General features: G+C 38.5%; 54 protein-coding genes and 4 tRNA genes (1 of these 58 running past the window's edge). 42 read left to right on the forward strand and 16 right to left on the reverse strand.

Features of this window, described 5'->3' with window-relative positions:
* Nucleotides 1-285: 285 nt before the first annotated feature.
* From JN080_RS13275 to dnaA, 8 genes are all read right to left on the reverse strand, one after another.
* Nucleotides 286-1,392: an HD-GYP domain-containing protein gene (locus JN080_RS13275; RefSeq protein WP_256236500.1), complete on the reverse strand. Its 1,107-nt coding sequence runs from the start codon at nucleotides 1,390-1,392 to the stop codon at nucleotides 286-288.
* Nucleotides 1,393-1,485: 93 nt separating this feature from the next.
* Nucleotides 1,486-4,056, reverse strand: coding sequence for a DNA gyrase subunit A (gene gyrA / locus JN080_RS13280; RefSeq protein WP_256236501.1), 2,571 nt, complete (start codon nucleotides 4,054-4,056; stop codon nucleotides 1,486-1,488).
* A 282-nt stretch (nucleotides 4,057-4,338) separates the two neighbouring features.
* On the reverse strand, nucleotides 4,339-6,261 hold the full coding sequence (gene gyrB / locus JN080_RS13285; RefSeq protein WP_256236619.1) for a DNA topoisomerase (ATP-hydrolyzing) subunit B: 1,923 nt from the start codon (nucleotides 6,259-6,261) through the stop codon (nucleotides 4,339-4,341).
* A 52-nt stretch (nucleotides 6,262-6,313) separates the two neighbouring features.
* On the reverse strand, nucleotides 6,314-6,562 hold the full coding sequence (remB, locus tag JN080_RS13290) for an extracellular matrix regulator RemB (RefSeq protein WP_256236502.1): 249 nt from the start codon (nucleotides 6,560-6,562) through the stop codon (nucleotides 6,314-6,316).
* Between the two features lie 9 nt (nucleotides 6,563-6,571).
* Nucleotides 6,572-7,690 (reverse strand): DNA replication/repair protein RecF, encoded by a 1,119-nt coding sequence (gene recF / locus JN080_RS13295; protein ID WP_256236503.1) that lies wholly within the window; start codon nucleotides 7,688-7,690, stop codon nucleotides 6,572-6,574.
* A gap of 107 nt (nucleotides 7,691-7,797) precedes the next feature.
* Nucleotides 7,798-8,010, reverse strand: coding sequence for a S4 domain-containing protein YaaA (yaaA, locus tag JN080_RS13300; protein WP_256236504.1), 213 nt, complete (start codon nucleotides 8,008-8,010; stop codon nucleotides 7,798-7,800).
* 211 nt (nucleotides 8,011-8,221) lie between these two features.
* Nucleotides 8,222-9,358 carry a DNA polymerase III subunit beta gene (gene dnaN, locus JN080_RS13305; protein ID WP_256236505.1) on the reverse strand — a complete coding sequence of 379 codons (1,137 nt, stop codon included), beginning with the start codon at nucleotides 9,356-9,358 and terminating at the stop codon, nucleotides 8,222-8,224.
* A gap of 260 nt (nucleotides 9,359-9,618) precedes the next feature.
* Nucleotides 9,619-10,965, reverse strand: coding sequence for a chromosomal replication initiator protein DnaA (gene dnaA / locus JN080_RS13310; RefSeq protein ID WP_256236506.1), 1,347 nt, complete (start codon nucleotides 10,963-10,965; stop codon nucleotides 9,619-9,621).
* Nucleotides 10,966-11,765: 800 nt separating this feature from the next.
* Here dnaA and rpmH point away from each other — a divergent pair.
* From rpmH to JN080_RS13365, 11 genes are all read left to right on the forward strand, one after another.
* Nucleotides 11,766-11,900: a 50S ribosomal protein L34 gene (gene rpmH, locus JN080_RS13315; RefSeq protein ID WP_066059809.1), complete on the forward strand. Its 135-nt coding sequence runs from the start codon at nucleotides 11,766-11,768 to the stop codon at nucleotides 11,898-11,900.
* A gap of 206 nt (nucleotides 11,901-12,106) precedes the next feature.
* Nucleotides 12,107-12,475 (forward strand): ribonuclease P protein component, encoded by a 369-nt coding sequence (rnpA, locus tag JN080_RS13320; protein WP_256236507.1) that lies wholly within the window; start codon nucleotides 12,107-12,109, stop codon nucleotides 12,473-12,475.
* A 135-nt stretch (nucleotides 12,476-12,610) separates the two neighbouring features.
* Nucleotides 12,611-13,387 carry a YidC family membrane integrase SpoIIIJ gene (gene spoIIIJ / locus JN080_RS13325; RefSeq protein WP_256236508.1) on the forward strand — a complete coding sequence of 259 codons (777 nt, stop codon included), beginning with the start codon at nucleotides 12,611-12,613 and terminating at the stop codon, nucleotides 13,385-13,387.
* Complete coding sequence (jag, locus tag JN080_RS13330; RefSeq protein ID WP_256236509.1) at nucleotides 13,384-14,040, forward strand: RNA-binding cell elongation regulator Jag/EloR; 657 nt, start codon at nucleotides 13,384-13,386, stop codon at nucleotides 14,038-14,040. The genes spoIIIJ and jag overlap by 4 nt, the downstream gene beginning before the upstream one ends.
* A gap of 305 nt (nucleotides 14,041-14,345) precedes the next feature.
* Nucleotides 14,346-15,731, forward strand: a complete 1,386-nt coding sequence (gene mnmE / locus JN080_RS13335; protein WP_256236510.1) for a tRNA uridine-5-carboxymethylaminomethyl(34) synthesis GTPase MnmE — start codon at nucleotides 14,346-14,348, stop codon at nucleotides 15,729-15,731.
* 193 nt (nucleotides 15,732-15,924) lie between these two features.
* A complete protein-coding gene (gene mnmG, locus JN080_RS13340) occupies nucleotides 15,925-17,811 on the forward strand; it encodes a tRNA uridine-5-carboxymethylaminomethyl(34) synthesis enzyme MnmG (RefSeq protein ID WP_256236511.1) in 1,887 nt (628 codons plus the stop codon).
* A 28-nt stretch (nucleotides 17,812-17,839) separates the two neighbouring features.
* The gene (gene rsmG, locus JN080_RS13345; protein WP_256236512.1) at nucleotides 17,840-18,556 is read left to right on the forward strand and encodes a 16S rRNA (guanine(527)-N(7))-methyltransferase RsmG; all 717 of its coding nucleotides are present in this window, start codon (nucleotides 17,840-17,842) and stop codon (nucleotides 18,554-18,556) included.
* Nucleotides 18,557-18,654: 98 nt separating this feature from the next.
* Nucleotides 18,655-19,542 carry a nucleoid occlusion protein gene (noc, locus tag JN080_RS13350; protein ID WP_256236513.1) on the forward strand — a complete coding sequence of 296 codons (888 nt, stop codon included), beginning with the start codon at nucleotides 18,655-18,657 and terminating at the stop codon, nucleotides 19,540-19,542.
* Nucleotides 19,543-19,739: 197 nt separating this feature from the next.
* The gene (locus tag JN080_RS13355; RefSeq protein WP_256236514.1) at nucleotides 19,740-20,501 is read left to right on the forward strand and encodes a ParA family protein; all 762 of its coding nucleotides are present in this window, start codon (nucleotides 19,740-19,742) and stop codon (nucleotides 20,499-20,501) included.
* On the forward strand, nucleotides 20,494-21,348 hold the full coding sequence (locus JN080_RS13360; protein ID WP_256236515.1) for a ParB/RepB/Spo0J family partition protein: 855 nt from the start codon (nucleotides 20,494-20,496) through the stop codon (nucleotides 21,346-21,348). Before JN080_RS13355 ends, JN080_RS13360 begins: the two co-directional genes overlap by 8 nt.
* A gap of 145 nt (nucleotides 21,349-21,493) precedes the next feature.
* A complete protein-coding gene (locus tag JN080_RS13365; protein WP_256236516.1) occupies nucleotides 21,494-22,207 on the forward strand; it encodes a DUF554 domain-containing protein in 714 nt (237 codons plus the stop codon).
* Between the two features lie 176 nt (nucleotides 22,208-22,383).
* Here JN080_RS13365 and yyaC read toward each other — a convergent pair whose 3' ends face one another.
* Entirely contained in the window at nucleotides 22,384-23,001 is a 618-nt protein-coding gene (gene yyaC, locus JN080_RS13370; RefSeq protein WP_256236517.1) for a spore protease YyaC, read from the reverse strand.
* Nucleotides 23,002-23,140: 139 nt separating this feature from the next.
* Between yyaC and JN080_RS13375 the strand changes: the two genes are divergently transcribed.
* From JN080_RS13375 to JN080_RS13525, 31 genes are all read left to right on the forward strand, one after another.
* Nucleotides 23,141-24,028 carry a mechanosensitive ion channel family protein gene (locus JN080_RS13375; protein WP_256236518.1) on the forward strand — a complete coding sequence of 296 codons (888 nt, stop codon included), beginning with the start codon at nucleotides 23,141-23,143 and terminating at the stop codon, nucleotides 24,026-24,028.
* Nucleotides 24,029-24,042: 14 nt separating this feature from the next.
* Nucleotides 24,043-24,240 carry a DUF951 domain-containing protein gene (locus JN080_RS13380; RefSeq protein WP_256236519.1) on the forward strand — a complete coding sequence of 66 codons (198 nt, stop codon included), beginning with the start codon at nucleotides 24,043-24,045 and terminating at the stop codon, nucleotides 24,238-24,240.
* 248 nt (nucleotides 24,241-24,488) lie between these two features.
* Nucleotides 24,489-26,498, forward strand: a complete 2,010-nt coding sequence (locus tag JN080_RS13385; protein ID WP_256236520.1) for a molybdopterin-dependent oxidoreductase — start codon at nucleotides 24,489-24,491, stop codon at nucleotides 26,496-26,498.
* Between the two features lie 138 nt (nucleotides 26,499-26,636).
* Nucleotides 26,637-27,737 carry a redox-regulated ATPase YchF gene (gene ychF / locus JN080_RS13390; protein WP_256236521.1) on the forward strand — a complete coding sequence of 367 codons (1,101 nt, stop codon included), beginning with the start codon at nucleotides 26,637-26,639 and terminating at the stop codon, nucleotides 27,735-27,737.
* A 222-nt stretch (nucleotides 27,738-27,959) separates the two neighbouring features.
* Complete coding sequence (rpsF, locus tag JN080_RS13395) at nucleotides 27,960-28,247, forward strand: 30S ribosomal protein S6 (RefSeq protein WP_256236522.1); 288 nt, start codon at nucleotides 27,960-27,962, stop codon at nucleotides 28,245-28,247.
* A gap of 74 nt (nucleotides 28,248-28,321) precedes the next feature.
* A complete protein-coding gene (gene ssb, locus JN080_RS13400) occupies nucleotides 28,322-28,834 on the forward strand; it encodes a single-stranded DNA-binding protein (protein WP_256236523.1) in 513 nt (170 codons plus the stop codon).
* 42 nt (nucleotides 28,835-28,876) lie between these two features.
* Nucleotides 28,877-29,113 (forward strand): 30S ribosomal protein S18, encoded by a 237-nt coding sequence (rpsR, locus tag JN080_RS13405; RefSeq protein WP_256236620.1) that lies wholly within the window; start codon nucleotides 28,877-28,879, stop codon nucleotides 29,111-29,113.
* A 128-nt stretch (nucleotides 29,114-29,241) separates the two neighbouring features.
* Entirely contained in the window at nucleotides 29,242-30,186 is a 945-nt protein-coding gene (locus tag JN080_RS13410) for a YybS family protein (protein ID WP_256236524.1), read from the forward strand.
* Nucleotides 30,187-30,210: 24 nt separating this feature from the next.
* Complete coding sequence (locus JN080_RS13415; protein WP_256236525.1) at nucleotides 30,211-32,184, forward strand: DHH family phosphoesterase; 1,974 nt, start codon at nucleotides 30,211-30,213, stop codon at nucleotides 32,182-32,184.
* Complete coding sequence (rplI, locus tag JN080_RS13420; protein WP_256236526.1) at nucleotides 32,181-32,630, forward strand: 50S ribosomal protein L9; 450 nt, start codon at nucleotides 32,181-32,183, stop codon at nucleotides 32,628-32,630. The genes JN080_RS13415 and rplI overlap by 4 nt, the downstream gene beginning before the upstream one ends.
* A 245-nt stretch (nucleotides 32,631-32,875) precedes the next feature.
* Entirely contained in the window at nucleotides 32,876-34,243 is a 1,368-nt protein-coding gene (gene dnaB / locus JN080_RS13425) for a replicative DNA helicase (RefSeq protein ID WP_256236527.1), read from the forward strand.
* Between the two features lie 294 nt (nucleotides 34,244-34,537).
* On the forward strand, nucleotides 34,538-35,827 hold the full coding sequence (locus tag JN080_RS13430; protein WP_256236528.1) for an adenylosuccinate synthase: 1,290 nt from the start codon (nucleotides 34,538-34,540) through the stop codon (nucleotides 35,825-35,827).
* A gap of 531 nt (nucleotides 35,828-36,358) precedes the next feature.
* Nucleotides 36,359-36,431 (forward strand) — tRNA-Lys (locus tag JN080_RS13435).
* A gap of 21 nt (nucleotides 36,432-36,452) precedes the next feature.
* Nucleotides 36,453-36,524: transfer RNA gene (locus JN080_RS13440), tRNA-Glu, on the forward strand.
* A gap of 78 nt (nucleotides 36,525-36,602) precedes the next feature.
* A tRNA-Asp gene (locus JN080_RS13445) sits at nucleotides 36,603-36,679 on the forward strand.
* Between the two features lie 150 nt (nucleotides 36,680-36,829).
* Nucleotides 36,830-36,902, forward strand: a tRNA-Phe gene (locus JN080_RS13450).
* Between the two features lie 378 nt (nucleotides 36,903-37,280).
* On the forward strand, nucleotides 37,281-38,750 hold the full coding sequence (locus JN080_RS13455) for a peptidoglycan DD-metalloendopeptidase family protein (RefSeq protein ID WP_256236529.1): 1,470 nt from the start codon (nucleotides 37,281-37,283) through the stop codon (nucleotides 38,748-38,750).
* Nucleotides 38,751-39,084: 334 nt separating this feature from the next.
* Complete coding sequence (gene yycF, locus JN080_RS13460; RefSeq protein ID WP_256236530.1) at nucleotides 39,085-39,795, forward strand: response regulator YycF; 711 nt, start codon at nucleotides 39,085-39,087, stop codon at nucleotides 39,793-39,795.
* 6 nt (nucleotides 39,796-39,801) lie between these two features.
* On the forward strand, nucleotides 39,802-41,625 hold the full coding sequence (gene walK / locus JN080_RS13465) for a cell wall metabolism sensor histidine kinase WalK (protein ID WP_256236531.1): 1,824 nt from the start codon (nucleotides 39,802-39,804) through the stop codon (nucleotides 41,623-41,625).
* Nucleotides 41,622-42,941 (forward strand): YycH family regulatory protein, encoded by a 1,320-nt coding sequence (locus JN080_RS13470; RefSeq protein ID WP_256236532.1) that lies wholly within the window; start codon nucleotides 41,622-41,624, stop codon nucleotides 42,939-42,941. The genes walK and JN080_RS13470 overlap by 4 nt, the downstream gene beginning before the upstream one ends.
* Entirely contained in the window at nucleotides 42,928-43,722 is a 795-nt protein-coding gene (locus tag JN080_RS13475; RefSeq protein WP_256236533.1) for a two-component system regulatory protein YycI, read from the forward strand. Before JN080_RS13470 ends, JN080_RS13475 begins: the two co-directional genes overlap by 14 nt.
* Before the next feature lie 5 nt (nucleotides 43,723-43,727).
* A complete protein-coding gene (locus tag JN080_RS13480; RefSeq protein ID WP_256236534.1) occupies nucleotides 43,728-44,522 on the forward strand; it encodes an MBL fold metallo-hydrolase in 795 nt (264 codons plus the stop codon).
* A 202-nt stretch (nucleotides 44,523-44,724) separates the two neighbouring features.
* Nucleotides 44,725-45,129 carry a sugar-binding domain-containing protein gene (locus JN080_RS13485; protein ID WP_256236535.1) on the forward strand — a complete coding sequence of 135 codons (405 nt, stop codon included), beginning with the start codon at nucleotides 44,725-44,727 and terminating at the stop codon, nucleotides 45,127-45,129.
* Nucleotides 45,110-45,268 carry a hypothetical protein gene (locus JN080_RS13490; RefSeq protein ID WP_256236536.1) on the forward strand — a complete coding sequence of 53 codons (159 nt, stop codon included), beginning with the start codon at nucleotides 45,110-45,112 and terminating at the stop codon, nucleotides 45,266-45,268. Before JN080_RS13485 ends, JN080_RS13490 begins: the two co-directional genes overlap by 20 nt.
* A gap of 142 nt (nucleotides 45,269-45,410) precedes the next feature.
* Complete coding sequence (locus JN080_RS13495) at nucleotides 45,411-46,664, forward strand: S1C family serine protease (protein ID WP_256236537.1); 1,254 nt, start codon at nucleotides 45,411-45,413, stop codon at nucleotides 46,662-46,664.
* A gap of 91 nt (nucleotides 46,665-46,755) precedes the next feature.
* Nucleotides 46,756-46,917 carry a CxxH/CxxC protein gene (locus JN080_RS13500; protein ID WP_256236538.1) on the forward strand — a complete coding sequence of 54 codons (162 nt, stop codon included), beginning with the start codon at nucleotides 46,756-46,758 and terminating at the stop codon, nucleotides 46,915-46,917.
* 101 nt (nucleotides 46,918-47,018) lie between these two features.
* Entirely contained in the window at nucleotides 47,019-47,498 is a 480-nt protein-coding gene (gene rlmH, locus JN080_RS13505; protein WP_256236539.1) for a 23S rRNA (pseudouridine(1915)-N(3))-methyltransferase RlmH, read from the forward strand.
* 190 nt (nucleotides 47,499-47,688) lie between these two features.
* Nucleotides 47,689-48,816 (forward strand): acyl-CoA dehydrogenase family protein, encoded by a 1,128-nt coding sequence (locus JN080_RS13510; RefSeq protein ID WP_256236540.1) that lies wholly within the window; start codon nucleotides 47,689-47,691, stop codon nucleotides 48,814-48,816.
* Nucleotides 48,817-48,839: 23 nt separating this feature from the next.
* Nucleotides 48,840-49,655: a phosphate/phosphite/phosphonate ABC transporter substrate-binding protein gene (locus tag JN080_RS13515; protein ID WP_256236541.1), complete on the forward strand. Its 816-nt coding sequence runs from the start codon at nucleotides 48,840-48,842 to the stop codon at nucleotides 49,653-49,655.
* A 122-nt stretch (nucleotides 49,656-49,777) separates the two neighbouring features.
* The gene (locus JN080_RS13520; protein ID WP_256236542.1) at nucleotides 49,778-50,959 is read left to right on the forward strand and encodes a cobalamin-independent methionine synthase II family protein; all 1,182 of its coding nucleotides are present in this window, start codon (nucleotides 49,778-49,780) and stop codon (nucleotides 50,957-50,959) included.
* Nucleotides 50,952-51,443: an OsmC family protein gene (locus tag JN080_RS13525; RefSeq protein ID WP_256236543.1), complete on the forward strand. Its 492-nt coding sequence runs from the start codon at nucleotides 50,952-50,954 to the stop codon at nucleotides 51,441-51,443. Before JN080_RS13520 ends, JN080_RS13525 begins: the two co-directional genes overlap by 8 nt.
* A 414-nt stretch (nucleotides 51,444-51,857) precedes the next feature.
* Here the strand turns inward: JN080_RS13525 and JN080_RS13530 are convergent, their stop codons facing one another.
* From JN080_RS13530 to JN080_RS13560, 7 genes are all read right to left on the reverse strand, one after another.
* Nucleotides 51,858-52,100, reverse strand: coding sequence for a helix-turn-helix domain-containing protein (locus JN080_RS13530; RefSeq protein WP_256236544.1), 243 nt, complete (start codon nucleotides 52,098-52,100; stop codon nucleotides 51,858-51,860).
* A 128-nt stretch (nucleotides 52,101-52,228) separates the two neighbouring features.
* Nucleotides 52,229-52,402: a hypothetical protein gene (locus tag JN080_RS13535; RefSeq protein WP_256236545.1), complete on the reverse strand. Its 174-nt coding sequence runs from the start codon at nucleotides 52,400-52,402 to the stop codon at nucleotides 52,229-52,231.
* Entirely contained in the window at nucleotides 52,403-52,564 is a 162-nt protein-coding gene (locus tag JN080_RS13540; RefSeq protein ID WP_256236546.1) for a hypothetical protein, read from the reverse strand. It abuts the gene before it with no gap.
* A gap of 353 nt (nucleotides 52,565-52,917) precedes the next feature.
* Nucleotides 52,918-54,102, reverse strand: coding sequence for a M20 family metallopeptidase (locus tag JN080_RS13545; protein WP_256236547.1), 1,185 nt, complete (start codon nucleotides 54,100-54,102; stop codon nucleotides 52,918-52,920).
* Between the two features lie 40 nt (nucleotides 54,103-54,142).
* Nucleotides 54,143-55,402 (reverse strand): MFS transporter, encoded by a 1,260-nt coding sequence (locus JN080_RS13550; RefSeq protein ID WP_256236548.1) that lies wholly within the window; start codon nucleotides 55,400-55,402, stop codon nucleotides 54,143-54,145.
* 266 nt (nucleotides 55,403-55,668) lie between these two features.
* Nucleotides 55,669-57,294, reverse strand: coding sequence for a PucR family transcriptional regulator (locus JN080_RS13555; protein ID WP_256236549.1), 1,626 nt, complete (start codon nucleotides 57,292-57,294; stop codon nucleotides 55,669-55,671).
* Nucleotides 57,295-57,560: 266 nt separating this feature from the next.
* Nucleotides 57,561-57,671 carry the end of a TetR/AcrR family transcriptional regulator gene (locus JN080_RS13560; RefSeq protein ID WP_256236550.1) on the reverse strand. 144 nt of this gene lie beyond the right edge of the window, so 111 of the gene's 255 nt are visible here — the last part of the coding sequence; the start codon falls outside the window, past its right edge; its stop codon occupies nucleotides 57,561-57,563.

Raw genomic sequence — 57,671 nt, forward strand, 5'->3', positions numbered from 1 at the left:
GATCAAACTCTCCAATAAAGAGTATGAGTTAGCTCATAAATTTTACGTTGGCTAGTGAAGACTCGCTTCACTATATTGTTTATTGTTGACGTTTTTGCTTGTTTAGTTTTCAAAGATCAATATCGCCGTCACTCTCAAGCGACTTTATTATTATATTACTTAAGATCTAAGATGTCAACATTTTTTTATTTATCAACTTAAAAATAATAAATACCGTTTGTCGACTTAATGAGTATATCAGTGCTTTGACACAATTTCAACATTTTTTTACAAAAACCTCACAATTTAATTCTTACCTTCTTTAGATATGACAGTTTCTATATATACTTGTCGGTTCTTAGTTAGCTGGATGATCTCCTCGGTATCAGTTAATTTAATGAGCGGACGCGTTGGTGACTTTTCATCTACAAACAGCACCTCTGCAACTCTTCCATTAGAAAGTCTTAGCTTGTCACCAATTGAAAAATCAATAATGGCTGAGGTTAGGGTTTTTAAGATTCTAATATCAAACTTTCCAAAGCCGTCTTCTAGAATCATTTCTAACACTCTATAGGGGGACTGCTTGCTCCGATACAGCCTTTCAGATGTCATCGCATGAAAGATATCAGCAATTCCAACTATTTTTGCATACTGTGGAATTCTTTTTCCACTTTCTCCAAATGGATATCCACTCCCATCTAGCCTTTCATGATGTTCAAGAATAGCAAGCTTAACCGCCCTTCTTAACACTGGTATATTCCTGACCATTTTGTAGCTGTAGGCCGGGTGTTTTTTTACTTCCAAGTATTCCTCTAGAGTTAATGGTGCCTTTTTATAAAGAATGGTTGGATTAATTTTTGCCATCCCGCAGTCTGCCAAACAACCAGCAAAGGCAGCCTGTAACCAATCTCCTTTTTCCAAATGCATTTTCATGGCAATGAAACCGCTTATTAAGGCAACTGCAATTGGATGCTGATAGATATAGGTATCTTTAGTCGAGTAGCGGTGCAAATTAAACACCTCATGTGGGTAACTCTCCATTTTTTCTAGAAGAGGCATGATCAAATCTCTAATATTTGCAATATCAATTGGAAGACCAGATTGCCACGAATGAAATTCCTTTTTATATCTAGTGACAGATTTTAAAAATAGTCCAATAAACCCTAATTTGTTAAGGATTATATTTGTATCCAACTCCTCTGGTTGCAACTCATTTGGGTAAAGCGGGACTCCATTTACGAGTACTTTTTCAACTTCAATTTCCTTCACATTAAATGCAGTTAAAACATTAATATGTAAATTTGTAACTACAGTTTTTTTGGGGACGATTGGTTGATTCGTTCTACTAAAAACATCCGCCGCTAGAATACAGCCTTCTTGAATTTCACCGAGCTTTATACGCAAATAATGCACACCCCAATCTTTTATTAGATTTGCTTTTCTATAGGTCTATTTTACCAAAAAAAAAAGGGAACACAGCTGTGTTCCCTAAAAAAAGTTTTCGCTTTATTCTTCTTTATCGTCTATACTATTTGGATTTTCATTTACTTCAGTAGTCTCTTCTTTACTTTGGCCTTCGCTTACTTCCGTAGTCTCTTCGTTACTACCTTCTTCATTTTCCGAAGACTCATCTTCATCTTCATCTTCCTCTTTTTCTACCTTTGCAACGGTAGCAACAAACTCATCATTTTCTTTGATAGTGATCAATTTAACGCCAATTGTATTTCTGCCCATCGAAGAAATCCCATCAACCGCGATTCGGATCAGTACACCGCCAGTTGTAATGAGCATTAAATCCTCTTCGCCCGTAACAGCTTTCATAGCAACTAAATCGCCGTTTTTATCAGTAATATGACAGGTTTTAATTCCTTTTCCGCCTCTGCCTTGAATTCGGTATTCAGAAGCCGGCGTACGCTTGCCATAACCGTTTCTCGTTACAATCAGGATATCGGTATGATCTTCAAGCACTTCCATGCCGACTACTTCATCCGTATTGTCTAAGGTTATCCCTTTAACACCGGTGGCCGTTCTTCCCATTGACCGTACATCAGTTTCCGGGAAGCGGATCAACATTCCATTTTTCGTTCCAATAATAATTTCTTTACTGCCATCCGTTAACCTAACAGAAATAAGCTCGTCATCTTCCCTTAGGTTCAAAGCAATAAGTCCATTATTCCGGATATGGGCAAACGATGATAGCGGTGAGCGCTTTGAAACTCCATGCTTTGTTGTAAAGAACAGGAACCAATCGTCAACAAATTCCTCCACAGGGATAATGGCATTTACCCATTCACCTTTGTCAACCTCGAGTAGGTTAATAATCGGAAGACCTTTAGCTGTCCGGCCATATTCCGGTATTTCATACCCCTTCGAACGATATACCTTTCCTTTATTGGTAAAGAATAGAATGGTGTCATGAGTGGAGGTGGTAATTAAATGTTCGACAAAGTCATCTTCATTAGTTCCCATTCCTTGTATCCCACGGCCACCTCGTCGTTGCGAACGGTAGGTTGAGACCGGAAGTCGTTTTATGTAACCGTTGTGTGTTAAGGTAATAACGATATTTTCACGCGGGATCAAATCTTCATCTTCAATATTTTCAATTCCGCCGGTAACTATTTCTGTCCGGCGCTTATCGTTAAAACGCTCTTTAATTTCAAGTAATTCTTCCCGGATAATTTCGAGAATCTTTTCATCATCAGCTAAGATAGCCTTTAATTCGCTGATTAGCTTGACTAAGCTTTGATATTCATCTTCAATTTTTTCTCTTTCTAAACCTGTTAACCGCTGCAAACGCATGTCGAGAATCGCTTGGGCTTGCTTTTCACTAAGGTTAAATGTTGTCATTAAGCCTTCTCGTGCAATGTCAGCTGTCTGCGAATTTCGGATTAAATTAATCACTTCATCAAGGTGGTCAAGAGCAATTCGTAAGCCCTCTAAAATATGTGCACGTGCTTCGGCTTTACGCAGTTCAAACTCTGTTCTCCTGCGAATAATCACCCTTTGATGATCTAAGTAATAAACTAAGCATTGCTTTAGATTTAAAACTCTTGGGTGCCCATCAACGAGGGCTAATGTATTAATTCCAAAGCTTGTTTGAAGCGCTGTTTGTTTATAGAGGTTATTTAACAGGACACTTGAATTTGCATCCTTGCGTACCTCAATAACAATTCGCATCCCTCTGCGGTCTGATTCATCTCGAAGGTCGGTTATGCCCTCAATTTTTTTATCGCGGGCTAATTCTGCAATTTTTTCAATTAACTTTGCTTTATTTACTTGGTATGGAATTTCATTGACAATAATAACTTCTTTCCCATTTGCTTTTTGTTCAATTTCTACCTTGGCTCGAATTGTTATTGATCCTCTGCCTGTTTCATATGCTTTGCGAATCCCGCTCCTGCCAATAATTATCCCGCCAGTTGGAAAATCTGGTCCAGGAATAATATCCATTAACTCTTGAATCGTAATGTCCGGATCATGGCTGACAGCCAGCACTCCATCAATAACCTCACCAAGCTGATGCGGAGGAATATTTGTTGCCATTCCGACAGCAATTCCTGTTGTTCCATTAACTAACAGGTTGGGGAATCTCGCTGGCAAAACAACCGGTTCTCTTTCTTCGCCATCATAGTTATCTTGATAATCGATCGTATCTTTATTGATGTCCCGCAGCATTTCCATGGAGATTTTGGACATCCTCGATTCTGTGTACCGCATGGCAGCGGCGGAATCACCATCCACGGACCCAAAGTTTCCATGGCCGTCGACGAGCATATAGCGGTAATTGAAATTCTGTGCCATCCGAACCATAGTTTCATATACCGCTGAGTCACCGTGCGGGTGATATTTCCCAATTACATCACCAACGATACGAGCAGATTTTTTATATGGTTTGTCCGCATGAATTCCAAGATCATGCATAGCATAAAGAATACGACGGTGAACTGGTTTCAACCCATCCCGTACATCTGGCAGGGCACGGGAAACAATAACGCTCATCGCATAGTCAAGAAAAGAAGATTTCATTTCCTGACTAATGTTTATCTCTTTAACATGAGACTCTGGTGTTTCAGCCATATTTGTTACCTCCTATAGGGTTTAGCTAAGCCTTGATTAATCACCGTAAAGGCTTGAATAAAAGAAAAAGGAGGATAGCGGTCAACCCTCTACCCTTTTTTATCCACCCTTAATTAGGGCGTCTCCGCTTTTCTATTTGTCTAGCTCCGGCTCCCAGCGACTAGTGTACTTCGCCCACTTCCCTGCGATAAGTCAACATCGAATCGACTTGAGCTCCGTGTTTCCTTTATCTCAGTCAGTGCTCTCCAGTCCATACGTCGCTTAACTGGCGCCTCCGCTTTTCTAGATATCCAAGTTTTTAACGTATTTTGCATTTTCTTCAATAAAGTTTCGACGCGGTTCTACCTTATCACCCATTAACATTTCAAAGGTCTCATCCGCTTCGATAGCATCCTCAAGGTTAACCTGAAGCATGGTCCTACTCGAAGGATCCATGGTAGTTTCCCATAATTGTTCAGGATTCATTTCACCTAAACCTTTATAGCGTTGAATATTAGGCTTTGGACTGTTTGGCAGCTCTTGAAAAATCCGGTCAAGCTCCTTGTCATTGTATGCATACTCAATACGTTTACCCTGTTGAACCTTATAGAGTGGTGGTTGAGCTATATAGACATAACCAGCCTCTAAAATTTTCCTCATGTAGCGATAGAAAAATGTTAATAGGAGGGTTCGAATATGTGCACCATCAACATCGGCATCTGTCATAATAACTACTTTATGATAGCGTGCTTTAGCAATATCAAACTCTTCCCCAATTCCTGTTCCAATTGCAGTAATCATTGCCCTGACTTCGTTGTTGGAGAGAATTCTATCTAAGCGTGCTTTTTCAACGTTCAGGATTTTTCCTCTTAATGGTAAAATAGCCTGGAAATGACGGTCACGTCCTTGCTTTGCTGACCCACCCGCTGAGTCACCCTCAACAATATATATTTCACTTTCAGAAGGGTCCTTTGATGAACAGTCTGCCAATTTTCCAGGTAAACTGGATACCTCTAGGGCACTTTTTCTTCTTGTTAATTCCCGCGCTTTTTTCGCTGCGAGCCTTGCCCGCGCTGCCATTAATCCTTTTTCAACAATTTTTTTAGCAACCATAGGGTTTTCTAATAAAAATTTATCTAAATGACTTGAGAAAACAGCATCTGTTATTGTTCGAACCTCTGAGTTTCCGAGCTTTGTCTTTGTTTGTCCTTCAAACTGCGGGTCAGGGTGCTTAATAGAAATAATTGCTGTCAGTCCTTCACGGACATCTTCACCTGAAAGATTAGTATCATTCTCTTTTATAAGCCCATTTTTTCTTGCGTAATCGTTGATGACTCTTGTTAAAGCTGTTTTAAATCCAGATTCATGTGTACCGCCTTCGTACGTATGAATATTATTAGCAAATGAATAGATACTCTCGGTATATCCTTCGTTATACTGAAGGGCAACTTCAATGGAAATTCCATCCCGTTCTCCCTCTAAGTAAATTGGTTCTTCATGAATAACCTCTTTTGTGCGGTTTAAATGCTCAACATACGATTTAATCCCGCCTTCGTAGTGGTATTCATGTTGTTTATTTTCAACGCGCTTATCTTCAATCGAAATATTAACGCCGCGGTTTAAAAAGGCAAGCTCCCGTATCCGAGTAGCAAGAGTATCATATTCGAATTCTAAAGTTTCTGTAAAAATCTCACTGTCTGGAACAAAATGAACCGTCGTACCAGTATAGTCCGTCGTACCAATTTTTTTTACATCCTCGACAGGGACACCACGCTCATATTTTTGGAAATAAATATTCCCGTCACGGTGAACATAAACCTCAAGTTCGCTTGACAAAGCATTAACGACCGAGGCTCCAACGCCGTGCAGACCGCCTGAAACCTTATATCCCCCGCCGCCAAACTTACCACCAGCATGGAGAACCGTCATGATAACTTCTACTGCCGGTCTGCCCATTTTTTCCTGGATATCAACAGGAATGCCGCGCCCGTTATCTTTAACCGTTATACTATTATCTTTTTCAATGGTAATACTTATTTTATCGCAATAGCCCGCTAACGCTTCATCAATACTGTTATCAACGATTTCCCATACTAAATGATGAAGACCCCTTCCACTGGTTGATCCAATGTACATACCCGGGCGTTTTCTAACAGCCTCAAGTCCTTCAAGAACCTGTATTTGATTGGCATCATATGCTTGTTCTTGGGCTTCTTTCTGTTCCATTGTCAATTACGTTCACCTGCACTCTCTTTACTGAAATAGTCTATTTATCATGTTATAGGTCTTGTGTATTCATAAAATCTGAGCGCTTTTTCAAAGTACTGGATGCAAAGGGGGATAAATAAACGTGCTTATTTGTAATAACTATCGATTTAAATGATTTCTTTGCTAAGTTAATTAGGTTCCCTTCATGCTTCTTTAGAAATTCTTTTACTAGTAAGGATGAGTCGCCACTCTGTTTATCGACAATAGCGATGATATCCTTTGACCTAACATTAAAATCCTCTCCAATATGGATATACATGAAGTCACCTCAATGGACTTGTTTAATCTTTCCAGCATCCACTTTAAAAGTTGATGCTTCTTTTAGTGTCTGATGATCAATCCCGTCAACGCTGGTTGTGGTTACAAACGTTTGAACCTTACCTTGTATCGTATTGAGCAAATGGGACTGGCGGTAGTCATCTAATTCAGATAAAACATCATCAAGCAGTAAAATGGGGTATTCTTTCATTTCGGAATGAATTAATTCTATTTCAGCAAGTTTGACGGACAAGGCAGTGGTCCGCTGTTGACCCTGCGACCCATATGTTTGAACATCGTGCTCATTAACAAAAAATTGTAAATCGTCACGATGTGGCCCAAACATTGTCGTACCGCGCTCAATTTCCCTTATTTTAACTTTGTTAAATTTTTCCTCAAAGGACATTACCATTTTCGACACATCTTGTGTTTCTAATACATCCACGGATGGTTTATATTCAATTTTTAATGTTTCCAATCCTCTTGAAATGCCGGAATGAATTGGTTGCGCCCAGTTTTCAAGCATGCGGAGAAATTCAAATCGTTTGATTACAATTTTAGCAGCAACTTGAATAAATTGTTCTGTTAAAATTTCTAGAACCGTATGGTCAGTTTGCTTTTTTGTTTGCAGCATTTTTAGGTAATGATTCCGTTGTTGAAGTATTTTTTGATATTGACTCATATCATGCAAATAAACAGGGGACACTTGACCAATTTCCATATCAATAAACCTGCGTCTCACTTGAGGGCTGCCTTTAACCAAATAAAGGTCTTCCGGTGCAAACATAACCACATTGAAATTTCCAATATACCTGCTCAGTCTTTGCTGTTCAATATGATTGCATTTTGCTTTTTTTCCTTTTTTTGAAATAATCAGCTCCATTGGCAAAGAACCGTATTGTTTCTGAATTCTACCTTCTATTTTAGCATAATCTTCATCCCAGCGAATAAGTTCTTTATCGCTCGATGTGCGGTGGGACTTAGCCATTGCTAAAACATAAATTGATTCCATAACATTTGTTTTTCCTTGCGCATTCTCACCTAAAATAACATTCACTTTATTTTCAAAAGAAACACTTAGTTCTTGATAATTTCGATAATTCCTTAATGATAACTGCTCTATATACATAGTAGGTTTCCTCACTAAAAAAAGGGGAAGTGCCTTTTTCAAGGGCTTAAAGCCTAAGCTTTGAGCTTTTTTTCACAATACATGGATTGGTTTCAATGAAGATCCGCTTACACGATCAGAAATTCCCCAAAGCCAGGAACTTGAACCTTGTCACCATGGTAAAGCTTCCTTCCTCTTCTTTGATCTTGTTCACCGTTGATAAAGATCTTATTTTCACTTAAAAACCATTTGGCCATTCCACCAGATTGGATGATTTCAGCCAATTTAAGAAATTGTCCTAGTGCAATATAATCAGTCTCGACCTTTATTTCCTTCGGCATTACATTCACTCTTTTCTGAAATGGTCTCTAAAGTTCTATTTTACTAAAAAATCGTTTAGGTTACAAATAAACTTAGAAAAGTGGAAACGCCCGTTAAGCGACGTACACTAGTCGCTGGACAATAAAAAAGTGGAAGCATTCTAGTCAAAAGAAACCCAAAAGCACACTTGAAGTGAAACAAGCCGCCATCCATTGGCAGCTTGAAGCCCGATTAGTATGTTCTAACAGGCAAGATTAATTGTAGAATGGTTTGATCATGAAGCGGTCGGATGACAAATGGGCGCATAGCTCCGGTAAAGCTTATTTTAATATCGGTTCCATCTATTGCCTTAAGGGCATCCATCATAAATTTTGCACTAAAAGAAATTTTAAGGTCTTCTCCCTCAATTGCATCACTTTGAACTTCTTCAATAACCTTCCCAATTTCCGGGGTATTTGAGGAAATTTCAATTAGGTTATTCTCGATTGTCGAAAATTTAACGACGTTATTTCTTCCTTCTCGAGCAAGTAATGAAGCACGATCAATAGCTTGAAGAAATTCCTTAGTATTTACAGTCACGTCAGTTTTGCTTTCATTGGGAATCAGTCTTGACGTGTCAGGGTAATTGCCTTCTAACAATCTCGAGAAGAATAGTACATGCTTTGTTTTAAATAAAATTTGATTTTCAGTAATAACAATATCAATTAACTCATTGGAATCGTCAATAATTTTATTTAATTCATTTAAACTTTTTCCTGGAATAACAACATTATAGTTCCCAGGATTTTCTGTTTCGATTTTTGCCACTCGTAGTGCAAGTCGATGACTATCTGTTGCAATACAGTTTAATTCGTCATTTTCAACTTTCCAGTTGACACCTGTCAACACCGGCCGTGTTTCTGAGGTGGACACTGCGAAAACAGTTTGGCGGATCATTGCTTTCAGCAAGTCTGCAGCAATATGAAACGTATTGTTTTCCTCAATCTGTGGAAGGTGTGGATACTCTTCTGCATCAAGGCCGTTTAAACTAAACTCCGATTTTCCTGAACGGATCACAGTTTGCAAGTGACCCAAAACCTCAATTTCAACAGTATCCGTAGGCAGTTTTTTTACAATCTCACTAAAAAATCTTGCATTTAGTACGATTGCGCCGCTTTCTTTTATCTCGACAATTTCATTTCCATCTTCTTCTCTTGGAATGAATGTTTGAATTGAAATATCAGAATCACTGCCAGTTAAAGTAACTCCTTCATTGGAGGCAACTATTTTTATTCCTGTCAAAATGGGGATGGTTGTTCTTGATGTTACAGCCTTCATGACATCTTGGACGCTTTGGACCAAATGATCTCGTTGGATTAAAAATTTCATTTTATAAATCCTCCATTTAGCATATTTTTTGTATTGCATACATATATTAATAAGATTTAAAAAAGTAGTAGAAGTACTAGTAGGGCCTGTGGATTTGTGGATAACTAGCTTTATTTAACGGAAATACAGTCTATCCACATGTGGATAGACTGTGTATAAACTAGTCAAACTTATCAACAGTTTTTTATATTATAAACAGGTATAAATTTTGACCGGAGACCACTGTCTAGATCGTACTTCGCTAATCTGGCGTTTCCAGCTTATATTTTCAACAGTTCATTTAATTCTTTAACTTGCTTTTGCAACTGTGAATCAGATTGTAAAAGCTTTGCGATTTTTTCATGGGCATGAATGACAGTAGTATGGTCCCTGCCGCCAAACTCTTCTCCAATTTTCGGTAATGAATAATCTGTTAACTCACGTGATAAATACATTGCGACCTGTCTTGGAAACGCAATTGACTTTGTCCGTTTTTTTGCTTTAAAATCTTCAAGCTTAATATTGAATTGTTCGCCCACGGCTCTTTGAATATCATGAATCGTTATCATTTTAGGCTTCGAGCTTGGAATAATGTCCTTCAATGCTTCAGCAGCAAGGTCAGCATTAATATCTTTATTAATCAATGATGAATAGGCGACTACGCGAATTAATGCCCCCTCAAGCTCACGAATGTTTGAATCAATTTGATTTGCAATATAGAGCATGACCTCATTAGGAATATCTAAACCATCGGCCTTTGCCTTTTTTCGAAGAATCGCGATTCTAGTCTCTAAGTCGGGAGGAGTTATATCCGTGATTAATCCCCATTCAAACCTGGATCTGAGACGATCCTCAAGGGTTGGTATTTCTCGTGGTGTTCGGTCACTCGAAATGATAATTTGTTTATTATCCTCATGAAGAGTATTAAAAGTATGGAAAAATTCCTCTTGTGTTGATTCTTTTCCGGCTAAAAATTGAATATCATCAATTAGCAGAACATCTACACTTCGATATTTGTTGCGAAAATTCTCCGCTTTATTATCACGAATCGAGTTAATAAATTCATTTGTAAATTTTTCAGATGATAAATAAACTACCTTCGCAGATGGGTTATGTTCTAAGACATAATGACCAATCGCATGCATTAAATGCGTTTTTCCCAATCCCACTCCGCCGTATATAAATAATGGATTATAGGCTTTTGCTGGTGCTTCCGCAACGGCAAGCGATGCTGCATGGGCAAAGCGGTTGCCTGAACCGATGACGAATGTATCAAATGTATATTTAGGAATTAACATACTTTGCGGTAAATCAGTATGTTCATCATCCTTTTTCGTTTTCTTTGGAGGTGCATGCATATCAATTTGGTCTGCATCTTTGTTTTGCGGAATGATAAATTTAACAGCTAATTCTTCACCCGTTATTTCATATAGGATGCCGGCAACCAATTGAGAATAGCGTTCTTCCAACCAGTCACGGGCAAATTCATTTGGAGCTGTTATGACAAGCAGGTCCCCCTTTAGGGAATGGGCCTTTGTCGATTTTAACCAGGTATCAAAACTTGGTTTGCTTATCTTTTTCTCTATGTTGCTTAAAGCAGCGCTCCAAAGATCCGCAATATTTTCCAATTAGTATCCCTCCTTTTCATGTTCTTTATTAAGATCACATGTATTTTTAAATATCTTTTTTCATTTCGTAATTGTATATAGTTTTGTTGCCAAAATGTATGTTTATACAAAGGATAAAAGCTAGAAATCTATAAATATACGAAAAGGTGTTTGTGGATAAAATATATAATAAGGTAAATAAGTGGGTTTTCGACAATATCCACTTATTGTGGATAAGTTTATTTTTACATCATGAATAACTGTCCACATGTTATCCACAGTTTGTGGATAACTTTATTTTGGAATTCGGTTATCAAGAGTGAAAACACAAATATAATACCAAATTTAATGAAGTGGTGCAATGGTTTTTAGAACTTTATCCACAAGTGTAACAATCTGTGCATAATAATTGTCCACAATATATGGGTTTGTGAAAAACCTGTCGATAAAGCTTGTGGATAGAAAAAAATTGTCGATAAAGTTATCCACAAACCCAAAAGTGGAGGTATTCGGTTACCGGCGTGCGGAATGGACTACACCGACTGAGGTAGAGGAAATGTAGATTCAATGTTGACTTATCGTAAGGGGGTTGGCGAGGTATACTAGTCGCTGGACGCTGGTTTTACAAAAGGTGCCGCCGGCCTGGCAGCAACATCGATGAAAAGCGGAAGCGTCCATGCTTAATTTTTGCAAGCGGAAGAACGATGAATTAAACTTTAAAGTAGGAGATAATATTTTTGAGACAGTTGACAATTTCCACTAGTGGTCTTTATAATATATAAGACTGTCTTTAACAGCTATTCCTCAGGGAGGTGTCATATATGAAAAGAACTTACCAACCAAATAAAAGAAAACATAGTAAAGTTCATGGTTTCCGCAGCCGCATGAGCAGTGCAAATGGTCGTAAAGTATTAGCTCGTCGTCGTCGCAAAGGAAGAAAAGTATTATCAGCATAGACCACTGAAATTCCTCAGTGGTCTTTTTTTACAAAAAGGCGATCAAATTTCACTAAAAGTATTATTTACTATGACTTCAACGACCTCGCATGTCGCTAAAGTCATAGTAAAAGAAAAATGCCATTCTCTAAATTTAAATTTTTACATATAAAGATTTTGGAATGGGGAAAAATATTCGTCATTAAAAAATTGAAGGTGTTTTTTCCATGAAAAAAGAACTAAGAATAAAAAGGAATAAAGATTTTCAGGAAGCATTTAAAAAGGGACGTTCATTTGCAAATAGACAATTTGTAGTCTATGCCTTGCAAAAAGAGGGACAAGATCCCTTCAGGATCGGTCTTTCCGTTAGCAAAAAGCTAGGGAATGCTGTAACAAGAAACCATATAAAAAGATATATTCGTCAAGCCGTTTTTGAATTAAAAGATTCCATGGAAACAGGGATGGATTATGTAATTATTGCTCGAAAGCCATTAGTAGAAATGGATTTTTTTGAAGTGAAAAAAAGTTTGACACATGTTCTTAAAGTTGGAAAGGTTTTAAAGAAAGAGAATTCCAGCAAACAGAAAAGAATGTAAGTACTAAGGCTCATAATTGTAATCCTCCCTCCATTTCCCACAAAAAAGTGATAAAATATGTTTTAAAAAATCTACATAAAATTTGCCAAAAAAATTTAATAATTTTTATATAATCAAGTAAGGGGGAATATTCGGTTGAAGAAAAGAATTACTGTTTTGATTGGCATACTCTCCTTGTTTTTGCTCTTAGCAGGGTGTAATCAGCTTAAACAGCCTATTACACCAGAGAGTACGGGAATCTGGAACCAATACATTGTCTACCCATTATCCTGGGTGCTAAAAGAAGTGGCACACATGCTTGGTGGAAGTTATGGGTGGTCGCTGATTGTTGTGACAATTTTAATTCGTTTAGTCATCCTGCCGCTTATGGTCAAACAAACGCGAAACGCCAAAGCTATGCAGGTATTGCAGCCCGAAATAAAAAAGCTGAAAGAGAAATACAGCTCAAAGGATCAAAAAACGCAACAGAAATTGCAGCAGGAAACAATGGCCCTTTTTCAAAAACATGGTGTTAACCCAATGGCAGGCTGTTTTCCATTACTGATTCAAATGCCAATTTTAATTGGCTTCTACCATGCGATTTCAAGGACGAGTGAAATTGCACAAGATAATTTTCTCTGGTTTGACTTAGGTGTAAAAGACCCATATTATATCCTGCCAATTGTTGCAGGAATTACAACATTTATTCAGCAAAAAATGACAATGGCTGGAACCGAACAAAATCCGCAAATGGCTATGATGACTTGGATGATGCCGATTATGATTGTGGTTTTTGCTTTCAATTTCCCGGCAGCTTTATCTTTGTATTGGGTAGTCGGAAATATTTTTATGATTGTTCAAACCTATTTTATTAAAGGACCGGATCTGAAGAAGGAAACAGTGGCCGGTAAAGCGGGAGGAGCAAAAAAGTGAAACAAATAACTGCTACAGGACATACTGTCGAAGAAGCAGTAGCACAAGCTTTAGCTCAATTAAAGACATCAATGGACCGCACAGATGTTTCTATTATTGATAAAGGAAAAAAAGGAATTTTTGGCATCTTTGGCTCGCGTCCAGCAATCGTTAAGGTAACCGTAAAAGCAGAAGATCCGCTTGAAGAAGCGAAAAGCTTTCTTTACCAGGTTAGTGAGAAAATGGGAGCATCAATTGAAATTGAAGTGAAAAAGGATGGCAAGCAGTTGTATTTTCTCTTAAAGGGTGAAAAAATTGCCCTTTTAATCGGGAAAAGAGGCCAGACGTTAAATTCACTTCAGTATTTAACTCAATTAGTTGTCAATCGGCACTCTGAACAGTACCTGACGGTTATTTTAGATGCTGAGGATTACCGAAATAGACGAAATGAAACGCTGATTCATCTTGCCCATCGACTTGCGCAAAAGGCGCTTAAAACTGGAAAAGATGTTTCACTAGAGCCAATGCCTTCGTATGAGCGAAAAGTTATCCATACTGCTTTAGCCGATAATAAACGCGTAAAAACATATTCTGATGGTTCTGAACCACATCGGCATATAGTTATTTCACCAAATAATATAGATAGAAATGCAAAAAGACATTCAGCTGGATAAGCTGGATGTTTTTTTTATTGTTCTTGAATTTTTATAACTGCCTAGTTTCGATGCATAGGACGTGGGGGTTTTTGTCGACGGTCCTATGCATCGGGTGCCTCCGCTTTTTTTGTTTGTGGATAACGTTCGATACTTGTTTTATTGTTATTCACATGTGGATAAGTTAAAATAATATGAGGTATCATTATTCATTGTGGATAAATGGATAGGGTGGGCTGTACACGTTAATAAAATATGGTATTCTAATAATTTGGGACAAAAATTTGCGAATTTATATAGATATTTGTGTTGAGTGAGGTGAAATCATGGAATTTGATACAATTGCAGCGATATCGACACCATCGGGTGAAGGGGCTATTGCCATTGTTCGTCTGAGCGGAGAGAATGCAATTAAAATTGCGGATAAAGTATTTAAAAGCGTAAAAGGAAAAAGATTACATGAGGCTATGACACATACAATCCATTACGGTCATTTAGTTGATCCAGTTAGTGGACAAGTGGTAGAAGAAGTAATGGTTTCTATCATGAAAGGCCCTAAGACCTTTACAAAAGAGGATGTAATTGAAATCAATTGCCATGGTGGGATCGTTTCGGTCAATCGTGTTTTGCAGTTAGTTTTAAAAAATGGGGCTAGATTAGCAGAACCTGGTGAGTTTACAAAGCGGGCCTTCCTAAACGGACGGATCGATTTGTCACAAGCTGAGGCAGTCATGGATTTGATAAGAGCTAAAACCGACCGGGCAATGAATGTAGCCTTGGGCCAAATGGAAGGGCGATTATCAAATTTGATTCGTAAACTGCGTCAGGAAATTTTAGAAACACTGGCACAGGTTGAGGTAAATATTGACTATCCTGAATACGATGATGTTGAAGAAATGACCCATAAAATGTTAATGGAAAAGGCCAAACTTGTGCGGGAAGAGTTGAAAAAACTGTTACAAACATCAGAACAAGGAAAAATTCTGCGTGAAGGCCTTTCAACTGTTATCATCGGCCGGCCGAACGTCGGCAAATCCTCGTTACTAAACAGCCTTGTACACGAAAATAAGGCGATTGTTACGGATATTCCAGGTACAACACGTGATGTAATTGAAGAATACGTGAACGTAAGAGGTGTCCCGTTGAGACTCTCGGACACAGCTGGAATCCGGGAAACAGAGGATATTGTCGAACGCATAGGTGTAGAACGTTCAAGAAAAGTGTTAAAAGAAGCAGATTTACTTTTGCTGGTCTTAAATGCTGCTGATCCACTAACAGAAGAAGATGAAAATCTTTTTAAAGCAGTTGAAGGTATGAATGTGATTGTCATTGTTAATAAAACAGACCTGCCGCAGCAAATTAATATGGACAGGGTAATCAAGCTTTCGGCCAATCATAAGCTTGTCGCAACTTCACTGCTTGAGGACCGTGGTGTTGACGAGCTTGAAGAGGCGATAGCATCTTTATTTTTTGCGGGCTCGATTGAAGCCGGTGATTTAACATATGTTTCAAATAACCGGCATATTGCTCTTTTAAATCAGGCACTTCAAGCAATTGAAGAGGTGATAGAAGGAGTAAATTTGGGGACTCCGATTGATATTGTTCAAATTGATTTGACTCGAACATGGGAATTCCTTGGTGAAATAGTCGGTGATAGCGTGCATGAAAGCTTAATTGACCAGCTATTTTCACAGTTTTGTTTAGGCAAGTAACATCAACTTGGTAGCCAAAAGAGCTCATTAGTGACTAAAAAAGGATAAAAAGATTAAATTGCGGAAATGAATAGAGCTAATTAGTGCACGAAAAGGAATAAAAAGTTCAACCAGGGTTACGAATAGAATCCATTGAGAATTAAACTGAGGTTTAGTTTTTTAAAGACTTTTTAGGCTCAAAAGGAGGGGCAAAATGGAATACGAAGCAGGAAAGTTTGACGTTATTGTCATTGGTGCCGGTCATGCCGGCTGCGAAGCAGGACTTGCTGCGGCGAGGCTTGGCGCCAAAACACTGATCATAACGATAAATCTTGATATGGTGGCATTTATGCCATGTAATCCTTCTGTCGGGGGTCCGGCAAAAGGGATTGTTGTAAGGGAAATTGATGCACTTGGTGGAGAAATGGGTCGAAATATTGATAAAACCTATATTCAAATGCGGATGCTCAATACTGGTAAAGGACCAGCTGTTCGGGCATTAAGGGCCCAGGCTGATAAATTTGCTTACCAGCATGAAATGAAGAAAACAATTGAAAATGAACCGAATGCGACGTTACTTCAAGGTATGGTGGAGCGCTTGATCATCGAGGATGGATTGTGCCAAGGAGTCATTACGAAAACAGGCGCAATTTACCGTTCAAAAACAGTAGTTATTACTACAGGTACTTATCTTCGCGGTGAAATTATCATTGGCGAATTAAAATATTCCAGTGGTCCAAACAATCAGCAGCCTTCTATCAAGCTGTCTGAGCACCTGAAAGAGCTCGGGTTTGAATTAGTCCGCTTTAAAACGGGAACACCACCACGGGTAAATAGCAAAACCATTGATTATAGCAAAACAGAAATCCAGCCAGGTGACGAAGTTCCTAGAGCCTTTTCTTATGAAACAACACAATATATCACCGATCAGCTGCCATGCTGGCTAACGTATACAAATGAGCGGACACATAAGTTGATTGATGACAATCTTTATCGCTCACCGATGTATTCCGGAATGATTAAAGGAACAGGTCCGCGTTACTGTCCTTCTATTGAAGACAAGGTTGTTCGGTTTAACGATAAACCTCGCCACCAACTTTTCTTGGAGCCTGAAGGCAGAAATACTCAGGAGGTTTATGTACAAGGACTATCAACGAGCTTACCAGAAGATGTTCAAAAGAAAATACTTGAAACAATTCCAGGACTTGAAAAAGCACAAATGATGAGAGCAGGCTATGCGATTGAGTATGATGCTATTGCGCCTACGCAGCTTTGGCCAACACTTGAAACAAAATTGATTAAAAATCTTTATACAGCAGGTCAAATTAATGGGACCTCTGGATATGAAGAAGCTGCCGGGCAAGGGATCATGGCAGGAATCAATGCAGGTCTTAATGCATTGGGAAAAGAGCAGCTTGTTCTTAGCCGTTCGGATGCTTATATTGGTGTGTTAATTGATGATTTGGTTACAAAGGGAACAAATGAGCCATATAGATTGTTGACATCAAGAGCAGAATACCGCTTGCTTTTGCGTCATGATAATGCTGATTTAAGACTGACTGAATATGGTCATAACATTGGACTCATTTCAGATGAACGTTTTGAAAAATTTGTCGCGAAAAAAGAAGCAATTGAGGCGGAAAAAAAACGTTTAATGTCAACATTTATAAAGCCATCTAAACAAGTTCAGGAACTGATCAGCAGTCTTGGAGGAAGCGAGTTAAAAGATGGAATTCGGGCGGCTGATCTTTTAAAAAGACCTGAAATGACTTATGATCATATTGAAGAATTATTACCAAGTGAGGTTTCATTAGATAGTGAAGTCAAAGAACAGGTAGAAGTTCAAGTCAAATATGAGGGCTATATTGAAAAGTCGTTGCAGCAAGTGGAGCATCTTAAAAAAATGGAGAATAAAAAAATTCCCGAAAACATTGATTATGATGCAATCACAGGAATTGCCACAGAAGCACGACAAAAATTAAAGAAAATCAAACCATTATCGATTGCCCAAGCATCAAGGATATCTGGTGTAAATCCTGCAGATATTTCCATCCTTTTAATTTATTTGGAGCAAGGTAAAATTGCTCGGATTGCCAATTAGAAAGCAAATCGTGTAGAGGAAGATGCGGATGAAGAATGAACAATTTGCAGCAATGCTAGCAGAAAAAGGAATCAGCCTTTCCCCAATGCAAGTAGAGCAGTTCGAAGTGTATTATCAAACCTTGGTTGAATGGAACCAAAAAATGAACTTAACCGCGATAACGGAAAAAGACGAGGTGTATCTGAAGCATTTTTATGATTCAATCTCAGCTGCTTTCTATTTTGACTTTTCTAAACCCATTCAATTATGTGATGTTGGTGCAGGGGCGGGATTTCCCAGTATTCCTCTAAAAATCGTTTTTCCGTCAATTGAAGTAACGATCGTTGATTCGTTAAACAAGCGGATCACGTTTTTAAATCACCTTGCTGATACATTAAAGCTTGACCATGTACATTTTATTCATGATCGCGCTGAAACCTTTGGAGTAAATCCAAATCATCGGGAAGCTTACGATGTGGTAACAGCAAGAGCAGTTGCAAGGATGTCTGTGTTAAGTGAATTGTGTCTCCCACTCGTCAAACCAGGAGGATTCTTTATTGCCATGAAGGCATCCCATGCCAGTGAAGAATTGGATACGGGTAAAAAGGCTATCGCTCTTTTGGGAGGAATAGTTGAAAAGACTTATACATTTACATTGCCGATTGAAGAAAGCGAACGAAATTTAGTTGTTATAAAAAAAATAAAACAAACACCGAAAAAGTACCCTCGTAAACCGGGGACACCAAATAAAATGCCTATTGAATAGTGACAGCAATTTTTGGTTTTTATTGTTCTTTAATGGCAGGAACTTGTCATTTATACAGAGAATTAGTAATAGGGAGTTTCGTAAAGGTGGTGTTGGGGATGAAGCATACAATTACACGCTTTTTTGGCCTCGGCGAAAAGGAACAACAGGTTGAGCTAGATACTATCGAGACTGAGGTTGAACTTGATAATATTGAAATGATAGACGAGCGGAACGAGATAAAAAAGATCCCTATAGACAGTATTGTTCCAAACCGCTTTCAGCCTCGGACTGTTTTTGATGAAGCAAAAATTGAGGAATTATCACGAACCATTCATATTCACGGAATTATTCAACCAATCGTTGTACGAGAGTTTGAAGCCGGAAAGTACGAAATTATTGCTGGTGAGCGGCGCTGGAGAGCAATGAAAAAACTAAGCTGGGATCTGGTTCCAGCTATAATTAAAAATCTGTCGGATACAGAGACAGCCTCCGTTGCATTAATTGAAAATCTACAGCGTGAAGAGCTTTCTCCAATTGAGGAAGCAATTGCCTATGGAAAATTACTGGAGCTCCACAATTTAACTCAGGAGGCGCTTGCCCAACGTTTAGGGAAAGGACAATCCACTGTTGCGAACAAGCTGCGGCTCCTAAAATTACCAGAAGAAGTGCAAAATGCCTTATTGAATAAACATATTACTGAGCGTCATGCTCGGTCCCTTATCCCACTAAAGGATTCAGAAAAGCAAATCAAGCTTTTAGAGGAGATAGTCGAAAAAAATCTTAATGTGAAGCAAACTGAAGAACGTGTTGTTCGCTTGTTAGAACAAAAAAACGGAAAGCCAAAGCCGAAACGAAAGGCTTTTAGCAAGGATATGAGAATTGCAGTAAACACAATTCGCCAGTCATTGTCAATGGTGTCAAATAGTGGAATTAATTTAGCCTCTGAAGAAGAGGAATTTGAGGATTTTTACCAATTTACGATTCGAATTCCAAAGAAAAAGTAAATTGATAGTTAAATATAGGAAACCTAAGGAACCTGCTACAGTCATGTCAGGTTCCTTTTATTTGTGACAAAATGCCCTGTAAATTTTTCTCGAAAAAAAACTCCATCGATTCAGTTTCATGATAAAATAAATAACATGGCTGTTTCTTTCCTAGTTTGTTAAGATACTAGTCTAGTAAAGTAAGGGTAGGTGACACCGTGAGCAAGGTTATTGCAATTGCGAATCAAAAAGGTGGTGTCGGCAAAACGACAACCGCTGTTAACCTAGGCGCCTGCTTAGCATACATAGGAAAACGGGTTTTACTAGTTGACATTGACCCTCAGGGAAATGCAACAAGCGGGATTGGAATTGAAAAGGCAGAAGTCAATCAATGTATATATGATGTTTTAGTAGATGATGTCGAAGCAAAGGAAGTCATTAAATCATCATCAATTGAAAATTTATATGCTATACCGGCAACCATTCAATTAGCAGGTGCAGAAATTGAGCTTGTACCGACGATCTCGAGGGAAGTTCGTTTAAAAAGGGCGCTTGAAGAAGTAAAAAACAGCTTTGACTATGTTGTTATTGATTGTCCGCCATCATTAGGATTATTAACAATTAACGCTTTAACAGCATCTGATTCGGTACTCATCCCAGTCCAATGTGAATATTATGCTTTGGAGGGGTTAAGCCAGCTGTTAAATACTGTTCGTCTTGTTCAAAAGCATTTAAATCATGACTTGAAAATTGAAGGTGTTTTGTTAACAATGTTGGATGCACGAACAAATTTAGGCCTTCAAGTAATTGAAGAAGTAAAAAAATATTTCCAAGATAAAGTTTACAAAACAATAATTCCTCGAAATGTCAGGCTAAGTGAAGCTCCTAGTCATGGTGAACCAATTATTACCTACGATCCTAAGTCACGTGGTGCAGAAGTATATGTAGAATTGGCGAAGGAAGTGGTTTCAAATGGCTAAAGGCTTAGGAAAAGGGCTGGATGCTTTTTTTTCTAATATTGATGCTAATAAAGAAGAGCTTATTCAGGAAATTAACCTTAAGGATTTGCGGCCTAATCCTTATCAGCCGCGAAAAATCTTTGATCAGGAGGCCATTGCCGAATTAGCAGTATCAATCGTTGAGCATGGAATTCTTCAGCCTTTAGTTGTTCGCAAAAGTATCAAAGGCTATGAAATTGTCGTTGGCGAAAGACGCTTTAGGGCAGCGAAGGAAGCAAAGTTGGAAAAAGTTCCAGCTATTGTCCGCGAGCTTTCCGAACAGCAAATGATGGAGTTAGCTGTATTGGAAAATCTTCAAAGGGAAGATTTAAACCCAATTGAAGAAGCGATGGCTTATCAAACACTGATTGAAAAATTAAATTTAACACAGGAAGAAGTGGCAAAACGTCTGGGAAAAAGCCGTCCCCATATTGCCAATCATATTCGTCTTCTCTCACTTCCTCCAAAAATTCAAGAGCTAATTTCATCAGGGAAAATTTCAATGGGCCATGGACGTGCTCTTCTTGGACTGCGCCAAAAAAATAAACTACCTGCTATCGTTGAAAAAATAATCAAAGAAAATCTAAATGTTCGTCAACTTGAAAAATTAGTCCAGCTGTTAAATGAAAATGTTTCACGTGAAACAAAAAAAACTGAGCAGAAAGCAGATGTTTTTTTGAAGGAGCGGGAAAGTTCTTTAAGGGAAAGATTTGGAACAACAGTAAATATTAAACAATCAAAAAACAAAGGTAAAATTGAAATTGAATTTTTTTCCAAAGAAGACTTGGAGAGAATTTTAGAACTTCTCGATGAGGATCCATCCTTCTAAACCATCAAAGATGGTTTATTTTTTTGACTTATTTGCTGTTCCTTAATGCAGACACCACGTTTTGATAGTGACTTGCGCTTTTAAATTATACATGATAGTTTAGGTCTATTGAATAATTTGACAATTGAAAAATAGGTGAAAGTAAATGTTTTTATTAGGAACACTTGTAAATGGCGGGTTAATTATCATCGGTTCGTTGCTAGGAAAGCTGCTTAATCGGATTCCTGAAGGAATGAAAGTTACAGTAATGTATGCCATTAGTCTTACTGTAATGGCCTTAGGATTACAAATGGGCTTGAAAAGTGACAACTTTCTTATTGTTATTTTAAGTATGGTGATTGGTACGGTCATTGGTGAACTTATGCAGCTGGAGGAAAAGTTGAACGACCTCGGAGGCTGGTTGGAAAAGAAACTTGGATCCCCTGGAAAAGGGAGTATTTCTGAGGGATTTGTAACGGCAACGTTAATTTTTGTGATTGGGGCAATGGCAATTATTGGGGCGTTAGATAGCGGAATTCGCGGTGATCACGCTGTATTATACACGAAAGGGATTATTGATGGATTTACTGCCCTTATTTTAACAACAACCCTTGGAATTGGTGTTATCTTTTCTGCTGTTCCTGTTCTGTTATATGAAGGAATCATTGCAGCATTTGCCACGCAGATTAATCTGTTTGTTCCCCACGCATTAATGAATCAATTTATTACGGAAATGACATCCGTTGGTGGAATTATGATTTTTGCAATCGGTTTAAACTTAACCGGGAAAATCAAAATTAAAGTAGCCAATTTTTTACCTGGTATTTTGGTCACAGCGGTGATTGTTACTGCTATGTATTATTATCATCAATTTTTTTAACAAAAAAAGATATAGGCAAGAACCTTTTATAGAAAATTAATGTAAATATCTATAAAGGGTGCTCGCCTATTTTTGTTATAATTTATCATTTAAATCTTTGAATTTTGATAACCTTCTAGCTGCAGCACCCAGCGACTAGTGACTTCACCTATACGTGCGCTTTCGCTTTTCCTAATTCATACTTCTTTTGCAGAAGATGCTTCTTTAAAATCAAGCCAATTCATTTTCTGCGGGTAACGAAGGTGTGCCTTTTCAATCCCATTTGCAATTGTTTTAGCCATTCTTAGGACAAGATTTAATCGTGTATTTTGGAGGACAAAGAACTCCATAAAACCACTCACATTTACAATTCCGGTGATATGGATTTGACCAACGGCAGGTAATTCTTTATTTACTCCTGCACCTGGTTTAACAGGCCCATTACCTATTTCGATAAAGCCGACACTTTTAAATCTACCTAAACAGGCATCGATGCCAATGATAAAAGGATGAAAATGCTTTTCGTTAATTTCCTTGAGCTTTTCTTCGAGATTAACGGCATGAATGGGATCATCAAGTGTTCCATAATAGTAAAAGGATTGGAGCTTTTTTTCCTCTAGTAATGTACCAACAAGTGGTCCTAATGAATCACCAGTAGATCGATCAGTTCCAATGCAGACAAAAACAATTGGGCGGCTTGTCATTACTGGAAAAAAGGAAAGCAATTCTTCAGCTAGATTGTCTGCGGCCTGCTCTTCACTGTGGAATACTCTGGTACTAGCCCTCCTGTCAAAAAAACCAGATTTTAGATTCATTTAGTCCACTCCCTAATATTAGTATTAACAGTATACGAACATTTTAAATAATCTATACATTTCTTTAAAAACTTCTATCTATGAAAAAAAATTGTTAAAATAGATTTTGAAATAGATGGTTTCAGGGGGAGAATAAACTATGGATGTTTCAAAAATGGGTATTTCGCAAAGTGTCGTCAATGAATTTTTAAATGAAAAATCTTGGCTGGCTATTGGTACAGGAATCATCAAGATTGTTATCATATTAACTGTTGCGAATATCGTTATCCGGATCGGGAAAGTGACGATACACAATATTTTCAAAATTAGAGACCGTTCCCCATTCCGAACTTCTGAACGCCGTGAAGAGACTCTTGCAAAGCTGCTTGATAATGTCCTTTCATATGTGATTTATTTTATTGTCTTTATGATGATTCTTTCCGTGATGAATATTGATGTGAAAGCATTGCTTGCCGGGGCGGGAATTGTTGGTTTGGCGATTGGTTTTGGTGCCCAAAGCTTGGTTAAAGATATTCTGTCAGGATTTTTTATCATTTTTGAAGACCAGTTTTCTGTTGGTGACCATATCCGTGTCGGGGAATATGAAGGCGATGTAGAAGCCATTGGCCTGCGAACAACGAAAATCAAGAACTGGACAGGCGAGCTTCACATTTTGCCTAATGGAACGATCAATCAAGTAACCAATTTTTCTTTAAACAACAGTGTTGCAGTCGTTGATGTTGGAATCGCATATGAAGAGGATATTGAAAAGGCAGAGGGTGTCATTCAGGAGCTCCTTAATAAACTTCCTGGGCAATATGAGGATTTAGTTAACGTACCCGAACTCTTAGGAGTTCAAAACTTAGGTCCTTCTGAAATTGTTTTAAGAATCGTAGCAGAAACCCTGCCGATGAAGCATTTTTATATTGCAAGAATGATTCGCAAAGAGGTTAAAATGAGACTTGACGAAAATGGAATTGAAATTCCTTTTCCTCGCCTTGTCATGTACTCGAGAAATGCTGTAGAGAAGAAGGAACCGAGTGTTTAAAGGAGAGTGTGCATATGGAAGAAAAAGAGTTTGCACTCAATGATATTGTGGAAATGAAAAAAGCACATCCGTGTGGAACGAATCGTTGGAAAGTTATTCGGATGGGAATGGATGTTAGAATCAAATGTGAGGGCTGTTCCCATAGCGTCTTAATTCCAAGAAAAGAATTTTCCCGGAAAATGAAAAAAGTTTTAGTAAAGCATGAAGACTGAAAAAGGGTTAGTCTCATGCTTCTTTTTTAATAGAAAAGCGGAAGCGCCCGTTTAGCGACGTATGGACTGGAGCACACCGACTGAGATAAAGGAAACACGAAGAGCGATAGCGATTCGATGTTGACTTATCGTAGGGAGATGGGCGAAGTACACTAGTCGCTGGGCGCTGCAGCTAGACAATAGAAAAGCGGAAGCGCCCGTTTAACTTTATACTGATCTTTAAATAAAAATTTTTGGGGGTGGAGAATTTGGCTGAAACTCATCAATCAGCATGCCCATTAAACTGCTGGGATAGCTGCGGTTTTCAAGTAACCATTGAAAATGGGAAAGTTACAAAGGTGGATGGTGACCCCTTCCACCCCATCACCAAAGGAAAAATTTGCGGCCGCGGCCGCATGCTTGAAACGAGGGCCAATTCCTCCAAGCGGTTACTGCAGCCATTAAAAAAAGTAAATGGTGAATTTAAACCAATCTCTTGGGACCGGGCAATTGATGAAATCGCGGCTAAATTAATGGAAATTAAGAATAAATTCGGTTCAACAGCTGTACTTCATAGCCATGACTATGCCAATAATGGAATACTGAAGAATGTGGATCAACGTTTTTTTAATTGCTATGGAGGTGTCACGGAATTAACAGGTTCGCTCTGCTGGGGTTCTGGCATTGAGGCCCAGCACTGGGATTTTGGCAATGCCCATGCACATGCCCCCGAAGATCTCGTAAATAGTAAAAATATTATCATTTGGGGAAGAAATGTTGCCCGCACAAATATGCACTTTTATGAAAATCTTCTTGAAGCAAAGCAACGCGGTGCTAGAATTTTTGTGATTGATCCACTTTTTAATGGTACTGCAAAAATAGCTGATCAGTTTATTTCGATAAAACCAGGCATGGATGGACTGCTAGCTGCGGGAATTATCAAGGAAATCCTGCGACTGGGGTTAGAGGATCACAGTTTTATAGATCACTATACTTATGGATTTACTGATTTACTAGAATTACTGCATGAAGTTTCTTTGGAGGAAATTAGTCGAATGACAGAAGTTCCTATCGAGATAATGACCTCTTTAGCTAAAGTCTATGCTGATAAGCCGACATCAACCTATATGGGCCTCGGCATGCAGCGTTACAGTAATGGCGGCAACACGATTAGGTTCATTGATGCAGTTGCCGCGGTAAGCGGAAACATCGGCATTCCCGGCGGCGGGGCCAATTACGCGAACCTTCAAGTCGGTCAGAGCTTTGTTTTTGAAGCACTAACACTTCCCGGACGTAAGCTAAAAAGTAGACAGTTTTCGATTATGAAGCAGGCAGAGGATATAATAGCTGCAAAGGATCCAAAGATAGAAATGATTATTGTTACCTGCGGCAATCCGCTTACCCAAGTTCCGGACTCGTCAGTTGTTAAAAAAGCCTTTTCCTCTGTCCCTACGCTTGTTGTGATTGAACAATTTATGACCGATACGGCGCAAATCGCCGATTATGTATTGCCAACGACAATGGCTTTCGAAGAAGAAGATTTATATTACTCATCGATGTATCACCATTACGTTAATTATGGCCCAAAGCTTATTGAGGCACCTGGGGAAGTAAGGTCAGACTTATGGATCTGGACGGAGCTTGCGGGCCGGCTTGGGTTTGGAAAGAATTTTGCTTTTTCCAGAGAAGAATGGCTGCAAATGTGTCTGGAGCAGCTGGCTGAAAAAAGGATCAGTCTTGAAAGGCTGAAAGAACTGCACACACTTGAATTACCGGTTAAAAAAGTGCCTTGGGCTGACCATCATTTTGATACTCCAAGTGGAAAATATGAATTCACTTCATGTTTAGGTCAAACTAAGAGCGGAAATGGGTTACTGCAGCTATCCCTCCCTCTTGAATCAAAATGGAGTAGTATAGAATTGGCTAAAAAATATCCTTACAGTCTGCTGACCATTCATCCTTTACGGTCTAATCATTCGCAAAATTATCATCTATGGAAAAATGAGCCGGTTGTAAAAGTAGAGGTTGCGAAAAATATTGCTGAATCTCTCGACTTGCACAATGGTGACCATGTCAGAGTATGGAATGACCGCGGCGAAATAAAGGGCGTGGTTTGGATTGGAATCAAAATTCATCATGATACGATCAATATTGATGAAGGAATCTGGAGCAAATTTGGCGGGCCTGTCAATATCCTCACATCAAGCCGTCCATCAGATAACGGTCTTGGAAGTACACTGTATGATTGTCTTGTTACTATTGAAAAAATTGAAGCATAAGCAGCTGTCAATACAGCTGCTTTCTTTATGACAGCTTGTCTTTTTCCCTTTAAATGCCTATAATTGTGTGAGGCTTTTTATTATTTTTAACATAATGAAAACTTATGATAGATAACTTTTAAGAGGAGTGACATAGGAATGGCTTTAACAGCTGGTATTGTTGGTTTACCGAATGTTGGTAAGTCTACATTATTCAATGCAATTACCCAGGCAGGAGCAGAGGCTGCCAACTATCCGTTCTGTACGATTGACCCAAATGTAGGAATCGTTGAGGTTCCAGATGAGCGCTTAAACAAGCTGACAGAGCTTGTACACCCGAAAAAAACAGTTCCTACCACCTTTGAATTTACGGATATTGCGGGAATCGTGAAGGGTGCAAGCAAAGGTGAGGGATTAGGAAATAAATTTCTTTCTCATATTCGCCAAGTAGATGCCATCTGTGAAGTTGTTCGTTGCTTTGAGGATGAGAACGTCACCCATGTAGCCGGAAAGGTAGATCCCATCTCTGATATCGAAACAATTAACTTAGAATTAATTTTGGCAGATATGGAAACAGTGGAAAAACGAATTTCCCGTGTTGAAAAGTTGGCTAAACAAAAAGATAAAGAATCAGTGGCTGAATTTGAAGTTCTTTCGATGCTTCGTGACGGATTTGAGGCTGAAAAACCCGCACGTGCAGTGGAATTTACTGAAGAGCAATTGAAGATTGCAAAAGGACTAAATCTATTAACGATCAAACCTGTTTTATATGTTGCAAATGTCAGTGAAGATGATGTAGCCGATCCTTCAGCAAATGAATACGTTCAAAAGGTACGTGACTTTGCCACAGCTGACCAAGCAGAGGTCATTGTTGTTTGTGCAAAAATTGAAGAGGAAATTGCCGAGCTTGAAGGTGAAGAAAAAGCAATGTTTTTACAGGAGCTGGGAATTAAGGAGTCAGGTCTTGACCAATTAATCCGGGCTGCCTACAGTTTGCTTGGACTAGCTACCTACTTCACTGCAGGTGTTCAGGAGGTACGGGCATGGACATTCCGGAAAGGAATGAAAGCCCCACAATGTGCCGCTATTATTCACACTGATTTTGAACGCGGGTTTATTCGTGCTGAAACAGTTTCCTATGAGGACTTACTGGCTGGTGGAAGTATGGTTGCTGCCAGAGAAGCAGGTAAAGTAAGACTGGAAGGTAAAGATTATGTAGTAAAAGATGGAGATGTCATGCACTTCCGTTTCAATGTATAAGAAGAAAAGCGGAAGAGCCCATTTAGCGGCCTGTATCAAAGGTGGAAAAATTATAGCTCCGCAGATTGTACTGCGGAGCATACTTCATTTACCGGGAAATACTTTTAAAACCTAATAAGTATTGCTTTTAAGGAAAAGCTATGCTATACTTTTAACTTGTGAGTAATGAACAATTGCTCCTTGCCCATTTAGGGCCGTTTAGACCAAAAGGAGGTGACAGTGATGAGAAAGTACGAAATTATGTACATCATCCGCCCGAATATTGAAGATGAAGCGAAAAAAACTCTTGTTGAGCGTTTTAACACAATTCTTAAAGATAACGGTGCGGAGTCTGTAGAAGCTAAAGACTGGGGTAAACGCCGTCTTGCATATGAAATCAATGATTTCCGTGATGGTTACTACCAGATCGCAAATGTAACAGCTACTTCTGCTGCGGTTGAGGAATTCACCCGTTTAGCAAAGATCAGCGAAGATATCATTCGCTACATCGTAATTAAAGATGAAAAATAAGATTTGATATAAATTTTTCCGGAAAGTAAATGTTTCACATGGAACATTTACTTGAAGAAAAGGAGTTGATTCTGATGATGAATCGCGTCGTACTTGTTGGCAGGTTGACCAAAGACCCTGACTTGCGTTATACGCCAAATGGTGTTCCGGTTGCGACCTTTACTTTAGCTGTGAATCGTACCTTTACGAATCAGCAGGGTGAACGGGAAACAGATTTTATTAACTGTGTTGTTTGGCGACGTCCAGCTGAAAACGTAGCTAACTTTTTGAAAAAGGGAAGTTTAGCAGGTGTTGATGGCCGAATCCAAACCCGCAACTACGAAGGACAAGACGGAAAGCGCGTTTATGTGACAGAAGTTTTGGCTGAAAGTGTTCAGTTTTTAGAACCTAAAAATGCTGCCGGTGCCGGTAGAGGCGACAATGATCATTTTAATGCACCAAGGGAACAAAATGCTCCTTATGGAGGCAATAATAATAATCAGAATCAACGGCAAAACAATAATAATCAAGGTTTTACTCGAATGGATGATGACCCGTTTGCAGGAAGCGGTCAAATTGATATTTCTGATGATGATCTTCCATTCTAATAAAACCTTTATCCAATAATGAAGGAGGGAATACCAATGGCTATGGGAGGACGTAAAGGCGGACGTGCAAAACGCCGCAAAGTGTGCTATTTCACAGCAAACGGAATCACACACATCGACTATAAAGATGTTGATTTACTAAAAAAATTCATTTCTGAACGTGGAAAAATTTTACCTCGTCGTGTAACGGGTACAAACGCAAAGTACCAACGCAAATTAACAGTTGCGATTAAACGTGCACGTCAGATGGCATTATTACCATTCGTTGCAGGTGAATAAGTAATATTTTTTAAAAAACAAAAGGCAGTTAGGGAGATTCCCTGCTGCCTTTTTCTTTTTTAGTTGAATCAAAGAGACTAACTAGCTACAATATAGGGATAAGGGTTTAATGATATAGGGGTGAAAAATTGAATAACGTACGTAAGTTAACTGAGGGAGCTATCCTTTTAGCTGCTTTTACTGTTTTATTATTAATTACGATCTATGCTCCAGTAATCGGTGTGATTGTAAACTTTGTATTGCCTCTGCCGTTTATCTTATTCGCTGCAAAAAATGATTTGAAAAGTATCCTTGTTTTTACGATCGCTTCCCTATTGATTTCGTTTATTGCCGGTACAATCATCGCTTTACCACTTACACTTACATATGGACTCACCGGGGTAATAATGGGATACTTAATCCAAAAAAACAGAAGCAGAACGGCTATTTTAATTGCTGGTTCCATTATCTTCCTATTGAGCCTTGTAATCCAATATGTCGTTAGTGCAGCTTTATTCCATTTTAATTTTATAGATGAACTGATTAAAACTATGCGTGACTCCCTATCCATGTCATCGGACATTCTAAAGGGATTTGGCCAGCAGAAGGAAAGCCAGAAGGCTCTAAAACAATTTGAACAAGCTTTAGATTTAATTAAGACTCTAGTTCCGAGTTTGTTTGTCATGTGGTCATTTGTCTCTGTTTTCATCATTCAGTTACTTTCCGTCCCTATTTTAAAAAGGTTCGGTATCCAGATTGGAAACTGGAAGCCGTTTAGAGAGATCAGTCTGCCAAGAAGCCTTTTATGGTACTATCTGGCTGCAATGATCTTAGGGATGCTAATTCATCCGCAAGCAGGTACCTATTGGAATGCAGCGTTAACCAATCTTAATTATATTCTGCAAATGTTTATGTTGTTTCAAGGTTTAACCTTCGTCTTTTATTACTTTCATCAAAGAGGGGCAGCCAAGTCCCTGCCGATTATCATTACAGTTATGGCGTTTATCATGCCAATTCTTCTTTATATTATAGGGATATTAGGTATAATTGATTTAGGCTTTGGATTACGAAGACGTGGTGAAAAAAAACAGTAACAACAATTTTTAGGAGCTGAAACAATGCCTACATTTATAGAAAAGCGGTCAATTCGGTATCCCTTTTACGGGTTAACAGGCATTACAGTAGTGCTTCTTATTGTCTTGTTTTTGTATAATTGGATATTAAGTTTAGCCGGGCTGGTTGCAATCATTTTGCCGATCTACTATATGTTTTTAATTGATAAACGGCAGAGAAAGGAATTAGAAGATTACATTGCTACCCTGTCATACCGAATTAAACGAGTTGGTGAAGAAGCCCTGCTTGAGATGCCCATTGGGATCATGCTTATAAATAATGAGTATGTAATCGAATGGACCAATCCTTTTCTAGCATCGTGTTTTGATGAGGATACACTTGGTGGCAGGTCTCTCTACGATGTGGCAGAATCACTTATCCCTTTAATTAAACAGGAAGTTGAAACAGAGATTATTAAGCTCCACGATCGAAAATTCCGTGTCATTTTAAAACGGGATGAGCGGCTTCTCTACTTTTTTGATATAACGGAGCAGGCCGAAATAGAAAAAATGTACCTGAATGAACGAACAACCATTGCAGTCATCTTTTTAGACAACTATGATGAACTAACACAAGGCATGGATGATCAAATGCGCAGCAATCTGAATAGTCTTGTGATTTCCATTTTAAATAAATGGGCACAAGAAAATGGTATATTTTTTAAAAGGGTATCGTCCGAACGTTTTATTGCTGTTTTTAATGAGGGAATCCTGCAGGCTCTTGAAAAGAGTAAGTTCTCCATTCTTGACGATGTCAGGGAAATGACATCCAAACAAAATGTTTCTTTTACGTTAAGTATTGGTGTTGGGACTGGCGTCTCCTCTTTGCCTGAATTAGGAACACTTGCCCAATCAAGTCTTGATTTAGCATTGGGCCGGGGCGGTGACCAGGTTGTCATTAAGCAGGCGGATGGCAAGGTGAAGTTTTATGGAGGTAAGACCAACCCGATTGAGAAACGAACGAGAGTAAGGGCAAGGGTCATCTCTCATGCTTTAAAGGAATTAATTAATGAGAGTGATAAAGTCATTATAATGGGGCATAAAAATCCTGATATGGATGCGATTGGGGCTTCAATTGGAATCTACAAGGTGGCCCAGATGAATCAAAAGGATGCCTATATTGTTGTAAACTTTCAAGAAATTGATAAAGGTGTACAACGGCTTGTAAGGGAAATTCGCCAAAATGAACAGTTACTTTCGTACTTTATTGGACCTGAGGAAGCATTAGAAATTGCTACCGATAAAACTTTACTTGTGGTTGTTGATACGCATATATCAGGTCTAGTTATTGAAGAACGACTCTTAAATAGCATCGACAAGGTTGTGGTAATTGACCATCACCGCCGCGGCGAGGATTTTATCAAAAACCCTCTATTGGTTTATATGGAGCCATATGCTTCATCTACTTCAGAGCTTGTTACAGAGTTGTTGGAATACCAACCAAAACGTGGAAAAATCGATATGCTTGAAGCTACTGCTCTATTAGCGGGTATCATTGTTGATACAAAGAGCTTTACGTTACGGACAGGCTCACGGACCTTTGACGCGGCGTCATACTTAAGAGCTCAAGGTGCTGATACTGTTCTCGTTCAAAAGTTCCTGCGTGAAGACATAGAGTCGTATCTGAAAAGGTCCAAGTTAATTGAGACCGTAGAATTTTATAAAGAGGGAATTGCCATTGCTCATGGTAATGATCAACAGTTTCATGATCAGGTTTTAATTGCCCAAGCTGCAGATACATTGCTGACTTTAGATGGTGTCATTGCTTCTTTCGTCATCTCCAAGCGAAGCGAGGACCAGATTGGAATTAGTGCAAGATCACTTGGGGATGTAAATGTCCAGGTCATTATGGAACACCTTAAGGGTGGAGGCCATCTTACGAATGCGGCAACCCAGCTTTCCGGTGTAACTATTGAAGAGGCCGAAGCACAGCTGAAGCAGTCAATTGACGAATACATTGAAGGAGGAAAAAAAGAATGAAAGTAATTTTTTTAAAGGATGTTAAAGGTAAAGGCAAAAAAGGTGAAGTTAAAAATGTTGCTGATGGCTATGCTCATAACTTTTTAATTAAGCAAGGTTTGGCAGTTGAGGCAAATCAATCAAGTATAAGTGTCCTCTCCGCCCAGCAGAAAAAAGAAGAAAAAGCAGCAGCTGAAGAGTTGGCTGAAGCAAAAAGATTAAAAGAAGCATTGGAAAAGGTAACTGTGGAGTTGACGGCAAAAGCCGGTGAGGGCGGACGCTTATTTGGATCGATTACTACGAAGCAAATATCAGAGGAACTTCAGAAAAAACATGGGATTAAAGTTGATAAACGAAAAATGGACTTGGAGGATGCAATTCGCACTCTTGGCCATACAAAAGTACCTGTTAAGCTTTACCATGAAGTTACAGCCGTTTTGGATGTTCATGTCAAAGAAGGAAACTAATTTTTGTCGTTCACTTTAACAATAAACGTGATAGAATAGAAAAGGTAAAATGTGATCGGTACTAACTGGTCACTTTTTCTCTTTTCCAAGGAAAAGTGGCGGAGCGCGCACTAGGTATACAGCTGATCGTAGAGTACAGTGTATAAAAGCTTTGTTCAAACCACTTGTTTGGATTAGCTTCGCTCACACCGCCTTTATTTATTTGATTATAAATGATTCCTCTTAGAATAGGAGGTTACTACTATATGAGTGATTTATTTGCAGATCGGATTCCCCCACAAAATATTGAAGCAGAACAGGCCGTTTTAGGTGCCATCTTTCTTGAACCATCTTCCTTGACATTGGCTTCCGAAATTTTAATTCCCGAAGACTTTTACCGTGCTGCCCATCAAAAAATATTTAATGTCATGCTAAAATTAAACGATGAGGGCAAAGCCGTTGACTTAATTACTGTTACCGAAGAGCTGGCAGCTACCAAGCTGCTGGAGGATACTGGCGGTGTCAGTTATTTAAGTGAGCTTGCTGCCTCTGTTCCTACAGCTGCAAATATTGAATATTATGCTAGAATCGTAGAAGAAAAATCATTACTGCGCCGTTTAATTCGAACGGCAACGAGCATAGCCCAAGATGGCTATACCCGTGAGGATGAAGTAGAAACATTGTTAAGCGAAGCAGAGAAAAACATTATGGAAGTAGCATCGCGAAAAAATGCGGGTGCCTTCCATAATATTAAAGATGTACTTGTCCGGACTTATGACAATATTGAATTAATGCATACCCGTGTCGGTGATATTACCGGGATTGCGACTGGATTTACCGAGCTCGATAAAATCACAGCAGGATTCCAGCGCAATGATTTAATTATTGTTGGTGCCCGTCCTTCTGTTGGTAAAACAGCCTTTGCGTTGAATATTTCCCAAAATGTTGCGACAAAGACAGGTGAAAATGTCGCGATTTTCAGTCTTGAAATGGGTGCGGAACAATTAGTGATGCGGATGCTGTGTGCGGAAGGAAACATCGATGCCCAAAGACTCCGGACGGGCTCGCTGACAGATGAAGATTGGGGCAAGCTGACAATGGCCATGGGAAGTCTTTCAAATGCGGGGATTTTTATTGACGATACTCCTGGAATCAGGGTAAGTGAAATCCGTGCCAAAAGCCGGCGTTTAAAGCAAGAGCAAGGCGGGTTAGGAATGATCTTAATTGATTATTTGCAGCTGGTCCAAGGCAGTGGCCGGTCCGGTGAGAACCGTCAGCAGGAGGTTTCAGAAATTTCCCGTTCATTAAAAGCCTTAGCTCGTGAATTGGAAGTGCCTGTTATTGCCCTTTCCCAGCTTTCCCGTGGTGTCGAGCAGCGGCAGGATAAGCGGCCAATGATGTCCGATATTCGTGAATCAGGTAGTATTGAGCAGGATGCCGATATTGTTGCCTTCCTCTATCGGGATGATTACTATGATAAAGAATCAGAAAACAAAAATATCATCGAAATAATTATCGCCAAACAGCGTAATGGTCCGACTGGAACGGTCTCGCTTGCTTTTATAAAGGAATATAATAAATTTGTAAACCTAGAAAGACGTTTTGATGACTCAGCTATGCCTCCAGGCGCATAGAAAAGCGGAAGCGAATCGATGTTGACTTATCGTAGGGAAGTGGGCGAAGTACACTAGTCGCTTGGCGATGGAGCTAGACAGTTATCTAAGTTCAAAGTTATTAATTAGAGGGTTAGCCAGATAGATGGTTAATCCTTTTTGCTATATTACTATATTCTATTTTACGAACATAATTTAATAGCTTAATATAAATTGTTCGTGTTTTATTGACTTTACTACAGTAAAATTGGTAAACTGATTCTGGGTTAAAAATTGATATTGAGATGTGTTTTAATAAATTCGGAGGTGCTCTAAATGTCATCTGTAGTAGTTGTTGGTACACAATGGGGAGATGAAGGAAAAGGAAAAATTACCGACTTTCTTTCGGAAAATGCAGAAGTTGTTGCCCGCTATCAAGGTGGAGACAATGCAGGTCATACAATAGTTTTTAATGGTGAAACGTATAAATTGCATTTGATCCCATCTGGGATTTTTAATAAAGAAAAGATTTGTGTCATTGGCAATGGAATGGTTGTTAACCCTAAGTCACTTGTTGAGGAATTAGCAGGTCTCCATAAAAGAGGAGTATCAACAGAAAATCTTCGCATCAGCAATCGTGCACACGTTATCCTGCCTTATCATATAAAGTTAGACGAGGTCGAAGAAGCTAATAAAGGTGCCAATAAAATTGGTACAACCAAAAAAGGAATTGGTCCTGCTTATATGGATAAAGCAGCCCGCATGGGGATCCGGATTGCCGACTTACTTGACCGTGAAATTTTTGAGGAAAAGCTTGACCAAAACATAAAAGAAAAGAACCGCTTGTTTGAAAGGATTTATGAAACAACCGGCTTTACAAAGGAAGAAATTTTAGACGAATATTATGAATATGGGCAGCAGGTTAAGCAATATGTTTGCGATACTTCTGTTGTGCTCAACAACGCATTGGATGAAGGCCGCCGTGTTCTTTTTGAAGGTGCACAAGGTGTTATGCTTGATATTGACCAAGGTACATATCCATTTGTCACCTCTTCTAACCCTGTTGCTGGCGGGGTAACAATTGGTTCAGGCGTTGGACCATCTAAAATAAATCATGTTGTTGGTGTTTGTAAGGCGTATACATCACGTGTGGGTGACGGACCATTCCCAACGGAATTATTAAATGAAATTGGAGATCAGATCCGTGAAGTTGGCCATGAGTATGGTACCACAACAGGCCGTCCTCGCCGGATAGGCTGGTATGACAGTGTGGTTGTCCGCCATGCCCGCCGTGTTAGTGGAATTACTGATCTATCTCTCAACTCAATTGACGTTCTAACTGGGTTGGAAACAGTGAAAATTTGTACAGCTTATCGCTATAATGGGGATTTAATTGATGAATACCCTGCGAATTTGAATATTCTAAAACAATGTGAACCTGTTTACGAGGAACTTCCAGGCTGGACGGAGGACATCACTGGCTGCAAGTCATTAGATGAGCTACCTGAAAATGCCCGCCATTATGTTGAACGTGTCTCCCAACTAACTGGGATCCCATTGTCAACCTTCTCTGTCGGACCTGCTCGCGAACAAACCAATATTGTAAGCAACCCTTGGAGACTCTAAGGATTTCGGAAAACCAATGCCCTCCTTTTTGGAGGGCACTGAAAAAGTCTTCTTAAATGTAAGGGTTCTTTTAACCTTGTCTGTTGATTTGCGCTCCAGGCGCTTCGCTTTCCGCGGGCGGTCCGGGGAGCCTCCTCGGCGCTATCGCGCCTGTGGGGTCTCCCCTGCCCCGTATTCCCGCAGGACATTGGATTACATCCTTGAATCCGCCCACGCACGAAGGAAATGCGTTAGCATTTCCGAGGAGTCTTCGCGCCTTCCGCTCCAATCAACAGGGTGGTAAAATCATTAATTGGAGCTTTAACATAGTTCATGAAAAAAAGGTATAATACCCTATTATTGAGGGAATTATACCTTTTTTTCTGTATAATTAGAGTATCAATTACAAACGGTGAGTTAATTAATTTTATAATTTTATAAAAAGTTTTAAAAAAGGTATTGCACACTATTAGATACTTATGGTAATATTAAAAACGTCGTCAAGGACAAGACGAAATTGGTACAAGAACCAATCTGTTCCACTTATATTATGTGCCATTAGCTCAGTCGGTAGAGCATCTGACTTTTAATCAGAGGGTCGAAGGTTCAAGTCCTTCATGGCACATCACCATTTACTTTTTTAAATGGCCCCTTGGTCAAGCGGTTAAGACACCTCCCTTTCACGGAGGTAACACGAGTTCGAATCTCGTAGGGGTCATCGGCATTAGGTTGGTCGGTAAGTGACTGGCAAGGACGGTTATCTTGCTGACTACCTTATTATAAAAATAAATTTATTGGTCCGGTAGTTCAGCTGGTTAGAATGCCTGCCTGTCACGCAGGAGGTCGCGGGTTCGAGTCCCGTCCGGACCGCCACTTTCATTTTAATATGGCTCGGTAGCTCAGTCGGTAGAGCATGTTGCTCACTCCATCGATTAGACTTCTGCAGCAACATGCGAGAAAGATCGCGAGATCTATTGAGCAAAGGACACACGAAATAAAAGATTAGTGAATCATTTTAATTATGGCTCGGTAGCTCAGTCGGTAGAGCAAAGGACTGAAAATCCTTGTGTCGGCGGTTCGATTCCGTCCCGCGCCATCTAAAAAGAGAACTTGCATTTGCAGGTTCTCTTTCTTTTTGAGCAAGCGTAATAAAAATGTAATAGTACGCCCTTTATTTAACAAGTGAATGCAACAATTGTCATTTTTTGTAGAACTAAATCTATTATCCTTAAAAACTGATATATATGGGTTTGACAACACAAAATCACCCAAATGAAAAAATCCTCCCTAAAATAATACCCAGAAAATATACAATAAATGTAGTAAAATGTCAGTTTTTATACATTTATATTACATTATCTAAACATTGACTAATTCTATATCAAAATATGGTAAAGTAAAAAAGCCAAATAAAACGCTTTATAAAGAATACTATTTTTTGAGATTTGTTTCCGTAATATAGGGAGGATACGTAATGAAGTTTTTGAAACAAAGATTGTCCCATCTTGCGGACAAAGGAAAAAAATTAATGAATTCCCCAATAAAAAAATCTGTTATTACAACCGTAGTTATTGCAGCGTTTGCTTTCCATACTAATCCAATTGCCTTCGCAGATAATTCAAATCTTTCAACTGTGTACCATGTTTATTTAAATAATACATATCTAGGCACAGTCTCCAAAAAAAGCACTGTTGAAAAGGCAGTTGCAAAAAAAATTGAAACAATGGGTCAATCCTATAAAGATATCAATCTCCAACTTGGTTCAAATATTATATACATACCTGAACAAGTATTTCATCCAACAGCTGAAAATGAAAAAACGATTAATTATCTTGAAAACGCTATTGAGGTTAAAGCGGAAGCAGCCGCTATTATGATTGATGGAAAGCCTGTTGTTTATTTAGGAAATAAAAGCACCGCACAAGATGTAATCAAAAAACTCAAACTTCAGTATGTTAATGAAGATCAGTTAAATGAATATGAAGCTAGAAGTACAACAACTGCTTTGCCTCCGCTAGGAGAAAATGAAACACGCATCCTTGATATCAATTTATCAACTAATGCTACAATTGAAGAAGCAAAAGCTGCTCCAGATCAAATCTTGCCGCTTGATCAGGCTGTGAGTTTTTTACAAAGAGGAACATTGGAAGAAACAAAATACGTGGTTAAGGCTGGCGATGTGCTTGGCTCAATAGCCAGCGAACATCAGTTGAAAATAGCTGATTTACTCACTTTAAACTCTGGATTAACAGAGAACTCTGTCTTAAAACCTGGTCAAGAGTTAAATATAACCGTTCCAAAGCCATTTGTTAAAGTTGTCATTAAAAAGGAAGTCAGTCAGCATGAGGTAATACCATACCAAACAGAAGAAACAACAGATTCAACAATGGCAAATGGGGAATCAAAGGTTAGTCAAGAGGGTAAGGATGGTCTTCAAAATACCACCTTGAATGTTACTGAGGAAAACGGGATTACCATTAATAAAGAAGTTACAAAACAAGATATTATCAGCCAGCCAATTAACCAAATTGTCGTCAAAGGAACGAAAGTCATTCCATCCCGTGGTGAAGGCAGTTTTGCCTGGCCTGCTGTGGGCGGTTATGTTTCGAGTAAAATGGGGTACCGCTGGGGTAAGATGCATAAGGGAATCGATATCGCAAGGCCAAGCAATTCAACTATTAAGGCCGCTGACAATGGTGTTATCGTATCTGCAGGCTGGGATAACGGCGGTTATGGGAATAAAATCGTGATTGACCACCAAAATGGGTACCGGACAGTATATGCCCACCTTTCTTCAATTGGAGTTTCGGCCGGCCAAAACGTGGCAAAGGGAACTGCAATCGGTGTAATGGGTGCAACAGGCGATGCAACAGGTGTTCACCTGCACTTTGAAGTGTACAAAAATGGTGCACTTGCAGATCCGTTAGCATATATAAAAAGATAGTAAAAACACAAGTCTCTAGATCTGCTAGAGGCTTTTCTGGTTTTCTAAATGTTGGCAATTATATCGCCAAATGTTTCTAAAAGGTGAATTACACCTTATAACATGGTAAAGTTAGATAGAGTGAAAAGAAAAGTGAAAGAGCCTGTATAGTCGAATTCACTAGTCACTGTGCGTTTGCTGGCTAAATGTGATGCCCCCACATGGCGGTGCTAACGTCGGCACTAGCACGCCATGTGATTCGAAGCTAAAGTAATCAAATTTTTAAAGACATATTTTTTAGTAAAAACAGAAACGCTCGGTTAATAGATATTTTTTTTGAAAAGGAGCAGTGGATATGGAGAAAAAGGTTCTTGTCGTAGATGATGAAAAACCGATTGCAGATATTCTGCAGTTTAACTTAAAAAAAGAGGGCTTCGAAGTTTATTGTGCCTATGATGGAAACGAAGCGCTTAGCATGGTCGAGGAAATTCAGCCTGATATTATTTTGCTCGATATCATGCTTCCACTAACGGATGGAATGGAAGTTTGCCGTGAAGTTCGTAAAAAATATGATATGCCAATTATAATGCTGACAGCAAAGGACTCTGAAATTGATAAAGTCTTGGGTCTTGAACTGGGGGCGGATGATTACGTCACAAAGCCTTTTAGCACAAGGGAATTAATTGCCAGGGTGAAAGCCAATTTACGGCGCCATCAATCACTTACAGCTCCTGCTGCTACAGAAGAAGAATCGAATGAAATTGAAATAGGTTCACTTGTGATCCATCCGGATGCATATATTGTTTCAAAACGCGGTGAAACAATTGAATTAACTCACCGTGAATTTGAGTTGCTTCATTATCTTGCCAAGCATATTGGACAAGTCATGACAAGGGAACACTTACTGCAAACGGTTTGGGGATACGATTACTTCGGTGATGTCCGAACGGTAGATGTTACAGTCAGAAGACTCCGTGAAAAAATCGAGGACAGTCCCAGCCATCCAACTTGGATCGTAACCCGAAGGGGAGTTGGTTACTATTTGCGGAATCCTGAACAGGAGTAATCCCTTATGAGAAGGGTTGGCTTCTTTCAATCTATACATGTTAAATTTGTGATCATTTACGTATTGCTTATTTTGGTTGCTATGCAAATTATTGGCGTTTACTTTGTCAAACAGCTGCAGTCAACCTTAACGACAAACTTTGAGACATCGATAAAAGAACGGGTCAATTTACTTGCTTATAACGCCGTAGAACAAATGGAGAAGGAAAGAACACCGCAGGACCCGACCCTTGAGGAGGATATTAAAAAAGTTCTTCGCGACTTTTCAGCTGTTGATATTTCCGAAGTACGGATCATTGACCGGTCGCTAAAGATTTTGGGAACATCGGATCCAAACAATCAGGGAGTTGTTGGTCAAAGAACAACAGGACTAAGAATCAAACGTTCACTCTTGTTGGAGGAAGATCAAAGTAATATTTTAATTGACCCGCAAACAGGACACCGAATTTGGGTGTTATCATCGCCAATTAAATCTGGTAAAAAGGTGATTGGATCTATTTACCTTGTTGCAAAAATTGAAAATGTGTTTGCCCAGATGAATACAGTTAATAAGATTTTTGCTACTGGAACGGGCATTGCCTTATCCATTACAGCCTTATTAGGTATTTTATTAGCGAAAACAATCACTAGGCCAATATCAGATATGAGGAAGCAAGCTTTGGCAATGACAAAAGGAAACTTTTCTCGAAAGGTTAAAGTATACGGCTATGATGAAATTGGAACATTGGCCATTTCCTTTAATAATTTGACGAAGAAGCTCCAGGAAGCCCAAGCAATGACAGAAGGGGAAAGAAGAAAGCTCTCCTCTGTTTTGTCCTATATGACAGATGGAGTTATTGCTACTGACCGGAAGGGGCGCGTCATTTTAATCAATGACCCAGCGTTAGAAATGCTGGATGTTTCACGTGAAACAGTTCTTACTCAGCCAATTGTCACTTTGCTAGGATTGAGTGACACGTTTACCTTTGAAGAATTAATAGAGGTTAATGATTCGCTTATTTTGGATTACAGTACAAAAAATAAGCCCTATATTCTACGCGCTAATCTTTCTGTTATCCAAAAGGAAACTGGTTTTGTGAATGGTTTAATTACCGTGCTTCACGATATTACTGAGCAGGAAAAGATCAATATGGAAAGACGGGAATTTGTTGCAAATGTATCGCATGAACTGAGGACCCCTTTAACAACGATGAGAAGTTATTTAGAGGCCTTAGAAGATGGTGCGTGGAAAGATGAAGAAATTGCTCCTAATTTTTTAGAAGTAACCCGTAATGAAACAGAGCGAATGATTCGCCTTGTGAATGACCTCCTCCAGCTTTCAAAAATGGATAGCCCTGATTACAAGCTCTCAAAAGAATGGGTTAACTTTGTGAAATTTTTCGATCGGATTATCGATCGATTTGAAATGACGAAGGAGCAGCATGTTACCTTTAAAAGAAATCTTCCGGATGAGGCAATTTTTCTTGAAATTGATGAAGATAAATTAACACAGGTTCTTGATAACATTATTTCGAATGCAATGAAATACTCGCCTGAAGGCGGTCAAATTACATTTTCGATTAAACAAGAAGATGATCAAATTATTGTCAGTGTCAGAGATCAGGGAATGGGAATTCCAAAAGAGAATGTAGGAAAGATTTTTGAACGTTTTTATCGCGTAGATAAGGCAAGATCAAGAAAATTAGGCGGAACAGGCTTAGGACTTGCGATTGCGAAAGAAATGGTCCAGGCACATGGCGGAAACATTTGGGCAAAGAGTGAAGAAGGAAAGGGAACAGAAATTTTATTTTCTCTTCCGTATGAGCCTACTGAAGAGGATGAATGGGCATGAAATACGAAACAATCAAAACTACCATGTTAACCATTTTAGTATTGTTAAGTGTTTTTTTAACATGGAATCTTTGGACCTACCAGCCTAAGTACGCAACAATGGAAAAAAACAATGTTGTTGCTGATACGATGAGTGAAAAGCAGGAAATAAAAAAAATTGTCAGGCCTGATATGGTGTTGTATCACAAGCAAGGTCAATACTATGGTACAACAAGAACGGATGAGCTTGATAAACTGATAAAAGAGTTAGGGCATTGGAGCTTTACTGACGTAAAAATCTATGCTGATAAGCCAGAAAATCTTAATGAATTGACACACGGAAATGGGAAAGTGGAAATTGTTTTTCCAGCTGAAGTCCCGATTGAATTATATCAAAATGTTTTAAAATTCACGGATAAGAAAATCCCCTCATTTAACTTTGACCGCATTATTATTAATGCTGAAGGTCTAGACAAAGGCAATGGAATTGTTTATTTTGTTTCGACAGTAAATCAAGTGGTATACAGTAGTCATATTTCTGCTTCCTTTTTAAACGACTTTAAGCGGGGCTTCTATAAAGGTGCAGGCCGATACCCAAGCTACATGAGCTATAATGTTAATGAGAAGCGGACGATCTTCTTGCCTGAGAACCCGGTTGAAATGATGGTCTATAAATATTTACCTGTAACCCTTAATTCTGAAAAGTTTAAAGATGCCCTCTTCAATGATCCCAATTTCGTCCAAAAAAGCATTGTTACGAAAGGCGAAGAATATACAAATGGATCAAGTAAAATGAATATTAATTATGACAAAAATATGCTGCTTTATGTAAATCCAACTGCAAAAGGTTATTATCTTGAGGATTCAAAAGGATTAATGAAACGAAGCATTGATTTTGTCAATGGACATGGCGGCTGGACAGACCCTTATCGGTATGTCGAAAGAGATGATAATAATCATCAGGTTACATTTCGTTTGTATAGTGAAGAAGGATACCCGGTTTTTAATGAAGATGGACTTTCGGAAATCAGTGAAACCTTTGGAAAAAATGAAATTAATAAGTATATTCGCCCGAATATATCAATGGAACTTCCAATAAAGACCGAAATGCAAAAAATAACAAGCCCGTCGGGTCATACAGTACTGCAGTTTATTCAAAGTCAGAAAAACTTTAAGCCCGAGCTGCTTCAAAACATCGTATTAGGTTACGAAATGGGAAGAGATTCAAAGGAATCTAAACTTATCATCCTAAAACCTGTATGGTTTTATCAATATGATAACAAATGGAAGCAGATTTCGATGATGGAACTGGGGGGAATGAATAATGGATTGGAGTAAAATTAAAACAATCTTTATTTTAACCTTCCTGATTTTAGATGTTTACCTCTTTTATCAGTTCATGAAGATTCGAGATGCCAATAAATTTGAATTTATAACGGAAGCAACCTTTGAGGACAAGCTGAAGGCCGATGAAATTAAGTATATAGAACTTCCAAAGGCACCGATAAAGGACCAATACATCAGTGCTAAGCCGAACATTTTTACAAAGGAGGACATAGCCAAATTAAAGGGGCAAACGGCTTATCTTAAAGATACAAAAACGATTGAAGCTACTTTAGAAAAGCCTGTCCAACTAGACTCCAAATTTGATGCTAGTAAGGTCACCTCCTTCCTAAAAGAAAATGTTCTGTATGGTGATCATTATAAATTTTTTAGCAAGAATGATAAAAAGGATACGATAACGTATTATCAACAATTTGATGATAAAGTATTCTATAAAAATAGAAGTGGAATGGTCACGCTCAATCTTAATAAAGAAAACCAAGTTTTTTCCTATGACCAAACCTATCTTGTTGGAATAGAAAAGATGAATAAACAAGAGGATGTTCTTCCTCCGTTAAATGCTATTGAAACCCTGCATCAAAAGGGGCTGCTTAAACCAAAAAGTGAAATCACTACTATTGAGTTAGGGTACTCTACTCTAGTCCAGCTAGCAGCTTCACAAGTTTTAGCACCAACGTGGCGAATCGTCGTAAATGATAAAGACAATTTGTTTGTTAATGCTTTTGAAGGACAAGTAATTAATTTTAAGAGTGATGAAAATAAGGTAGTGGAGTGAATAACATGTCATTGCAGTTTAGTGTATTGGCAAGTGGGAGTACAGGGAATGCTTTCTTTGTTGAGGATGGACAACATTCCTTCCTCGTTGACGCTGGATTTAGCGGCAAACAAATGGAAGCACTTTTTCAACAAATCGACCGGGACATCAGCAAACTGTCTGGCGTTTTTGTTACTCATGAGCACAGTGATCATATAAAAGGAATAGGGGTAATCGCCCGCAAATATAACCTGCCAATCTATGCAAACGAAAAAACATGGAATGCAATGGACGGACATATTGGGGAGATTCCAACGGAGCAGAAGTTTATTTTTAATATGGAAAGTGTAAAAAGCTTCGGATCAACTGATATCGAATCATTTGGAGTATCCCATGATGCCGCAGAGCCGATGTTCTATGTATTTCATAATTCAGGTAAAAAGATTGTTCTCATCACAGATACCGGTTATGTAAGTGATCGAGTAAAGGGAATCATTTCAAATGCGGAAGCGTATGTGTTTGAATCAAACCATGATGTTCAGATGCTGCGCATGGGGCGTTACCCATGGAATATTAAGCGAAGAATTCTAAGTGATGTTGGACATGTTTCTAATGAGGATGCAGCCATTGCGATGAGTGATGTCATTGGCGATCATACAAAAAGCGTGTACCTCGCCCATCTAAGCCTTGATAATAATATGAAGGAACTGGCGAGAATGGCAGTGACCCAGACACTTGCTGGAAGAGGTTTAATCGTTGGCGAGCAGTTTGATATCTATGACACGGACCCTAAAATACCGACCATTTTAACGGCAGTTTAGGTTTATAAGAAATGAATATCGGAAATACAAAGAGTAAGGGTGCCTATATAAATAAACACCCCTGCTCTTTTTTTCGCTATGAAAGTCTCTTATTTTTGGTATTATTTTATGTCTTATAATCAACATTAATTGTAGACAATTCGGGTGCGTGCTTATGTCTATAAGTAAAATAATCCAAAAAAAGGAGAAGGAGAATACATACGTGTTCTTGCAGCATTTAATAAAGATTTTGCTGTTACCGCTTGTTTTTATGCTCTTTCTAGCACCATACACAAGTGCTGACTTAGCTGATGAGAAACCAGCCGGTAATCCAGGAAGACTGATAACAAGCATTAATGATCATTGGAAATTTCATCAGGGTCCCCAAGGCACAAAAGATCATAGTATAGTTAATTTTAATGATAGCAGCTGGAAGCGGATTAGTCTTCCTCACACGTGGAATGTAAAGGATGGAACCGACGGAGGAAATAACTACGTTAAGGGCGATGGCTGGTACAGAATAGAATTACAGATTCCTAAAACCGCTAAGGGAAAGACTTTATATTTACAGTTTGCTGCTGCAAATAAGGAAGCTGAAGTATTTGTTAATGGCAAGGCAGTACCGTAAAGGCAGATTACAGCAGCCGGGTGTATTTGTTTGGGATAATGTAGAACTTAAAGCAACTGAAAATGTGGTGATTGCTGCAGCACAAAAGGCAGATGGAACGAAGGTAATCAACCGTGTTATGAATTGGAAGGTTCATTAGCGACCCCCTGCTTTTTTTTGAATCTGTTAAAAGGACATTAAGAGTGGCTGTTGAATCTAAATCTTTAATGATAAGAGTATAAATGTTTTAATAAAGCCAATCTATACATAGCAATCTTTTTTTGAGAGAGGAATGGTGTAAATTGGGTTATTATGATGATCATTCACAAGGACGTTTTAAAGGAGATCAAGGCGGAAAAAAGAGCGGTTATTTTTTTGCTGGCCTAGTCGGGGCTATATTAGGGGCTTTCCTTATTTTCATAGCACTTCCTTCATTAACACACCGTGATGTTATTCCGAATAATCAACCTAGTAATAATGCAAACGCAAACCTGAATACAAACACCAAAAATGAGGTTATTCAAAAACAAGTGGCATACGATGTCGATACCAGCACAACCAAAGCTGTTCAAAAAACAAGTAGTGCTGTTGTTGGAGTTACCAATATCCAATCATCGTCATCTAATTTATGGTCTGACAATGCGACAGGCAAAAATAGTAATGGTGAAGAGGCAGCAGGGACCGGTTCAGGAGTTATTTATAAAAACCAAGGAAACAGAGCATTTGTCGTCACAAACCATCATGTTGTTGAGGGAGCCACGAAGCTTGAGATCAGCTTAGACAATGGAACGAAACTTCCTGCAAAGCTTTTAGGCAGTGATATCTGGACTGACTTAGCGGTGCTGGAGATTGACGGCAGTAAAGTAAAACAAGTTGCTGAATTTGGAGATTCTGATCAGTTAAAAATTGGTGAACCGGTTATTGCCATTGGTAATCCGTTAGGACCGACCTTTTCAGGGTCTGTGACAAAAGGAATTATTTCCGGGTTAAGGCGGACAATTCCCATGGACATAAACCAGGACGGCGTTATGGACTGGCAAGCAGAGGTACTGCAAACCGATGCAGCGATCAATCCCGGTAACAGTGGTGGGGCCCTCATTAATATCGATGGCCAAGTCATCGGAATTAACTCAATGAAAATTTCCCAAGAGGCAGTAGAGGGAATTGGCCTGTCAATTCCGATTAATTCAGCAAAGCCGATTATTTCCGACCTTGAAAAATACGGAAGTGTGAAACGGCCATATATGGGAGTAGATCTAAAATCCGTGTCGGAAATTCCAGCCTATTATCAACAAGAAGCATTAAAGCTCCCAACTAATGTAGCTTATGGCGTAGCGCTTCGGCAGGTAGTTCCAGGCTCCCCGGCTGACCGGGCAGGGTTAAAGGAACTGGATGTCATTGTTGAAATGGATGGCAAAAAAATTAATGATGTCATTGAGCTGCGGAAGCATTTGTACCAGGAAAAGAAAATTGGTGACCAATTAAATGTGAAATTTTATCGGAGTGGAAAATTGAAAGAAACTTCTTTAAAATTGGTATCTGATCGTACACAATAGGAAAAAAAGCGGGAAGTTATCAACAAAGGACTTCCCTGCTTTTTTTTGTGTTATGATACCAAGAGATTCTGCATTGAAAGGTGAAGAAAAAATGAAGATTTATTGTTGTGAAGAGTGTGTGGAAATTGCGTTAGATACAATTGTGGATAAGTGTGAGACTCCTCCCCTATTTACCAAAATAACTGGGGATAACTTATCAACAGCCTGTGAATACTGTCAAAAACAAGCTACATATGTTGTGGCGAACGAGTGATCTGCCACAAAATGTGGATAAAAATTGTGGATATGTGGATAAGTTCTGTGGATATCTTGTTTGTAAATTGTTTGTAATCATTTTGTAAAGGGCTGTGGATTGTGAATATCTCGATTGTAACGGTCGGAAAGTTAAAGGAAAAATATTTAAAGCAAGGAATAGATGAATATTTAAAACGATTAACCTCCTATGCAAAGGTTGAAGTAATTGAGGTTGCAGACGAAAAGGCACCGGAGGAACTAAGTGCTCTGGAAATGGAACAGGTTAAGCAAAAAGAGGGCGAAAGAATTTTAGCTAAGATCAGCCAGGATGCCTATGTGATTGCCTTGGCCATTAATGGGAAAATGGAATCGTCTGAACAGCTGGCTGATTCCCTTGATAAACTAGCGACTTACGGCCGAAGTAAAATTGCGTTTGTGATCGGCGGTTCATTGGGGTTAAGTGATGAAGTAGTAAAACGCGCAGATGAACAGCTCTCTTTTTCCAAAATGACCTTCCCCCACCAATTAATGAGGCTGATCCTTGTGGAACAAATATATCGGGCTTTTCGGATAAATCGTGGTGAACCGTACCATAAGTAAATGAGGTTTTTCTTATCCTTTAGATATGGAATATTATAACAATAGAGAAGTCGATTACCAACTAATGTAGGTTAATAAATGTTCTAAATTAATTGTTGTTAGCTTTTCATTTTAGTCTAATGCTAATAGCATTTACATTATGGTAATATATAATTGTTCCATAATAAATTTTTATACAGGAGTGGAATATGTGAACAATATTTATCAACAAGGCAAAGATTTTGCAAAGTCCTACATACTGCCTTACACTGAATTGACTGACAAGGAGTCGAGATTTCCTGAAGAAACCTTCAAGGAGCTAGGTGAAAAAGGCTTTTTAAAACTGCTTATACCTAAAGAATATGGCGGATTTGGCAAAGGACTTGAAGAGCATGCCCAGGCTTGTTTGGCATTTGCAGAGACCTGCACGACTACAGCCCTTTGTTACATGATGCATAATGTCGCATTGATGTGTGTTTTAACTCATGGAAGTGACGAACTAAAGCAGATGATTTTTACAGATATTATAGAAAATGGGAAATTCATGGCGTTAGCCTACAGCGAATTCGGAACAGGAACGAACTTCTATATACCGCAAATGACTGCTGAGGTTAACGGGGACAACACGACTTTTACCGGAGCAAAAAGTATGGTCACATCTGCCACATATGCTTCCTACTATCTCGTTCTTGCACCATCTGTTGAAGAAGGAAAAATAAACAACTGGGTATTCCCTCTGGAAACAAAAGGCTTATCCTTTGATATGTCAAAATGGAATGGTTTTGGATTGAGGGGTAATTCGTCTTGCCCAATGCATATTGATCATGTAACCTTGGATTCATCTTTTCGCATTGGTGCTGAAGGTTCAGGCCAAGAGCAGGTATTCAACGTGGTAGCTCCATTCTTCGTCACAGGGCTAGGGGCAGTTTACAGCGGTACGGCCATGCATATGTTTGAAATAACCAGCAACCATGCTGTGGGTAGGAAATATCCTGATGGAAGGACCCTTTCTAATATTGAAACAGTCCAAGTGCATATTGGAAATATTTATAAAAATGCAGCAGCCGCAAAAGCTATCACTTTAGAAGCAGCGAGGGCAGGTGCAAACGGTGAGGCTGATGCACTTGCAAAGATTCTGGCGGCAAGAATCTTTGCTTCAGAAGCGGCAATCGAATGTGGAAGGCTTGCCATGAGAGTTGGCGGAGGAAAAGCTTACAATAAGTCTCTCCCTACGGAAAGGCTTCTGAGAGATGCTTATGCCGGACAAATTATGGCACCAAATGCCGACGTTTTGGCTATTTGGCTTGGAAAAGCATTAACAGGTCAGATGATTCCATAAAGATAAAGGAAGGAGTGGGCATATTGAGTAACGATAGAATAAAAGTCGGGGCTGTTATTTATGATCCGAGGGTTACCGTGATCTGGGGGATCATCGCTGATTTTTTCAAAGAGGAAGGGCTTGAAATTGAATGCCTTTTCTATAAGGATTATGAAGCTCAGGTTGACGGATTAATGAACAAGGAAATAGACATTGCTTGGAATTCGCCTCTAGCATGGTTGGACGCTTATTTGAGAACCGATGGAAAATGCCAGATGGGTTCAATGAGAGATACGGACAGAGACAGAAAGACCTGCTTCATTGTCAGAAAAGACAGCGGCATCACAAATCTCGCTGAGCTACGGGGCAAGACGATTGGCTTTGGAGCCATCGACTCTCCACAAGCAAGATTGATCCCAATCAACCATTTGCATAATAATGGGCTTGAATATGGAGCAGACTACATGGAGAAAAGGTTCGATATTGGCGTTGGCCTTCATGGTGACCACATCGGAGGAGAACTGGATGCCATTAAAGCATTGTTGACAGGCACTGTAGACGCCTCGGTAACGCTGGATTTGAACTGGGACGCTTGGAAGAAGGATGGTACCGTTGATGAAAATCAATTGGTATGCATTGATACAACGGCTTTGTTTGATCACTGTATTTTCGTTGCTCATCCTGATTTTCCAACTGAAAGGTTCAAAGAATGGCAAAAGGTGCTTCATAGAATGGACTATAACAATGAGGCCCATAAGAAGATGATGGATATGGAAGGTTTAAAGGAATGGGTTGAAGGCAGAATCACAGGATTTCAGCAATTACGTGAAGCCAATGATTATTTGAATTTCTTTTCATAAATAAATGCCAGATGAATGAGTTACAAGATAAATTATTCCTATTAGGCTTGTTTAGTTAGAGAAGCATGTTTTTTTTCGCTGCTTCTCTTTTAAATTTACATACATTTTGGGAGATGAAAAACATGAAAAGACCATTACCGCTATTTCCCACTTCCTTAATCGGAAGCATGCCAAGATCAAAAGAGGTTCTAAGAGCCCTCAGAATGATGAGAAAAAGGACGATTGATCCAAATGACTTCAACAAGCTTATTGAGAGGGAGACTCAAAAGGTCATTAAGCTGCAGGAGGATTTAGGGATTGATATCATCACAAGTGGAGAACTTGGACGGGATAACTATGTGTCCTTTGTTTCCGATAAAATTGGCGGCGTTAGAATGATGAGCATGAGTGAAATGCTCGATTATATTGATGATAAAAAAGCTTTTGAGAATATTTTAACCACGCTCGATGTTCCGGCAGTCAGCATTAAAAATGCTATTTGTGTTGGTAAGTTGCACTACAATGGTGATATTGTCGCAAATGAGCTGATGATGATGAAGAAGTTTACCGACAAACCCGTTAAGATCACAATGCCGGGTCCCTATCTTCTCACCAGATCAATGTGGCTTCCTAATCTCTCGGGTAAGGTTTATGGGAGCAAGGAAGAACTTGGGCAAGATGTTATCAAGATCATGAAGGAAGAAATAGACAATCTTATCAACATAGGGGTCGATGTGATTCAATTTGATGAACCGGTTCTGACCGAGGTTGTTTTCACAGAGGGAAAGCCAAGGTCATTTATGTGCGCAGCTCTATCCGAGAGAAAGGATCCAACAGAGGAGCTTGAATTTGCAGGATCCCTGATTGGACAGATTATGGAGCATATAGAAAAACACAAGACAGTTTCTTCTCTTCATGTCTGCAGAGGCAACTGGAGCAAGAATGAGAGTATTTTATTGACAGGTCCATATACACCACTGCTTGAGTTATTTGCAAATGTGAATCCGGACCTTTTAACACTTGAATTCTCAACGCCAAGGGCTGGGGAGTTAAGCTCAATATTGACTGAGTCAAGGATTGTTGAGGATACCGCACTTGGTTTAGGAGTGATTAATCCACGTACAGATGAAATGGAGACATTGGACTCCATCCTTACAAGAGCGGAAGAGGCCATGGCTTATCTTCCAAAGGAAAAATTATGGCTAAATCCTGATTGCGGTTTTGCAACTTTCTCAAATAGTCCAGTTAACATACTTGAAAATATCTCGGGCAAAATACACTCATTGACAGAAGCAGCATCAGTACTAAGGAGCAAATATGAATAAGCAGTCGAAAAGAGAAATAAACACATTATATGAGTCCAGGATTTTTGATATGAACTTTAGGGGGACATCAAATAATCTCTCATCTGTGAAAATATTTACAAACAAAAACAGCTTTCAGATCGAAAAGCAAATCAGCTTTGACTCAGAAGACAAACAAATCAGCAGTCTTGAATATTTCGCAGGATCCGTTTTAAGCAGCATCATCCTGACGCTTTTAGAGCAGTCGAAAAAAAGGGGTCCAATGATTGAAGAAATTGAAGGGGTTTTGAACCTTTCACTGGAAAACCCTCTATCCTTGGTTGGTGTAAAAGGGTATGATGAAGAACCGTTTATCAGCAAAATAACCTTAACCGTTTTTTTATTTGTTGATCTTGAGGACAATGATTTTGATGATTTTTGCGTCAATGCGCTTAATAATTCTCCTATTTACAATACGTTAAAAAGATCAATGGAACTTGAGGTCAAATTTAAAAGGCTTGTATAGGTGCCATATTCAACATATACACAATATGCGATACCACAATACCATAGACATACCCAAAAATCTTAGTTTAATTCAACAATATTCTTATTCATTGCTTTATGTTGATTATGGAAAATAAACCTCATTTAGACCCATCACGGTGAACCGTACCATAAATAGAGGCCGTTTTTTTGAATAAGTTATAAATACCCGGAAAAGGTTTCATGAATGAAGGACATTATGCGGTTAAAAGAGATAATTTTGTCCTTCATAGAAGGGGTGAAGGACATTTTCTAGGTTCAGAGGGGTATTTTTGTCCTTCATTGAACGGATGAAGGACATTATGCGGGTTCGGAGAGGTGATTTCGTCCTTCATAAGGCAGATGAAGGAGATTTTGCTCGCTTCGAGAGAGGGTTTATCAATAAGATTTATATCTAAGTTTTAGAACATGGATTTTGGTCAGGGGAATCAATAAAGTCAATAATTTCTCTAATATCTTTTATCCTAAGTACTTCTGCAATTCGCTCAATATGATTGGAACTAATTATTTGCCTCTTGTTGTTGGCCAACTCCCATAGCGTGGCGTACTCAATACCTGATAGATTGGATAAGTCCTCAAGTGAGATCTGATTCTTTTTAATCAGTTCTTTAATTTTAACAACGGTTTTTTTACTCATTATAGTCATCCTTTGTTTTCATGACAGTTTATTAATTATAATACAAAAATATCATTTTAAAATAGAAAAAAGTGGTACGCTTATACGTAACGACAACAGATTAAAGAATATTTTGGATGCCCTGTATTTTAAGAACAACAAATGGATTTATCCGTAGGTATTCTTGCTGCGAGAAGTGAAATCTTCCCTTGAATTCTTTTAACTAAATCCTTTTTATATTCTTTTGTTTCAACTGAAGTGAAATGCTGACTTTGAATATTATTAAATCCTTCCAAGGCCTGTTTAGTCCACTTTATTTTCATTTATAGCTCACCTTGCTCAATCATCTCTAAAATTTCATCAGTAGAAAAAACTTTGCATTCTGCAATGTCCCCTTTTGTATATAATAATTTTTGCTTTAACTCCGGGTCAAGTTCAACATCTTCTACTCCTGTTGTTTCCGGCTCTGCGCTTAATAAACGCAACTCCTTTTCTACTATTTCCGATTGGATGTTGTGCTTTTGGATACAGGATGTTCAACCACAATCTTTGATACGGATGAAGTTGAAGAAGTAGAACTTATCATAGACCGTAAACTTCTTCATTTTAATCATTTCATATAAACAAACAAGAGCAATCTTATTGAAGAAAAACGTCTGTTTTCCTTAAAAGGAGATTGCTGCCATTTTATTTTTTCTCAGTTTTTTGATTCATTCATGTGCTTTTGTAGCTAGATTGGTTAAAGATTTTTATAATAGTCAACATGCTAACAATAAAAGAAGCTAACAACCTATATGTGGTCGTTAACTTCTTTTTCACTTTTAATGGACTGGTGTTCTTATGATTCGCAATAGCCGCAGACAACTTGTCCAACTGCTTTTGCGGCCACTAAAAGAGCATCTTCATCAATGTCAAATTTTGGATGATGATTAAAATAGACATTTTCTACTCCTTTTGGCCTACATCCAATGTAAAAGAAACACCCAGGAATTTTTTCAAGATAATAGGCAAAGTCTTCTGATCCAGAGTTCATTGGTCCTTCATAGATTTCCTTAATATCTTGATCGTCTATATTTTCAATAAAGGATGTAGCAGCTGCTGTTATTGTTGGATCATTGTATAATGGCGGATAATCTGCAGTATATGTCAACTCACAGCTAACCCCAAACTCCGCTTCAATCCCTTTTACAATGCGGTGAACTTCTTTTTCAATCAATTGTTGTGTTTCACCTGTCATGTAGCGTACATCACCTTCAAGTTCAACGCTATCTTTAATGACATTGAAAGTCCCTTTTCCGTCGAAAGAACCAATCGTGACAACCCCAACATCAAATGGATTTAATCGACGGCTAATAATCGTTTGAATAGCTGTTACAAAATGTGCTCCAGCAACAATTGAATCATTTGCCATATGAGGAGAAGAGCCATGGCCGCCAACCCCTTGAATCTTCAGTTTGAAATAGGTTCTACCAGCCATCGCATATCCACTGCGGAATCCAATAGATCCTGCTGGCTTATTAGGGAATAAATGAATGCCAAAAATAGCATCTAGGTCGTCTAATAGACCAGATTCCACCATTCCTTTTGCTCCACCTGGAGGTGCTTCCTCTGCATGCTGATGAATAATTTTAATCGTCCCGGCAATCTCAGCTTTTAATTGGATCAGACAGTCAGCAAGAACTAAAAGGTAAGCGGTATGTCCATCATGTCCGCACGCATGCATAACACCTTCATTTTTTGATTTAAAAGGTACATCCGTTTCTTCCAAAATGGGCAGTGCATCAAAATCTGCACGGAATCCGATTGTTTTTCCCGGTTTTCCTCCTTTAATGGTTACGATCATTCCATAGCCATTTCCAACATTTCTTTGAACCTCTACATCCTTTCCACGATAGAAATCAGCAATGAATTGAGCCGTTTTTTCTTCATGAAAAGATAACTCAGGATTTTCATGTAAATAACGGCGAATTTCGATAATTTCATCTTTACGGGATTCTAACATTTCCATTAATTGATTCTTCATGTTACTATCTCCTTTTCGACTTAATTCGATCAGAGTGCGTCTATGCAACACTTTTTACATCACTTGAATATTTCTTTCTAGAAATGGAATAGGATAACAAAATACATACCATGGATAGTAAAGCGGTAACGGTTAATCCAATCCATGCCCATGTATATGAACCCATAACATCATATACTGCCCCAGTAATTACTCCACCTAAGGCCATGCCTACCTGAAAAGCGCTATTTGTTATTCCCATCATTACCCCCGAATTGTTAGTCCCGAATATATGACTAGCAAAAAGAGGAATTGAAACACTTGCAACAGCATTTCCAAGTGCAAAGAAAAGGGCCATAATGATTAGAAGGGATTTATGTTGTCCAAATAATAAAAGGATAAAGGATATCGATATAGCTAAGTAGCCGATTGCTCCAGATTTAATAATACCAAGTTTATCACTAAGCCATCCAAGAATTAATTTACCGAAAATCCCTAATAAAGAATATATCGAAACAATTGTAGCAGCGTAAGCCATTCCATGCATGTCACTGACATATGGATTTATTTGTTGCAGAGAACCAGTTGTAAATAAACCAATGGTAAAGATTCCAACCAGATAGATGTAGAAAAATGGTTTTTTCTTTGCTTCAGCTGGGGTAATGTCTACCTCTATTTCAGCCTTTGGATTTTCGGATTGATCAACTTCATCTGCTCCATAGGGATTTAAACCAATCTCTTCAGGAGTTTTCTTCATGATAAACAATGCAATAGGTAGCCCTACAATTAAGATAACAAGTCCCATAATAAAATAGGTTTGTCTCCATCCATAGTTCATAATGAGATTTGCGATTATAGGGCTCAATATGAAACCGCCTAAACCAATACCAGAAATTGCGATACTCATTGCTAATCCTCTACTTTTTTTAAACCAATTAACAATAATGATCTGTGTAGATAGGTTTCCACAGAATGCGAAGGATAGACCAAGAAAGGCTGCTGAAATATACAAGTGATATACGGATTGAGCTAATCCATAGGACATATAGGAAAGAGCAAACACACTAATACTTATGGATAAGATCAATTTCACATTATATTTTTGAACCATTTTTCCTACAACTGGAGATAATAGAATACCGCATGCAGCAATGACAGTAGTCGTTAATGTAAAGGCACTTCGCGGAATATGGAATTCCTTTGTTATAGGAATCATATAGAGACTAACTAATGCACTTGTAAATGGAACTGTTATAGTTATTAATAAAAGACCCGCTAAAACAACCCACCATCCATAAAATATTCCTTTTCTACCTGGCATACTAGCTCCTCCTATTTATTAAAACGTGTGGTAATCGCTTACATTTTAAGTTAGTATCTCATTAAATTCTGTTCATAAATCCATCTTGTAGTACTAAAATACAAGGTAATTAATATTCAGCTGAACTATAAATATATTGTACTCAATTTGATAGCGCTTACGTAATGTTAAAACTTTTAATATTTAATCGATAAAATGAAATTTTTTTCACAAAACAGTATACTACAAAAATGAGATAGTCTTTTTTGGGAGGCAGGTTCCACAAATCAGTTAAACAGCTTGAGTAAAATTTCTAACTTTAATCGATTTAATGGATCCTCTAAATCTAAATGAATTCTATCCTTAATACTCTCTATTCTCTTTCTTACCGTATTGATATGAATATAAAGTTTCTTTGCAGTATGGCTATAGTTCATTTTGCAATCAAGATATACTTTCAAGGTTTCCACTAACTCCATGCTATCCTCCTGATTAAATATCTCCTTCAAATCCTTAAGCATAATTTCGATTTCATCCTCTTGAATCTCCATCCATGCAAAAACCCCTAAATCTGAGTAAACAAGGTAATTGTTGTTAGGAAATAGAATTTTACCATTAGATATAGTCTTTTCACATCTTGAATAGTTTCTTTTAATTTCAAATATTGTATCGCTTATATCAGAAATCCCAAACCAAAGACTTATATTTTCTACTTTTTTTTCTAATCTTACGCATAGTTTCTTGAAGTACTCTTTAATTAGTTCTAAGTTTTTTTCAGAAGAAAGGGATTTATCTTCTGGAACAAGAAAAATAAAGCTATTTTCATTAACGATAGCCGCCATTCTGATACCTGAGTAATGAATACTTGTATAGAATGTATTCTTCACGATATCTTTATAACTTGATAGTTGTATCTCTCTGTTATTTTGCGTCATTAAAATAAAATAATAACTCTGACCTATATCTATATTTAATTCTCCGGCACGCTTAGCGATCAATTCATTATTTGACAGGTTCCCTGATAAGGAATCCGCAATAAACTTTTCAAAGCCTGCGTCCCCAATATTCTGTGCCATTAGCATTTGTTCATATAGCGATTGAAGTAATACAAACCCAATCCGTAAAGCAAATTGGTCAAAATAGTCTATAAGACCTGTAGCTTCAACCACTACAAAGTATGCCTTTATCTTGTCACCAACTGTAATCGGGACTGTAATCCAACTATATGGTCTGTCATACTTTTCATCAAAGAATCGAATTCGAACCATGCCAAGATTATTACAGAGCATTTCCTTCTTGTAATCAAATGAAGGCTGCCAAAAGTCCTCCATTTCAAGATGACCAGATAGCTTTTGAAAAGCTGGAGAACTATAATAGGCTTTTTCATTATGTAAATCATACAACATGGCAGGAAAGTTCATTTGTTTTTCGATCTGGGATAGTATTTTATAGATTTTTCTCACCTGATAGGACAGGTTAGAATAGTTGTAAGGATTAATATTTCTTATATTGAATTGTCTAATGCTTCTATTCATAACAAGAACATTTAGTTGATTCATGATCTCCATCCAAGAATACTCAAATGGAATACTGATTAGGGGTATATTATATTCATTAAAGGCTTCTAAGACATGATTTGGAATGCGATTTATGTATCTTCCTAATTTAATACCTGCAGCTGATACTTTTTTCAAATCACCTGATTCGATTATCTTTTCGATTAAACCTGGATTTTTATAAAATACATAACCCGTTGATATCAGCCATTCTCGACCGTGATGCCATCCAAAACCATCTGGAGCGTCCATTGTGGCTAAACCTTGAATTTGATTGTCAAGCCCTCCGTGACCTGCTAGTAGTTCGAAACCTTTGAAGAATTCCGAATTAAGCATATCTCTAACACAAATACCCATGATTTCAACTTCTTTCTTTATAAAATCTATTAGTTATTTTTTAATCAATATCAAGACATAGTATAAGAATGAATAAAACTAAATCTAGGAATTATGATTAGTGTATGATAATGACCAAAAATATTATCATTTATTGTTGACTTATTATTTGGATTTAAAGGGAGGCTTGCTGGAGTGCATCATACAGTAGAACTGGAGATAACAAACTTAGTGAAGCCCTAAGTAGTACTGTGCTTAGAAAATTACGATGCGGAAGTATTCATGGTTTAAATATAAAGACCAACCGTTTCTGGCATTGCCGCATTCGTTCCAAAGATTGCAGCTGCCATCATGCAGACACCAGTCGTAGAAAAATAATGATAAAAAGTACCGACAGA

Origin of the sequence: Bacillus sp. EB600 (assembly GCF_024494385.1) — a bacterium.
GTDB lineage: Bacteria > Bacillota > Bacilli > Bacillales > Cytobacillaceae > JAEVLT01.

Bases quoted from the DNA above. Each gene is read 5' to 3' on its own strand.
- gyrA (WP_256236501.1), bottom strand. From the start codon at position 4,056: ATGGCTGAAACACCAGAGTCTCATGTTAAAGAGATAAACATTAGTCAG.
- gyrB (WP_256236619.1), bottom strand. From the start codon at position 6,261: ATGGAACAGAAAGAAGCCCAAGAACAAGCATATGATGCCAATCAAATA.
- remB (WP_256236502.1), bottom strand. From the start codon at position 6,562: ATGTATATCCATATTGGAGAGGATTTTAATGTTAGGTCAAAGGATATC.
- recF (WP_256236503.1), bottom strand. From the start codon at position 7,690: ATGTATATAGAGCAGTTATCATTAAGGAATTATCGAAATTATCAAGAA.
- yaaA (WP_256236504.1), bottom strand. From the start codon at position 8,010: ATGCCGAAGGAAATAAAGGTCGAGACTGATTATATTGCACTAGGACAA.
- dnaN (WP_256236505.1), bottom strand. From the start codon at position 9,358: ATGAAATTTTTAATCCAACGAGATCATTTGGTCCAAAGCGTCCAAGAT.
- rpmH (WP_066059809.1), top strand. From the start codon at position 11,766: ATGAAAAGAACTTACCAACCAAATAAAAGAAAACATAGTAAAGTTCAT.
- rnpA (WP_256236507.1), top strand. From the start codon at position 12,107: ATGAAAAAAGAACTAAGAATAAAAAGGAATAAAGATTTTCAGGAAGCA.
- mnmE (WP_256236510.1), top strand. From the start codon at position 14,346: ATGGAATTTGATACAATTGCAGCGATATCGACACCATCGGGTGAAGGG.
- mnmG (WP_256236511.1), top strand. From the start codon at position 15,925: ATGGAATACGAAGCAGGAAAGTTTGACGTTATTGTCATTGGTGCCGGT.
- rsmG (WP_256236512.1), top strand. From the start codon at position 17,840: ATGAAGAATGAACAATTTGCAGCAATGCTAGCAGAAAAAGGAATCAGC.
- noc (WP_256236513.1), top strand. From the start codon at position 18,655: ATGAAGCATACAATTACACGCTTTTTTGGCCTCGGCGAAAAGGAACAA.
- JN080_RS13360 (WP_256236515.1), top strand. From the start codon at position 20,494: ATGGCTAAAGGCTTAGGAAAAGGGCTGGATGCTTTTTTTTCTAATATT.
- JN080_RS13365 (WP_256236516.1), top strand. From the start codon at position 21,494: ATGTTTTTATTAGGAACACTTGTAAATGGCGGGTTAATTATCATCGGT.
- yyaC (WP_256236517.1), bottom strand. From the start codon at position 23,001: ATGAATCTAAAATCTGGTTTTTTTGACAGGAGGGCTAGTACCAGAGTA.
- JN080_RS13375 (WP_256236518.1), top strand. From the start codon at position 23,141: ATGGATGTTTCAAAAATGGGTATTTCGCAAAGTGTCGTCAATGAATTT.
- JN080_RS13380 (WP_256236519.1), top strand. From the start codon at position 24,043: ATGGAAGAAAAAGAGTTTGCACTCAATGATATTGTGGAAATGAAAAAA.
- ychF (WP_256236521.1), top strand. From the start codon at position 26,637: ATGGCTTTAACAGCTGGTATTGTTGGTTTACCGAATGTTGGTAAGTCT.
- rpsF (WP_256236522.1), top strand. From the start codon at position 27,960: ATGAGAAAGTACGAAATTATGTACATCATCCGCCCGAATATTGAAGAT.
- ssb (WP_256236523.1), top strand. From the start codon at position 28,322: ATGATGAATCGCGTCGTACTTGTTGGCAGGTTGACCAAAGACCCTGAC.
- rpsR (WP_256236620.1), top strand. From the start codon at position 28,877: ATGGGAGGACGTAAAGGCGGACGTGCAAAACGCCGCAAAGTGTGCTAT.
- JN080_RS13415 (WP_256236525.1), top strand. From the start codon at position 30,211: ATGCCTACATTTATAGAAAAGCGGTCAATTCGGTATCCCTTTTACGGG.
- rplI (WP_256236526.1), top strand. From the start codon at position 32,181: ATGAAAGTAATTTTTTTAAAGGATGTTAAAGGTAAAGGCAAAAAAGGT.
- dnaB (WP_256236527.1), top strand. From the start codon at position 32,876: ATGAGTGATTTATTTGCAGATCGGATTCCCCCACAAAATATTGAAGCA.
- JN080_RS13430 (WP_256236528.1), top strand. From the start codon at position 34,538: ATGTCATCTGTAGTAGTTGTTGGTACACAATGGGGAGATGAAGGAAAA.
- JN080_RS13455 (WP_256236529.1), top strand. From the start codon at position 37,281: ATGAAGTTTTTGAAACAAAGATTGTCCCATCTTGCGGACAAAGGAAAA.
- yycF (WP_256236530.1), top strand. From the start codon at position 39,085: ATGGAGAAAAAGGTTCTTGTCGTAGATGATGAAAAACCGATTGCAGAT.
- walK (WP_256236531.1), top strand. From the start codon at position 39,802: ATGAGAAGGGTTGGCTTCTTTCAATCTATACATGTTAAATTTGTGATC.
- JN080_RS13470 (WP_256236532.1), top strand. From the start codon at position 41,622: ATGAAATACGAAACAATCAAAACTACCATGTTAACCATTTTAGTATTG.
- JN080_RS13475 (WP_256236533.1), top strand. From the start codon at position 42,928: ATGGATTGGAGTAAAATTAAAACAATCTTTATTTTAACCTTCCTGATT.
- JN080_RS13480 (WP_256236534.1), top strand. From the start codon at position 43,728: ATGTCATTGCAGTTTAGTGTATTGGCAAGTGGGAGTACAGGGAATGCT.
- JN080_RS13490 (WP_256236536.1), top strand. From the start codon at position 45,110: ATGGCAAGGCAGTACCGTAAAGGCAGATTACAGCAGCCGGGTGTATTT.
- JN080_RS13500 (WP_256236538.1), top strand. From the start codon at position 46,756: ATGAAGATTTATTGTTGTGAAGAGTGTGTGGAAATTGCGTTAGATACA.
- JN080_RS13520 (WP_256236542.1), top strand. From the start codon at position 49,778: ATGAAAAGACCATTACCGCTATTTCCCACTTCCTTAATCGGAAGCATG.
- JN080_RS13525 (WP_256236543.1), top strand. From the start codon at position 50,952: ATGAATAAGCAGTCGAAAAGAGAAATAAACACATTATATGAGTCCAGG.
- JN080_RS13530 (WP_256236544.1), bottom strand. From the start codon at position 52,100: ATGAGTAAAAAAACCGTTGTTAAAATTAAAGAACTGATTAAAAAGAAT.
- JN080_RS13535 (WP_256236545.1), bottom strand. From the start codon at position 52,402: ATGAAAATAAAGTGGACTAAACAGGCCTTGGAAGGATTTAATAATATT.
- JN080_RS13545 (WP_256236547.1), bottom strand. From the start codon at position 54,102: ATGAAGAATCAATTAATGGAAATGTTAGAATCCCGTAAAGATGAAATT.
- JN080_RS13550 (WP_256236548.1), bottom strand. From the start codon at position 55,402: ATGCCAGGTAGAAAAGGAATATTTTATGGATGGTGGGTTGTTTTAGCG.
- JN080_RS13555 (WP_256236549.1), bottom strand. From the start codon at position 57,294: ATGGGTATTTGTGTTAGAGATATGCTTAATTCGGAATTCTTCAAAGGT.